The 50,117-nt window shown below is 61.7% G+C and carries 49 protein-coding genes and 1 pseudogene; 10 read left to right on the top strand and 40 right to left on the bottom strand.

The genetic code is table 11. The annotated features are described in order from the left end of the window. The 6 genes and pseudogenes from JQM66_RS10175 to JQM66_RS10150 all read right to left on the bottom strand — a co-directional run. Nucleotides 1-124, bottom strand: a pseudogene (locus JQM66_RS10175) (acryloyl-CoA reductase electron transfer subunit beta); the annotation flags it as partial. A gap of 19 nt (nucleotides 125-143) precedes the next feature. After that, nucleotides 144-944 (bottom strand): acryloyl-CoA reductase electron transfer subunit gamma, encoded by an 801-nt coding sequence (acrB, locus tag JQM66_RS10170; RefSeq protein ID WP_235229765.1) that lies wholly within the window; start codon nucleotides 942-944, stop codon nucleotides 144-146. Nucleotides 945-962: 18 nt separating this feature from the next. After that, nucleotides 963-2,102 carry an acyl-CoA dehydrogenase gene (locus tag JQM66_RS10165; protein ID WP_235229764.1) on the bottom strand — a complete coding sequence of 380 codons (1,140 nt, stop codon included), beginning with the start codon at nucleotides 2,100-2,102 and terminating at the stop codon, nucleotides 963-965. Between the two features lie 227 nt (nucleotides 2,103-2,329). After that, complete coding sequence (locus tag JQM66_RS10160) at nucleotides 2,330-3,808, bottom strand: 4-hydroxyphenylacetate 3-hydroxylase family protein (protein WP_235229763.1); 1,479 nt, start codon at nucleotides 3,806-3,808, stop codon at nucleotides 2,330-2,332. 37 nt (nucleotides 3,809-3,845) lie between these two features. Beyond that, a complete protein-coding gene (locus JQM66_RS10155; RefSeq protein ID WP_235229762.1) occupies nucleotides 3,846-5,402 on the bottom strand; it encodes an acyl CoA:acetate/3-ketoacid CoA transferase in 1,557 nt (518 codons plus the stop codon). A gap of 41 nt (nucleotides 5,403-5,443) precedes the next feature. Continuing rightward, nucleotides 5,444-6,244, bottom strand: coding sequence for an enoyl-CoA hydratase-related protein (locus JQM66_RS10150; RefSeq protein ID WP_235229761.1), 801 nt, complete (start codon nucleotides 6,242-6,244; stop codon nucleotides 5,444-5,446). 424 nt (nucleotides 6,245-6,668) lie between these two features. Here JQM66_RS10150 and JQM66_RS10145 point away from each other — a divergent pair, with 424 nt between their 5' ends. Together JQM66_RS10145 and rpoN are read left to right on the top strand one after the other, a co-directional pair. Next, nucleotides 6,669-8,096 (top strand): sigma-54 interaction domain-containing protein, encoded by a 1,428-nt coding sequence (locus JQM66_RS10145; RefSeq protein ID WP_235229760.1) that lies wholly within the window; start codon nucleotides 6,669-6,671, stop codon nucleotides 8,094-8,096. 17 nt (nucleotides 8,097-8,113) lie between these two features. Continuing rightward, nucleotides 8,114-9,451, top strand: coding sequence for an RNA polymerase factor sigma-54 (gene rpoN, locus JQM66_RS10140; RefSeq protein ID WP_235229759.1), 1,338 nt, complete (start codon nucleotides 8,114-8,116; stop codon nucleotides 9,449-9,451). A 64-nt stretch (nucleotides 9,452-9,515) separates the two neighbouring features. Here rpoN and JQM66_RS10135 read toward each other — a convergent pair whose 3' ends face one another. The 30 genes from JQM66_RS10135 to hisG all read right to left on the bottom strand — a co-directional run bounded on the left by JQM66_RS10135 (nucleotide 9,516) and on the right by hisG (nucleotide 40,695). Next, nucleotides 9,516-10,403 carry an NAD(P)-dependent oxidoreductase gene (locus JQM66_RS10135; RefSeq protein WP_235229758.1) on the bottom strand — a complete coding sequence of 296 codons (888 nt, stop codon included), beginning with the start codon at nucleotides 10,401-10,403 and terminating at the stop codon, nucleotides 9,516-9,518. A 69-nt stretch (nucleotides 10,404-10,472) separates the two neighbouring features. Continuing rightward, a complete protein-coding gene (gene lpdA, locus JQM66_RS10130; RefSeq protein WP_235229757.1) occupies nucleotides 10,473-11,870 on the bottom strand; it encodes a dihydrolipoyl dehydrogenase in 1,398 nt (465 codons plus the stop codon). 16 nt (nucleotides 11,871-11,886) lie between these two features. After that, nucleotides 11,887-13,470 carry a 2-oxo acid dehydrogenase subunit E2 gene (locus JQM66_RS10125; protein WP_235229756.1) on the bottom strand — a complete coding sequence of 528 codons (1,584 nt, stop codon included), beginning with the start codon at nucleotides 13,468-13,470 and terminating at the stop codon, nucleotides 11,887-11,889. A 72-nt stretch (nucleotides 13,471-13,542) separates the two neighbouring features. Continuing rightward, nucleotides 13,543-14,523: an alpha-ketoacid dehydrogenase subunit beta gene (locus JQM66_RS10120; RefSeq protein ID WP_235229755.1), complete on the bottom strand. Its 981-nt coding sequence runs from the start codon at nucleotides 14,521-14,523 to the stop codon at nucleotides 13,543-13,545. A 14-nt stretch (nucleotides 14,524-14,537) separates the two neighbouring features. Continuing rightward, nucleotides 14,538-15,503 (bottom strand): thiamine pyrophosphate-dependent dehydrogenase E1 component subunit alpha, encoded by a 966-nt coding sequence (locus JQM66_RS10115; protein WP_235229754.1) that lies wholly within the window; start codon nucleotides 15,501-15,503, stop codon nucleotides 14,538-14,540. A 112-nt stretch (nucleotides 15,504-15,615) separates the two neighbouring features. Further along, the gene (locus tag JQM66_RS10110) at nucleotides 15,616-16,674 is read right to left on the bottom strand and encodes a zinc-binding dehydrogenase (RefSeq protein ID WP_235229753.1); all 1,059 of its coding nucleotides are present in this window, start codon (nucleotides 16,672-16,674) and stop codon (nucleotides 15,616-15,618) included. Between the two features lie 90 nt (nucleotides 16,675-16,764). Next, the gene (locus JQM66_RS10105; protein ID WP_235229752.1) at nucleotides 16,765-17,484 is read right to left on the bottom strand and encodes a FadR/GntR family transcriptional regulator; all 720 of its coding nucleotides are present in this window, start codon (nucleotides 17,482-17,484) and stop codon (nucleotides 16,765-16,767) included. A 284-nt stretch (nucleotides 17,485-17,768) separates the two neighbouring features. Then, nucleotides 17,769-18,266, bottom strand: a complete 498-nt coding sequence (locus JQM66_RS10100) for a MogA/MoaB family molybdenum cofactor biosynthesis protein (protein WP_235229751.1) — start codon at nucleotides 18,264-18,266, stop codon at nucleotides 17,769-17,771. A 12-nt stretch (nucleotides 18,267-18,278) separates the two neighbouring features. Then, nucleotides 18,279-19,322 carry a sulfate/molybdate ABC transporter ATP-binding protein gene (locus tag JQM66_RS10095; protein ID WP_235229750.1) on the bottom strand — a complete coding sequence of 348 codons (1,044 nt, stop codon included), beginning with the start codon at nucleotides 19,320-19,322 and terminating at the stop codon, nucleotides 18,279-18,281. Further along, the gene (modB, locus tag JQM66_RS10090; protein ID WP_235229749.1) at nucleotides 19,322-19,996 is read right to left on the bottom strand and encodes a molybdate ABC transporter permease subunit; all 675 of its coding nucleotides are present in this window, start codon (nucleotides 19,994-19,996) and stop codon (nucleotides 19,322-19,324) included. The genes JQM66_RS10095 and modB overlap by 1 nt, the downstream gene beginning before the upstream one ends. Nucleotides 19,997-20,165: 169 nt before the next feature. Continuing rightward, complete coding sequence (modA, locus tag JQM66_RS10085; protein WP_235229748.1) at nucleotides 20,166-21,020, bottom strand: molybdate ABC transporter substrate-binding protein; 855 nt, start codon at nucleotides 21,018-21,020, stop codon at nucleotides 20,166-20,168. A 133-nt stretch (nucleotides 21,021-21,153) separates the two neighbouring features. Continuing rightward, entirely contained in the window at nucleotides 21,154-22,173 is a 1,020-nt protein-coding gene (locus JQM66_RS10080) for a molybdopterin-binding protein (protein ID WP_235229747.1), read from the bottom strand. Then, nucleotides 22,170-22,613, bottom strand: coding sequence for an MOSC domain-containing protein (locus JQM66_RS10075; RefSeq protein WP_235229746.1), 444 nt, complete (start codon nucleotides 22,611-22,613; stop codon nucleotides 22,170-22,172). The genes JQM66_RS10080 and JQM66_RS10075 overlap by 4 nt, the downstream gene beginning before the upstream one ends. Before the next feature lies 1 nt (nucleotide 22,614). Next, nucleotides 22,615-23,094 carry a cyclic pyranopterin monophosphate synthase MoaC gene (gene moaC / locus JQM66_RS10070; protein WP_235229745.1) on the bottom strand — a complete coding sequence of 160 codons (480 nt, stop codon included), beginning with the start codon at nucleotides 23,092-23,094 and terminating at the stop codon, nucleotides 22,615-22,617. A 3-nt stretch (nucleotides 23,095-23,097) separates the two neighbouring features. Further along, nucleotides 23,098-24,042 (bottom strand): GTP 3',8-cyclase MoaA, encoded by a 945-nt coding sequence (gene moaA, locus JQM66_RS10065; protein ID WP_235229744.1) that lies wholly within the window; start codon nucleotides 24,040-24,042, stop codon nucleotides 23,098-23,100. A gap of 168 nt (nucleotides 24,043-24,210) precedes the next feature. Then, on the bottom strand, nucleotides 24,211-27,300 hold the full coding sequence (locus JQM66_RS10060; protein WP_235229743.1) for an efflux RND transporter permease subunit: 3,090 nt from the start codon (nucleotides 27,298-27,300) through the stop codon (nucleotides 24,211-24,213). A 6-nt stretch (nucleotides 27,301-27,306) separates the two neighbouring features. Continuing rightward, on the bottom strand, nucleotides 27,307-28,470 hold the full coding sequence (locus tag JQM66_RS10055) for an efflux RND transporter periplasmic adaptor subunit (protein WP_235229742.1): 1,164 nt from the start codon (nucleotides 28,468-28,470) through the stop codon (nucleotides 27,307-27,309). 15 nt (nucleotides 28,471-28,485) lie between these two features. Next, nucleotides 28,486-29,871, bottom strand: a complete 1,386-nt coding sequence (locus JQM66_RS10050) for a TolC family protein (protein WP_235229741.1) — start codon at nucleotides 29,869-29,871, stop codon at nucleotides 28,486-28,488. After that, nucleotides 29,868-30,491, bottom strand: coding sequence for a TetR/AcrR family transcriptional regulator (locus JQM66_RS10045; RefSeq protein WP_235229740.1), 624 nt, complete (start codon nucleotides 30,489-30,491; stop codon nucleotides 29,868-29,870). The genes JQM66_RS10050 and JQM66_RS10045 overlap by 4 nt, the downstream gene beginning before the upstream one ends. Nucleotides 30,492-30,760: 269 nt before the next feature. After that, nucleotides 30,761-31,162 (bottom strand): metallopeptidase family protein, encoded by a 402-nt coding sequence (locus JQM66_RS10040; protein ID WP_235229739.1) that lies wholly within the window; start codon nucleotides 31,160-31,162, stop codon nucleotides 30,761-30,763. A 3-nt stretch (nucleotides 31,163-31,165) separates the two neighbouring features. Beyond that, nucleotides 31,166-31,819: an HAD family hydrolase gene (locus JQM66_RS10035; protein ID WP_235229738.1), complete on the bottom strand. Its 654-nt coding sequence runs from the start codon at nucleotides 31,817-31,819 to the stop codon at nucleotides 31,166-31,168. Between the two features lie 131 nt (nucleotides 31,820-31,950). Next, nucleotides 31,951-32,772, bottom strand: a complete 822-nt coding sequence (locus tag JQM66_RS10030) for a PHP domain-containing protein (RefSeq protein ID WP_235229737.1) — start codon at nucleotides 32,770-32,772, stop codon at nucleotides 31,951-31,953. Next, on the bottom strand, nucleotides 32,769-33,461 hold the full coding sequence (hisIE, locus tag JQM66_RS10025; RefSeq protein WP_268824390.1) for a bifunctional phosphoribosyl-AMP cyclohydrolase/phosphoribosyl-ATP diphosphatase HisIE: 693 nt from the start codon (nucleotides 33,459-33,461) through the stop codon (nucleotides 32,769-32,771). The genes JQM66_RS10030 and hisIE overlap by 4 nt, the downstream gene beginning before the upstream one ends. A 594-nt stretch (nucleotides 33,462-34,055) precedes the next feature. Then, the gene (gene hisF, locus JQM66_RS10020) at nucleotides 34,056-34,811 is read right to left on the bottom strand and encodes an imidazole glycerol phosphate synthase subunit HisF (RefSeq protein WP_235229735.1); all 756 of its coding nucleotides are present in this window, start codon (nucleotides 34,809-34,811) and stop codon (nucleotides 34,056-34,058) included. Further along, on the bottom strand, nucleotides 34,805-35,524 hold the full coding sequence (gene hisA / locus JQM66_RS10015; RefSeq protein WP_235229734.1) for a 1-(5-phosphoribosyl)-5-[(5-phosphoribosylamino)methylideneamino]imidazole-4-carboxamide isomerase: 720 nt from the start codon (nucleotides 35,522-35,524) through the stop codon (nucleotides 34,805-34,807). The genes hisF and hisA overlap by 7 nt, the downstream gene beginning before the upstream one ends. Nucleotides 35,525-35,536: 12 nt before the next feature. Beyond that, the gene (gene hisH, locus JQM66_RS10010; RefSeq protein ID WP_235229733.1) at nucleotides 35,537-36,148 is read right to left on the bottom strand and encodes an imidazole glycerol phosphate synthase subunit HisH; all 612 of its coding nucleotides are present in this window, start codon (nucleotides 36,146-36,148) and stop codon (nucleotides 35,537-35,539) included. A 16-nt stretch (nucleotides 36,149-36,164) separates the two neighbouring features. After that, entirely contained in the window at nucleotides 36,165-36,752 is a 588-nt protein-coding gene (gene hisB / locus JQM66_RS10005) for an imidazoleglycerol-phosphate dehydratase HisB (protein WP_235229732.1), read from the bottom strand. Nucleotides 36,753-36,764: 12 nt separating this feature from the next. Beyond that, nucleotides 36,765-37,829: a histidinol-phosphate transaminase gene (gene hisC / locus JQM66_RS10000; protein ID WP_235229731.1), complete on the bottom strand. Its 1,065-nt coding sequence runs from the start codon at nucleotides 37,827-37,829 to the stop codon at nucleotides 36,765-36,767. Next, nucleotides 37,826-39,118 carry a histidinol dehydrogenase gene (gene hisD, locus JQM66_RS09995; RefSeq protein ID WP_235229730.1) on the bottom strand — a complete coding sequence of 431 codons (1,293 nt, stop codon included), beginning with the start codon at nucleotides 39,116-39,118 and terminating at the stop codon, nucleotides 37,826-37,828. The genes hisC and hisD overlap by 4 nt, the downstream gene beginning before the upstream one ends. Further along, nucleotides 39,115-40,695 (bottom strand): ATP phosphoribosyltransferase, encoded by a 1,581-nt coding sequence (gene hisG / locus JQM66_RS09990; RefSeq protein WP_235229729.1) that lies wholly within the window; start codon nucleotides 40,693-40,695, stop codon nucleotides 39,115-39,117. Before hisG ends, hisD begins: the two co-directional genes overlap by 4 nt. A 293-nt stretch (nucleotides 40,696-40,988) precedes the next feature. On the opposite strand from hisG, the gene JQM66_RS09985 reads away from it, so the two are divergent. Together JQM66_RS09985 and JQM66_RS09980 are read left to right on the top strand one after the other, a co-directional pair. Continuing rightward, nucleotides 40,989-41,477 (top strand): RNA polymerase sigma factor, encoded by a 489-nt coding sequence (locus JQM66_RS09985; RefSeq protein WP_235229728.1) that lies wholly within the window; start codon nucleotides 40,989-40,991, stop codon nucleotides 41,475-41,477. Then, nucleotides 41,461-42,510, top strand: coding sequence for a DUF4179 domain-containing protein (locus tag JQM66_RS09980; RefSeq protein ID WP_235229727.1), 1,050 nt, complete (start codon nucleotides 41,461-41,463; stop codon nucleotides 42,508-42,510). The genes JQM66_RS09985 and JQM66_RS09980 overlap by 17 nt, the downstream gene beginning before the upstream one ends. 45 nt (nucleotides 42,511-42,555) lie before the next feature. Here the strand turns inward: JQM66_RS09980 and deoD are convergent, their stop codons facing one another. Genes deoD through JQM66_RS09960 form a run of 4 tightly spaced genes read right to left on the bottom strand, consistent with a single transcriptional unit; the run spans nucleotide 42,556 to nucleotide 45,592 of the window. After that, a complete protein-coding gene (gene deoD, locus JQM66_RS09975) occupies nucleotides 42,556-43,287 on the bottom strand; it encodes a purine-nucleoside phosphorylase (RefSeq protein ID WP_235229726.1) in 732 nt (243 codons plus the stop codon). Nucleotides 43,288-43,322: 35 nt separating this feature from the next. Continuing rightward, complete coding sequence (mtnA, locus tag JQM66_RS09970) at nucleotides 43,323-44,402, bottom strand: S-methyl-5-thioribose-1-phosphate isomerase (protein ID WP_235229725.1); 1,080 nt, start codon at nucleotides 44,400-44,402, stop codon at nucleotides 43,323-43,325. Continuing rightward, nucleotides 44,399-45,064 (bottom strand): class II aldolase/adducin family protein, encoded by a 666-nt coding sequence (locus JQM66_RS09965; RefSeq protein WP_235229724.1) that lies wholly within the window; start codon nucleotides 45,062-45,064, stop codon nucleotides 44,399-44,401. Before JQM66_RS09965 ends, mtnA begins: the two co-directional genes overlap by 4 nt. 3 nt (nucleotides 45,065-45,067) lie before the next feature. Continuing rightward, nucleotides 45,068-45,592, bottom strand: coding sequence for a nitroreductase family protein (locus JQM66_RS09960; RefSeq protein ID WP_407946019.1), 525 nt, complete (start codon nucleotides 45,590-45,592; stop codon nucleotides 45,068-45,070). 129 nt (nucleotides 45,593-45,721) lie between these two features. Here JQM66_RS09960 and JQM66_RS09955 point away from each other — a divergent pair, with 129 nt between their 5' ends. The 6 genes from JQM66_RS09955 to JQM66_RS09930 form a co-directional block, all read left to right on the top strand. Continuing rightward, nucleotides 45,722-46,381, top strand: coding sequence for a hypothetical protein (locus JQM66_RS09955; RefSeq protein WP_235229723.1), 660 nt, complete (start codon nucleotides 45,722-45,724; stop codon nucleotides 46,379-46,381). 96 nt (nucleotides 46,382-46,477) lie between these two features. Beyond that, nucleotides 46,478-47,641, top strand: a complete 1,164-nt coding sequence (locus JQM66_RS09950; RefSeq protein WP_235229722.1) for a pyridoxal phosphate-dependent aminotransferase — start codon at nucleotides 46,478-46,480, stop codon at nucleotides 47,639-47,641. A 121-nt stretch (nucleotides 47,642-47,762) separates the two neighbouring features. Beyond that, complete coding sequence (gene spoIIID / locus JQM66_RS09945; RefSeq protein ID WP_235229721.1) at nucleotides 47,763-48,011, top strand: sporulation transcriptional regulator SpoIIID; 249 nt, start codon at nucleotides 47,763-47,765, stop codon at nucleotides 48,009-48,011. A gap of 23 nt (nucleotides 48,012-48,034) precedes the next feature. Further along, nucleotides 48,035-48,283 carry a hypothetical protein gene (locus tag JQM66_RS09940; RefSeq protein ID WP_235229720.1) on the top strand — a complete coding sequence of 83 codons (249 nt, stop codon included), beginning with the start codon at nucleotides 48,035-48,037 and terminating at the stop codon, nucleotides 48,281-48,283. 102 nt (nucleotides 48,284-48,385) lie between these two features. Next, nucleotides 48,386-49,387, top strand: a complete 1,002-nt coding sequence (locus JQM66_RS09935; protein ID WP_235229719.1) for an LCP family protein — start codon at nucleotides 48,386-48,388, stop codon at nucleotides 49,385-49,387. A 17-nt stretch (nucleotides 49,388-49,404) separates the two neighbouring features. Continuing rightward, a partial coding sequence (locus tag JQM66_RS09930) for an S-layer homology domain-containing protein (RefSeq protein WP_235229718.1) occupies nucleotides 49,405-50,117 on the top strand: 713 nt, incomplete at its 3' end.

Here is a 50,117-nt window from a genome sequence, read left to right as displayed (position 1 = left end):
TGGCCAGGTCGCGGCCCTTGGAGATCAGCTCGAAATCGGTGGGCATCAGCTTGCCCTCGCGCTGCTCGCAGAAGACCCAAACGTCCTTGAAAGCAGCGATATCAGCACTATTGAAGTTAGACATAGTCGTTTATCCCCTTTCCTTAGATGATGTGCTTGTCGGCCAGGATGCCGGCCAGCTTCTCGCAGGTCTCCTTGCCGTCACCTTCCAGCATCATGCCGACGCCCTTCTGGGGAGGCGTGAAGCTCTTGAAGATGTTGGTGGGAGAGCCCTTCAGGCCGATGGTAGTGGCGTCGATCAGGGGATGATCCTTCAGCTTCTCGTAGTCGTAGACATCCAGAGGCTTGTTGTAGGTGGCATAGATGCCGCTGATGTTCATGTAACGAGGAGTGTTCAGCTCCTTGATGCAGGTGATCAGGCAGGGAGTCTGGGTCTTGATGGTCATGTAGCCGTCCTCCAGCATACGCTTGACGGTGACGGTCTTGCCTTCCTTGGTGATGTCGGCAGCGTAGGTGATCTGGGGCAGGTGCAGCTTCTCAGCGATCTGGGGGCCGACCTGAGCGGTATCACCGTCGATGGCCTGACGGCCGCACATGACGATGTCGTCATCCTCAACGCCGATGGTGCTGATGGCAGCAGCCAGGATCTGGGAGGTGGCGTAGGTATCGGAGCCGCCGAACTCACGGGCGGACACCAGCACGGCGCGGTCAGCGCCCATGGCCATGGCCTCACGCAGCATGCCGGCAGCGGGAGGAGGACCCATGGTGACCACGATGACTTCGCAGCCGGTCTGGTCCTTCAGCTTCAGGGCGGCCTCGACGGCGTTCATGTCATCGGGGTTGGTGATGGTCTGCATGGATGCGCGGTTCAGGGTGCCGTCGGGATTGACAGCCACCTTACCGGAGGTATCGGGGACCTGCTTGATACAAACAATGATCTTCATAATCGTTTCTTCCTCCTCTTACAGACCCATGTTGGCGGAAATGACGATGCGCTGGACCTCGGAGGTGCCCTCGTAGATCTCGGTGATCTTGGCGTCGCGCATCATGCGCTCCATGGGATAATCCTTGGTGTAGCCGTAGCCGCCGAACATCTGCAGCGCCTTGGTGGTGGTCTTCATGGCGTGCTCGGAGCACCACAGCTTGGCCATGGCGGCTTCCTTGGTGTAGCGGACGCCCTGACCCTTCAGGACAGCAGCCTGATAGGTCAGCAGACGGCCGGCCTCGCAGCCCATCTCCATGTCGGCGAAGGTGAACTGGGTGTTCTGGAACTTGCTGATGGGCTTGCCGAACTGGACACGGCCCTTGGTGTAGTTCTTGGCCTCCTCCAGAGCGCCCTCGGCGATGCCCAGGGCCTGAGCGGCAATGCCGATACGGCCGCCGTCCAGAGTCTGCATGGCGATGGAGAAGCCCTTGCCTTCCTTGCCCAGCAGGTTCTCCTTGGGAACGATGCAGTCAGTGAAGACGATCTCGGCGGTGGGAGAGCCGTGCAGGCCCATCTTCACCTCGTGCTTGCCCACGGAGAAGCCGGGGAAGCTGCTCTCCACGATGAAAGCGGAGATGCCCTTGGTGCCCTTGGACTTGTCGGTCATGGCGAAGACCACGAACACGTCGGCCACATAGCCGTTGGTGATGAAGATCTTGGAGCCGTTCATCACATAGTGGTCGCCTTCCAGCTTGGCCTCGGTCTGGCCCTTGGAGGCGTCGGAACCGGCGTTGGGCTCGGTCAGGCAGAATGCGCCGACCTTGTGACCGGTGGTCAGCATGGGCAGATACTTCTTCTTCTGCTCCTCGGTACCGTGGGTCAGGATGGGGTCGCAGCACAGGCCGTTGTGGGTAGCCACGATGTCGCCGGTGGAGGCGCAGGCCTTGGACAGCTCCTCAATGCAGATGGCGGAAGCCAGGGGGTCGGCGCCGGCGCCGCCGTACTCCTTGGGAACGCACATGCCCATGACACCCAGGTCGAACAGCTTCTCGATGTTCTCCCGGGGATACAGGGTCTTTTCGTCGGTCTCGGCAGCGATGGGCTTCACTTCGTTCTCAGTGAATTCAGCCATCATCTTCCGGATCAGCTGGTGCTCACGGCTCAGATTGAAATCCATGATGTTTACTCCTTATATTCAAATTTTGGGAATACGGGTGGGTAAGCGGGCGGATGATATCCGCCCCTACGGTATCGGTTCCGGGCGGGCTTTGCCTGGCCGGAACACATCTGCCCGCGCCACTGGGCGCGGCTCCCTCGCCGTGCGAGGGAGCGGGGGGTATCGAAGTTTGGGCCTTTGGCCCAAACTTCGTATCTAGGGGGGACAACGTCCCCCCTGGAGGGATTTTAGTCCTTAATGCCGGCAATATCCTTGGCGAGCTGCTTCTTGCCCTGGATGTTGCCCTGGCGGGCGATCATGATGCGCTGGGCCTGGGGAGAACCGGCGCCATGCATGGATTCAGTGCGGTAGCCAACAGCGGCAGCGCCCAGGCACAGGTTCTCGATGAAGCGCATGATGCGCTGACGATCCTCGGTCTTGACACCCTCGCGGGCGGCGAAGAACTTGTTGCAGATCTCGCCGATGGTCTCGCCGTTGCGGCCAACCACGGTATCGCTGTTGAAGTCGGTCTGAGAGGGCATGGTGACCACCAGGCCGCCGGCAATGTCCTCAGCCAGACGGACAATCTCATAGGGGAAGCGGGTCACGTTCTGCTTGCAGACGTTGGCCAGCAGCAGGTCGATCTGATAGTTGCCAGCCTTGGTCTTGAAGCCCTGGGCGGAGCAGGCGATGCCGCAGCAGAACAGGGTCTCGTTCAGGTGGGTCATCTCGATCAGCTTGTCCTTGACAGCGGAGGCCTTCTCCACGCCGTTATACTCAGCGGCCAGAGCGGCGGCGCCGATCAGGGTGTCGCCCACGCCGACCTTGCAGCCGCCGTAGGACTGACGGTGATAGCCGGCGAAGCGCTCCACGATCATGCCGGCGAACTCATACTCGCCGTTGAGGAAGATGTACTCGTTGGGGATGAACACATGGTCCAGGACCACCAGGGCCTCCTGGCCGCCGAACTTGGCGTTGCCCACGTCGATGGAGGCGTCCTCCTCCATCTTCCGGGTGTCGCAGGACTGACGGCCGTAGATCATGTACATACCCTCGGCGTCGGTGGGGCAGGCGAAGGAGACGGCCCAGTCCTTATCGGCCTCACCCATGGAGATGGTGGGCATGAAGATGTGCCAGTGAGAGTTGATAGAGCCGGTCTGGTGGCACTTGGCGCCGCAGACCACGATGCCGTCGGGACGGCGCTCCACGACATGGACATACATGTCGGGATCGGCCTGCTGGCTGGGAGCCTTGGAGCGGTCACCCTTGGGGTCGGTCATGGCGCCGTCCACGGTCAGGTCGTTGTCCTGCACAAAGGTCAGGAACTTCTTGAAGTTCTCGTGATAGTGGGTGCCGTACTTCTCGTCGATCTCATAGGTGGTGGAGAAGACGGAGTTGAAGGCGTCCATGCCCACGCAGCGCTGGAAGCAGGAAGCGGTCTTCTGGCCCAGCAGACGCTGCATCTTCACCTTGTTCATCAGGTCCTCGGTGGACTGGTGCAGGTGGGTGAAGCGGTTGATGGTGTGGCCGGTGAGGCTGGACTTCACGGTCATCAGGTCCGCGTACTGGGGATCCTGAGCCAGCGCGTAGGTCATGGCCACGCAGTTGATGGAGGGACGGATCATGGGGTGATCCACCCAGTTGTCGATCTTCTCGCCGAACATGTACACGCGGGTGTTCAGCTTGCGCAGGCTGTCAATGTACTCCTGTGCGGTCATCAGTGCCATTTGTTAATTCCTCCTTATTGATTGGGGGTTTTGAAATTTAGTCGTTGGCCAGGCCCATCAGCTCGTCACGGAAGATGCGCTCGTCCATAAGCTTCAGGTCCTCGGCGATCTTGGGCATGAACTCCATCTGATCCAGGACCTGGGTCTGGAGGTCGATGCCGGGGGCGATCTCGATCAGGGTCACGCCCTCGGGACGCAGTTCGAACACGGCACGCTCAGTGACGTACAGCACGGGCTGGCCGACCTCGTTGGCGTAATCACCGGAGAAGGTGATGTGCTCCACCTGGTTGACGAACTTCTTCTTGGCGCCCTCCTGGACGATCACCAGCTTGCCATCCTTGCACTCGGTCTTCAGGCCCTTGGCGGTGAAGGTGCCGCAGTAGACCACCTTCTTGGCGTTCTGGGTGATGTCGATAAATCCGCCGGCGCCGGCCAGACGGGTGCCGAACTTGGACACGTTCAGGTCGCCGTTGGGAGCGGTCTCAGCCAGGCCCAGGAAGGCCACGTCCAGGCCGCCGCCCTGATAGAAGTCGAACTGGACGTTGTGGTCCAGAATGGCCATGGAGTTGGCGGCTGCGCCGAACTGGGTGCCGCCGTAAGGCACACCGGCGATGGAGCCGGCCTCGACGGTCAGGGTCAGCTTGTCGGAGATGCCCTCTTCAGCGGCCACGTTGGCGATCTTCTCAGGAGCACCGGTGCCCAGGTTCACGATGGCGTCCTGGGGCAGCTCCATAGCGGCGCGGCGGGCCAGGATCTTCTTGGCGTCCAGAGGAATGGGGGGGATGGCATCCACGGGGATGCGGAACTCGCCGGTCAGAGCGCCGTCATAGGGCATACCCAGGCACTGCATGTTGTCCTCAATAGAGCCTACCACAATGGCGTCCACATAGATACCGGGAATTTTCACCAGCTTGGGGTCCAGAGAGCCGCCCTGGACGATCTTCTCCACCTGGACAATGACCTTACCGCCGGAGTTCTTGGTGGCCTGGCACTGGGCGGTGACGTCCAGAGGGCCGATCTCACGATGGACGGTGCAGTTTCCGAACTCATCCGCGTAAGAAGCGCGGACGAAGCAGACATCGATGGGGAAGGTCTTGTAGATCAGGCGCTCCTTGCCCAGAACGTTGATCAGCTCAACCAGATCCTCCTTGGTGCACTCGTTCAGCTTGCCGCCGCCGTTGCGGGGGTCAGCAAAGGTCTTCAGGCCCACATGGGTGATGGTGCCCAGATTGTGGGCGGCGATGTCGCGGTACATGTGGGTGATAACGCCCTGGGGCAGGTTGTAGGCCTCGATCTTGTTGGCCAGAGCCAGGTCGCCCAGCTTGGGGGCACGGTCCCAGTGGCCGCCGACCACGCGCTTGACCATGCCCTCATGGCCGTAGTGGTCGCCGCCGGTACCGTCCCGGTGACCCTGACCGGCTGCGAAGAACAGCGTCAGGTCGCGGGGATGACCGGTCTCCAGGAACCGCTTCTCCAGAGCGGTGGACAGTGCCTCGGGACAGGCGCAGCTGACGAAGCCGCCGGTGGAGATGGTGTCGCCGTCATTGACCATCAGGGCCGCTTCTTCAGCGGTGATGACACGTACTTTTTTCATGTCTCGTTTCCCTCTTTATAAAATGTAAATTTCAGGACTGCTTACTTGTTCTGGAAGTTCTTCTCCTTGCGCTTCTCCAGGAAGGCGCTCATGCCTTCCTTCTGGTCGGCGGTGGCGAAGCACATGGCAAACAGCTCGTTCTCCAGAGCGATGCCGTCATCGATGTCCATCTGCATGCCGCGGTCAATGCAGGCCTTGGAATACTTCACGGCGATGGGAGCGTTGACGGTGAAGGACTTGGCCATGGCGATGGCGCCGTTCATCAGCTCCTCGGGAGGATACACGGCGTTGACCAGGCCGATCTCCTTGGCCTCCTGGGCGCCGATGACCTTGCCGGAGAAGATCAGCTCCTTGGCCTTGGCGATGCCCACACGGCGGGGCAGGCGCTGGGTGCCGGAGAAGCCGGGGGTGATACCCAGGCCGACTTCGGGCTGGCCGAACTTGGCGCCGCCCTTGCCCTCAGCGTTGGGGCCGGCAGCCAGGATGATGTCGCAGCTCATGGCGATCTCGCAGCCACCGCCCAGAGCGAAGCCGTTGACAGCAGCGATGGTGGGGATCTCCAGCTTTTCAATGCGGCGGAACAGGGCGGAACCTCTCTGGCCCCACTTACGGCCGCCGGTCACATCCAGGGGATACTGCTCGCCGATGTCGGCGCCAGCCACGAAGGAGCGGCCCTCGCCGGTGAGAATGAAGGCACGCAGCTCGGTGTCCTTCTCAACCTCGGAGATCACCTGCTCCAGTTCGGAAATCACGGTGGAATTCAAAGCGTTCAGCGCTTCGGGACGATTGATGGTGGCAATACCGATGTTGCCGTTCTTCTCGTAACGAATGGTCTGATACATGTTCGTTTCCTCCTTTTTTATTGCGGGGCCGGGCCGGATGGCGGTCAGATCCCCAAACCTTGCTGCTTAGAATATAAGCAATTTTCGTGCCATCTTTTTTGCTTTTTTGATCGGCCTGTGCGCTCTTTTTTCTGTGCAGACCGCCTTATTTTCAGGCTTTCTTTTTGTTAATTCGCCCCTCTGCACCGGATGTCTGCCACAGGCTCTTTTTTGCCTATTCATTTTTGAATAGTTCCTGATCTTTTCATTTTTTCATGTAATTTCCGAAGGTTTTGTGCGGCTTGCCAGATTTGAGGGGTGTATTTCTGTCAAATCCGCCCGGATTTTTTGGGAATTTCTCCTTTCTATTCATTCTTGAATATGATATACTCAAAAATGAATAAAATCCCCCTCAGCACCGGGGCCGGAAAGGCAGGGAAAATTTTTGTCAAACTCCACAAATCTCACCGGGCTCTTTGATGATGATATCAATCTCAAAGGCTTATTCGATATCCTCAGTCCGGAGAACAATCTTGTCCTGGCGGACGATATGATGCTCTCTGACGCGGAGGGCATCATCCTCCGGGTCAGCGAGAACTACGAAAAGAACTTCGGCTTTGCTCACGACTCCATCGTGGGGAAGTCCGCCTTTGATCTGGAGAAGGCCGGCGTCTTCACGCCCTGCATCACGGCGGAGGTCATCCGCCAGCAGAAGAAGATCACCGCCACCCAGACCATCAACCACTCCCACAAAAATGTCATGACCGTGGGCATCCCCCTCTTCGACAACGACGGGGTGCTGAAATACGCCGTGTGCTTCAACACGGTGTCCATGGAGCAGATCAACACCATCCAGCAGAATTACCGCAACCTGCAGGACTCCCTGCGGCAGTACTCCCAGGAGATCGCTGAACTGCGCACCCGGGCCACCTCCACCTCCCTGATCTTCAAGAGCCGTTCCATGGAACGGCTCTGGACCCTGATGCAGAACACCGCCAACACCAAGGCCAACATCCTCATCACCGGGGAGACCGGCGTGGGCAAGAGCGCCGTGGCAAAAGCCATCCACGCCATGAGCAGCCGGGCCGACGGACCCTTTATCGAGGTCAACTGCGCGGTGCTCCACGAAAACCTGATTGAATCAGAGTTATTCGGCTATGAGAAGGGCGCCTTCACCGGTGCCTCCGCCTCCGGTAAGATCGGCAAGATCGAACTGGCCAATCACGGGACCCTGTTTCTGGACGAGATCGGCGAGCTGCCGCCCCACATCCAGTCCAAGCTCCTGCAGCTCATTCAGGAGAAAACCATTGAGCGCCTGTCCGGCACCAAGAAGATCGAGCTGGATTTCCGGCTCATCGTGGCCACCAACCGCAACCTGGAGGAGGAGGTCCAGCGGGGCCTGTTCCGCTCTGACCTCTTTTATCGCCTGAACGTCATCCGCATCCACATTCCGCCCCTGCGGCAGCGGATGGAGGACATCCTCCCCCTGGCCCACCAGTTCCTGGCCCGGTTCTGCGGAGAGTACGGCAAGGATCTGAATTTCAGTCCCCGGTTCCTGGCCTTTCTGGAGCAGTACGACTGGCCCGGCAACGTCCGCCAGCTGGAAAACCTCATTGAGCGCATGGTCATCACCGTTCAGGACCCCATCATCGACGTCACCGCCCTGCCGGTGGAATACACCGGCGAAGCCGTCCCCCCCGCCGCCCTGCTGGCTCAGAGCGGGACTCTGGCGGAGCGGATGGACGCCTATGAGGGGCAGATCATCCGGGACTCCTACCAGCGCTGCGGCACCACCGTGGCGGTGGCCAAGGAGCTGGGCATCTCCCAGGCCACCGCTGCCCGGAAGATCGCCAAATACGTATCCAGGACCTGACAGGAGGTGGACAAGCCATGAGTCTCGTCTCTTTGAAAACCGAGCTGCGGCAGGAGTTGAAGCTGACGCCGCAGCTGCTGCAGTCCATGGAAATTTTGCAGATGAACTCCCAGGAGCTGCTGGAATACCTGGGAAAAGTCTCCGAGGAAAACCCTCTGGTGGAGCAGGAGGACAACACGGACCTCCGCAGCGCTTACGACGAGCTGCGCCAGAAGGCCAGCTGGATCGACGGCGGTGTCTACACCCCCACCTTCTCCCACGAGGACCACGATCTGCCGGAACGTGGCCGGGCAGACCGGGAGACAGAGAGCCTGGAGGCCTTTCTCTGTGACCAGCTGGACCGGAAGCGGCTGCCCAAGCCCCTGCTGGCCCTGTCCAAATACATAGCCAATATGGTGGACGAGGACGGGTATCTGGACACCGGGGACCTGGAGGGGCTGCAGGAGCTGAACATTCCCCAGGCGCTGATCGACCAGGGCCTGGAGACCGTCCAGAGCCTGGAGCCCGCCGGAGTGGGCGCCCGGGGCCTGTCCGAATGCCTGCTGTTGCAGCTGGCCCGCCGGGACAATGTCTCCCCCGCCGTGCTGGATATCGCCGCCCGGTTCCTGCCGGAGCTGGGGCGGAAGCACTATGGTCCCATCTGCCGGGAGCTAAGCCTGACCACGGAGGAGGTCCAGGCCGCTGAAAAGGTCATCTCCTCCCTGGAGCCCCACCCCGGCCGGGCCTTCCAGCCGGCGGAGCCCACGGTCTATGTGCGGCCGGACATTTTCATCGTGGAGCTGGACGGGGAGCTGAAGGCCATTCTGAATGAATACTATCTCCCCCGGGTCTCCATCAACGACTACTACTCCCGGCTGCTGAAGGAGTCCGGTGAGCAGGAGACCAAGGCCTATCTGCAGCAGAAGATGCAGCAGGCAAAGTGGCTGCTGAACAGCCTGGAGCGGCGGGGCAGCACCCTGCGCCGCTGTGCGGAGGCTATTCTGGAGGCCCAGCGGCCTTTCTTCGCCGGAAAGACCTCTGAGCTGGCCCCCATGAGTCTGGTCTCCCTGGCGGAGGACCTGGAACTGCATCCCTCCACCGTGTCCCGGGCCACCCACGGCAAATACCTCCAGTGCCGCCAGGGCACCTATCCCCTGCGGTACTTTTTCAACCGGGCCGTGGGAGGCGGCCCCTCCCGCCAGGCCATCAAGCAGAAGCTGCTGGCCCTGATCCGGGAGGAGGACCCCCAGCACCCCCTCAGCGATCAGTCGCTTTGCAAGCTGCTGTCCTCCGGCGGCGTGGAGGTCTCCCGCCGCACCGTGGCCAAATACCGCATGGAACTGGGCATCGGCTCCTCCGCTGCCAGAAAACGGTAATAACCATCCACACGTCAGCAATCATTGCGGCGGATGCTTTTTTTCTGTTCTTGCAGGGCGAGGTTCACGCCTGCTCACTTCCGGCGATGACGCCCATGCGCTCCTCATAGTATTTCACCATGGCGATCTGGTCCTCGTCGATATGGCCGTTGTCCTTCATCCAGTCCATCACATCCAGGACCATCCGGGTCATGGGCAGCTCCACGCCCAGCTTTTCCGCGTAGTGAACGGCGTTGACGATATCCTTGCGGTGAACGGCGATCCGGGCGCCCGGCTCGAAATCCCGCTTGATGAGCTTGGGGATCTTGTTTTCATACAGCGGTCCGCCGATAAAGCCGCTCCGGGTGGCATCAAAGGTGGTCTGCAGGTCGATGCCAGCCTTGGCCGCGAAGGCGTAGCCCTCGGACATTGCCACCAGCATGGCGCCGCCGATCAGGTTGTTGACCAGCTTGGTAACGCTGCCGCTGCCGCTGCCACCCACCCGGACCGGCTTGCCCATGCACGCCAGGATGGGTTTCACATCCTCGAAGGCCTTCTCATCGCCGCCCACCATCAACGCCAGGGTGCCTGCGATGGCCATGGGGTTACCGCCGCTGACAGGCGCATCCAGCAAATACATGCCGGCAGCGCTGGCCTTTTCATGCATCTCCAGAACGATGTCCGGCGCCGTGGAGGACAGGTCCACGATCACGTTCCCGGGCTTGCCCAGGTCGATGGCCTGCTGGATGGAGTTTTTGATGATCTCATGGGTGGGCAGGATCTGCAGGATCACATCGCAGGTCTCATAGATCTCCTTCACATCGGCCACGGCAATGCCGCCTGCCTCCTGGAAAGAGCGCACCTGCTTTTCCACTACGTCAAAGCCCTTCACAGGGCAGCCGGATTTTTGGACGACGTTTTTGGCCATGGGCAGTCCCATGACGCCCATGCCGATAAATCCAATGGTTTTCATGTTCTGATACTCCTTTACTGCACAGGGCGGACGTTCCCTCAGGAACGTCCGCCCTGAAAATGCGGTTCGTCAGTTCTTGGTATGGATGGCGCGCTTCTCGGCGTGCAGGGCCGCCTCGCGCATGGTCTCGGTGACGGTGGGGTGGCTGTGGATGGTATTGATGATCTCATCCAGAGTCATCTCATCACCGATGGCCAGGGCGCCCTCGGCGATCAGGTCGGTGGCACGGGGCCCGATGATGTGCATGCCCAGCACCTCGCCGTACTTCTTGCCGGCGATGATCTTCACCAGGCCCTCGCCGCCGTTGAGGATCAGGGCCTTGCCGTTGGCGTTCATGGGGAACTTGCCGACCTTGTACTCGATGCCCTGGGCCTTGCACTGCTCCTCGGTCAGGCCCACAGAAGCAGCCTCGGGCTCGATGTACACGCAGGTGGGGTTGGTCTTCTCGTTGTAGAATGCCTCATGGCCGCAGATGTTCTCGGCGGCCACCTCGCCCATGGCGGAGGCGGTGTGGGCCAGTTGGGCATGTCCGAACACGCAGTCGCCGATGGCGTAGACACCGGGGACGTTGGTCTGCATCTTGTCGTTGACGATGATGCGGCCCTTGTCGTTCTTGATGCCGCCGGCCTCCAGGTTCAGGGAAGCGGTGTTGGCGCGGCGGCCGATGGCCACCAGGACCTTTTCCGCCTCAAAGCTGACGGTCTCGCCGGCCTTATTCCTGCAGACCACCTTGGCTCCCACAGGGCTGCTCTCAACGGACTGCACGGGGCACTCCAGATGGAACTCCATGCCCATCTTCTTCATGTGGTCCACGCCGATCTTGGTCAGGTCGCCGTCCAGCATGGGCAGCATGTGGTCCATGGCTTCCACCACGGTGATCTTGGTGCCGAAGGCAGCGTAGGCACAGGCCAGCTCCAGGCCGATGACGCCGCCGCCGATGACCACCATGCTCTTAGGCAGGGCCTCCAGGCTGAGGGCACCGGTGGAATCGATGCAGTTGGGATTCTCCTTGATACCGGGGATGGGCGGCACGGAGTTGACGGAGCCGGTGGCCACGATGATGGCGTCAGCAGCCATCTCCTCACGGGTGCCGTCCGGCTTCTTCACAGACAGCTTGCCGGGAGCCACGAAGGACGCCTCGCCGTCGATCTTCTTGACCTTGTTCATCTTGAACAGGGCCGCGATGCCGCCGGTGAGCTTCTTGGAGATGTCGTTCTTGTGCTTGATGACCTGGGGGAAGTTGACCTTCACGCCCTCCACCTCGACGCCGATCTCGGCGCCCTGGTTGCGGATATCCTCAACCAGCTCGGCGGAGTGCAGCAGGCACTTGGTGGGGATGCAGCCCACGTTCAGGCAGGTGCCGCCCAGGTGTTCTCTCTCGATGACGGTGACCTCCGCACCCAGCTGGGCCGCGCGGATGGCAGCCACATAGCCGCCGGGGCCGCCGCCGATGACAATGATCTTCATACGCGTTCTCCCTCCATCAGGCCAGGATCATCTCAGGATGGAGGATGTAATACTCCAAATCCTTGAAGATACGGCCGCACTCCAGACCGTCAATAATCTGATGGTCGAAGGTCAGGAACACGTTCATCATCATGCGGGGGCCGATGGTGCCGTCAGGCAGAACGGCGGGCTTCAGCTTGGGACGGCCGAAGCCGCAGATGCAGGTCTGGGGAGGATTGATCACGGGCGTGCCGTAATCAATGGGGAACATACCCACGTTGGTGATGGAGAAGGTGCCGCCGGTCATCTCGCTGCCGTCCAGCTTCTTCTCCTTGGCGCGCTGGGCCAGGTCCTTGATCTTGGCGTTGATCTCGGTCAGGGACAGGGTGTCGATATTGCGGACCACAGGCACCATGAGGCCGTCCTCCGTGGCAACCGCCACAGACAGGTGGACATGCTTGTGGGTGTACAGCGTCTTGCCGTCGAAGGTGGCGTTGGCCAGAGGATGCTTTGCCACGACCTTGCCCAGCATCTTGCACAGCAGGTCGTTGACAGTGATCTTGCAGCCCAGCATCTCCTGATCGGCCACGAACTTCTCCCGCAGGGCCAGCAGGTCGGTGCAGTCGACCTCCAGGGTGCAGGTGTTCTGCGCCATGGACTGCAGGGAGTTCATCATGTTGCGGGCGATGGTCTTGCGGACGCCGGTCCAGGGGATCTCGGTGATCTCATCCTCAACAGAGGCGGCAGCAGCTGCCACAGGTGCGGCGGCAGCGGGCTTGGGAGCCTTCAGGTAATTCTCCACGTCCTTTGCCACGATACGGCCGCCGTCAGGACCGCCGGTGGGCTGGACCAGCGCCAGGTCGATGCCGGCCTCCCGGGCCATCTTCTTGGCAAGGCCGGTGGCGCGGATGCGGCCGCCGGTGACGGCGGGGGCAGCGGGAGCGGCGGGATTGGTATGGACACAGGTGGGGCACTCACGTGCGCAGCCCTTCTCCTCTGCTGCGGGAGCAGCGGGAGCAGCGCCGCCGTTCACCAGGGCGTCATACTGGGCCTTGGTCTCGGTGACAAAGGCAATGGGCTTGCCCACGGCCACGGTCTCACCGGCCTGGGCCAGAATGTGCAGGAAGCCACCGTGGACGATTTCATACTCGATGACGTTCTTCTCGTTCTCGAACTCCATGACCACGTCGCCCTTGTTGACCTGGGTGCCCTCGGAAACCTTCCACTCGCTGATGGTACCCTCCACCATGGTCAGACCGGCGCGGGGCATCTCGATCTCGGTGACACCCTCACCGCCGGCAGCAGGTGCCGCGGCGGGAGCGGCAGCTGCGGGAGCCGCGGGGGCAGCAGCGGGAGCGCCGCCGACGATGGAAGCGTACTCGCCCTGATCAGCGGCCATCACAGCAATGACGCCGCCCACGGGGATGGTATCTCCCTCCTTGGCCACCAGGTGGATGATGCCGCTCTCCAGGGCCTCGCACTCGATGACGTTTTTCTCGTTCTCATATTCCATCAGGACATCGCCCTTATGGACCTGGGCGCCCTCAGCGACCTTCCACTCGCTGATGGTGCCTTCCACCATGGTCAGGCCAGCTCTGGGCATTACAATTTCAACACTCATGGTATATCATGCCGTCCAGATTTTCGCGAATCTGAAACGTTCCTCCTTTTTCGATATTTCCGGGCCGTTGGCTCAGAACATGGCGCGGATGGCCTTGCAGATGCTGTCGACGCTGGGGATGGAGTAGTGCTCCATGGGGATGTTGTAAGGCATGGGAACATCCAGAGCCGCGATACGGGTAATGGGGCCGTCCAGCTCGTCATACAGCTCCTCCTGGAACATGGCGGCAAACTCCGCGCCGATGCCGGAGGTCTTGTTGCTCTCCTCCACGATGGCGGCCCGGTGGGTCTTGCGGATGGAGTTGAAAATGGTGTCCTTGTCCAGCGGAGCGATGGTGCGGGGGTCCACGACCTCCACGCTGATGCCCTCGGCAGCCAGCTTTTCAGCGGCTTCCAGCGCCCGGGGCACCATCAGGCCGATGGCCACCAGGGTCACATCGGTGCCCTGACGCTTGACGTCAGCCACGCCCAGGGGGATGGTGTAATCGCTGTTGTAGATGTCATCGGGGATCTCCTGCTTGCTCTGATACAGCAGCTTGGGCTCGCAGAACAGGACCGGGTTGTCGGAGCGGATGGCGGACTTCAGCAGGCCCTTGGCGTCATAGGCGCAGGAGGGGGTCACGATGGTCAGGCCGGGAGCGTGCATGAACAGGCTCTCCACGCAGTTGGAGTGCTCGGAGCCGGCGCCGTTGGAGGAACCGGAGGCGTTGCGGATGACCAGGGGCAGCTTGTACTCGGGGCCGTGCATGTATCTCCACTTGGCAACGCAGTGGAAAATTTCAGCGAAGCAGACGGTGGTGAAGTCGGAGTACATCAGCTCCACGCAGGGACGCAGGCCGGTCTCAGCCGCGCCGATGGCGCTGCCGATGATGGCGGTCTCCGTGATAGGAGTGTTGCGGACGCGCTTGGGACCGAACTCCTCCAGCATGCCGCGGGTCAGGCCAAAAATATTACCAAACTCAGCAATGTCCTCACCGTAGATCAGGACCTTGCTGTCTCTGCGCATCTCTTCCTTCAGCGCGTCACCGATGGCTTTTCCGTATGTGACTTTCATATTTCCAATCCTCCTCAGACATAAAGATAATCGTAGATTTCCTCAGGGGTCATCTCAGGCGCGGCTTCGGACCGGGCAATGGACTCATTCATGGCCTGATCGAACTCGGCGCGCTGCCGGGCAATGTCCTCAGCGGTCTTGATGCCCTGCTCCATCAGCAGCTGCTCAAAGTTCTTCACGCAGTCACGCTCAGCTATGTTCTTCTCCGTGACGGAAGCATCCCGATAGGCGCACTGGTCGCCCTCGAAGTGGCCGCGCCAGCGGTAGCACTTGCACTCAATGACAGAGGGGCCGTTGCCGGCTCTGGTGTACTCCACCATCTTGGTGGCACCCTCATACACAGCCAGGGGATCGGTGCCGTCCACCACCACGGAGGGCATGCCGAAGCCATCAGCTCTGGCGGCCAGGATGGTGTCCTTGGGAGAGGAGTAGGAGGAGGGTGTGGAAATGCCGAAGCCGTTGTCGATGCAGACGAAGACCACGGGCAGCTTCCAGTCGGCCGCCAGGATCATGGCCTCGTAAACGGGGCCGCGGTTGCTAGCGCCGTCGCCCACGAAGAAGTAGGACACGTTGTCCCGGCCCTCGGCCTCGATGGTCATGGCCGCGCCCACAGAGATGCCGGCGTCGCAGCCCAGGGTGCCGGACATGCCCAGGATGCCGTCGCACAGCCGGCCGGTGTGGTTGACGCCGCCGCGGCCGCCGGCATTGCCGGTCTTCTTGGCCAGGATCTCGCCGAAGAAGGTATCCAGGGGGTTGCCCAGCACGCAGGTGGCGGCGATCACGCGATGGCCGATCTTGAAATAGTCACCGGGCTTTCTGGTAGCCAGAACGCCCACATAGCTGGCCTCCTGACCAACGCCGCTGTGGATATGACCGGGGACCTTGCCCTCGGCATAGATCTCCACCAGCTTTTCCTCCAGCATTCTGGTTTCCAGCAGATCCTTATAGATCTTCTCCAAAAAGTCTTTTTCGTAGCTCATTGATGGTACCTCCAAACATCAAATTGATTTCTGCACGTTCGTGCATGCCTTTGGATGCTATTGATTATCGGGGAAAGCAGTCCTCCCCCGGATCGCCCGAAGCTGTCTGTCATCAGGTATCGAAATCAGGATACACCAGCATTTTGCCGGGCACCCCGCTGCGGATGGCCTCGATGGCCTTGGGGAGATCCTCCAGTGCGAACCGCTGGCCCAGCACGTTCTCCAGCTTGAAATAGGGGCCGTTCATCACCTTGGCGAAGTCCTCCCAGGTCTCCCAGATCTTCCGGCCGGAAATGCCGGTCAGCCTGATCTCCCGGTAGATCAGATCGTTGGCCAGGTCCAGCTCCACCGGCTTGCCGGGAAGGCCCACGCACACCAGCCGTCCGGCGGCGCGCAGGCTCTTCAGACCGCTGCGGATAGCAGGTCCGGCGCCGGTGATGTCGATGGCCGCATCCGCGCCGATGCCGTCCGTCAGCTTCAGGACCTCGGCGGGCAGATCGCACTTTCCGCTGTTCAGCACCACATCGGCGCCCATCTCCCTGGCGATCGCCAGCCGCTCATCCATCAGATCGCAGGCGATCACCAGCTTGGCGCCGAAGGTCTTGCTGGCGCTGACGGCCGTCAGTCCGATGGGGCCGCAGCCGCTGACCAGGACGACCTTGCCCTCCACCTCGGCGGCCTCAACGCCATGGACACCGGCGCCCATGGGCTCAAACATGCAGGCGCTCTCATAACTCAGCGCATCATCCAGCAGGAACGTGCTGTCCCACCGGATCTTGGTGTACTCGGTAAAGGCGCCGTTAATGCTGACGCCAAACAGCGTCATATTCTTGCAGATGTGGGCCATGTCATGTTCGCAGAAATAGCAGTCATTGCAGGGGATGTGGGTCTCGCAGGACACCCGGTCCCCCACCTTCCGCTCCGTGACGTTCTTGCCGACAGCCACAATGTCGCCCGCCACCTCATGGCCGGGAATAACCGGCACCTGCACCCATTTCTGAGCCCAGGCGTCCCAGTCGATGATATGCAGGTCCGTTCCGCAGATCGCTGTGCAGTGCACCTTGATCAGGACCTCGTCATCCCCCACTTCAGGGACCGGCAGGTCAGTGCGATACACCAGATCTCCGGGAGCAGCCCGGTCCTTTACCCAGCCTCGCATGGTTTTTTGCACGTTCTATCCACCCCTTCTCCGAGAATTTTTAATCTGAATCGTACTCCTTACAGCACATGAAACCGCCGGAGATCCCGGCAGTCCGCTTCCTTACTTTGCAGTCTCCCCGGCATGCTCGCGGCTCCCCTTGAAGCACAGCTTCTGATAGACCACCATATCCTCCAGAATCAGCTTCTTCCAGACATCCGACCTGCGCTGTTCCAACGCCTCCGCCATAGCCCGGTGAGAGGACGCCAGATAGGAATAGGGCTGCGGCGCCAGGTGGTGGACCTCCTCCACATAGTGGTAAAACACGTCCTTATAGGTGTCGATCGTCTTGATGATGAACTCGTTTCCGCAGTTGGAGATGGCCGTCATGTGGAACTGGTAGTCATAGAAATCCAGGTCCTTCTGACTCAAAGGGCCGTATTTCTCAAAATCCAGCAAAGCCTGCCAGATCTGCCGGAAGGCCGCCGGATCATGCCTGGCGGCGATCAGGTCCACTGCCTTGAATTCCAGCATAGCCCGGAATTCCGCAAACTCCTCAAAGGACTGCTGCGACATATCGCTCTGCGTGAAAGGCAAAAGCTTTACATCGTTATGAGGCTCCTGAATGATGGAACCCAGCCCCTGTCGCGTGAGGATCAGACCGTTGGCCTGCAGCCTTTGCAGCGCCGCGCGGACGCTGACCCGGCTGGCGCTGAACATCTCGCACAATTGCTTTTCCGACGGAAGCCGTTCTCCCGCAGACCAGTACCCGGCCATGATCTTTTCCAGCAGCTTATTATAAATTTCATCGCTGACCAGCAGCTTACCAGAAATAGTCTCCACTGATGTTTCCTCTGCAGTTCTTTTCCGACATTGTTGGGTTCTCTCCGCAAAAATTATATCACTTGTAATACAAGTTGGACAATGTCGCATTGTTCTGTTTTTTCCGGCTAATATTTGTTGATTCTGCCTGTAATTTTAGTGATAGTTCCAGTATTCGCTCCACTTTTATTGTTTAAATCGTCAACTTTTCCTCGTCAGATTCCCCTTTTCTGCCGCAAGCTGTCGCGTTCGGCAAACAAAACGCCCCCGGGACCATGTCCCGGGGGCGCTCTGTTTTACTGTTTTCAATCTGTCAGCTTGGCGCAGTCGGCGGGGCGGCCGGAGAGCATCTCCAATCCGTGGCCGATGGCGGACAGGACGGCCTCCAGATTCTCCTTCGCTGCCTTGGGAGAGCCGGGGAGGTTGATGATGAGGGTCCCCTTGCGGATGCCCGCCTGGGCCCGGGACAGCATGGCCCGGCTCGTCACCTGCATGGAGGCATACCGCATAGCCTCCGGGATGCCGGGGGTCAGTCGGTCGCAGACCGCCAGGGTGGCCTCTGGGGTCACGTCACGGGGAGCAAAGCCGGTGCCGCCGGTGGTCACCAGCAGCTGGACCTCCCCGCTGTCGGCGATCTGGCACAGCTTTTCTTCAATTTGGGCCTGCTCATCGGGGACGATGGCGGTGACAGTCACCTCATAGCCTGTGTTTTTCAGCATATCAACTACCAGCGGTCCGCCCGCATCAGGGCGCTCTCCACGAAAGCTGCGGTCACTGACTGTCAGAACAGCGGCATGATACATGGTCGTCTCTCCTCACTTCAGAAGTAAAATATCTCTGGGCTGAATGGCGGCCCAGACATGGTTTTTATCTGTCACGTTGGCCCAATCTTCCCGGTCCAGCTCCATCCGCAGGGGCGGTGCGTCCGGGACGGCGTTTTCAGGCCGCAGCAGAACAATGGTGATAAACACATCCTGGATCACCCGCTGCACTTCACATGGGAACGCACCGGGAGCATCTGCCGCCGCCATGGCCACATGGTGGGACCGGATGCCCACCCGGCGGATATCCGAGGGAACCTCCTTGCCGCAGTCCAGCGTCAGGCCCCACTCCGGCAGGAATACGGCGGTGCCTTTGGGGATCGCGTCCGCGTAGTTTTTGCAGCCGGAAAGGCGGGCCGCCGCCTCTGTCACCGGTTCATGGAACAGCTCCCGCAGGGTGAAGGTCCCCTGGGACCGCCCCCGGTCCAGCACGCAGACCCGGCGGCAGTTGCGGAACACCTCGCCCCGGTCGTGGGAGACCCACAGGACCGTGCCGGGGAACTGCTCCAGCGTCTCCGCCAGTTCCACTTCCAGCTGGTATTTCAAATAGCTGTCCAAAGCCGAAAAAGGTTCGTCCAGTAAAATGGCTTTCGGCTCCGATGCCAGGATGCGGGCCAGGGCTGTCCGCTGCTGCTGGCCGCCGGAAATTTGATTGGGGCGCTTGTCCGCCACCTCCTCCAGCCGGAACTGGCAGAGTTTTTCCTCGGTCACAGCCTTTCGCCGCTGTTTGTCCCGCACTGCCGCGGCGATGTTCTGCCGCACCGTCATGTTGGGGAACAGGGCGTACTGCTGGAAGAGGTAGCCCACATTTCGCTTCTGGGGCGGCAGATTGATTTTGGCTGCGCTGTCGAACAGCGTCACGCCGTCCAGCACGATCTTCCCCTCGTCCGGGGTCAAAATACCGGCGATGCACCGCAGGGTCACGGACTTGCCGCAGCCGGAAGCCCCCAACAAGGCCAAGGTCTCCTGTTCGGCTTCAAACCGGGCTTCCAGCTGGAAGTCTCCCATTTTCTTGCGGATATCCATGGAAAGGGCCATCAGCGTCCGCCTCCCTTCTGCCGCTGGCGGGTCTCCAGCAGGTTCACCGCCAGCAGGAACACCGCCGAGATGGCGATGTTCACCAGCACCCATTTCAGGGCGCCCATATCGTCATTGGTCCGCCACAGCTGATACACCGTGGTGGAGATGGTAGCGGTGCGGCCGGGAGTGTAGCCCGCGATCATGGAGGTGGCGCCGTACTCACCCAGCGCCCGGGCGAAGGCCAGGACTGTCCCCGCCAGGATGCCCTGCTTGCACACCGGCATCTGCACCCGCCAGAACACCCAGGCATTGGACCGCCCCAGGGTCCGCCCCGCGTCCGCCAGGTTCTGGTCGAAGCTCTCAAAGGCGCCCCGGGCGGTGCGGTACATGAGCGGAAAGGCCACCACAATGGTGGCGAAAATGGCAGACCACCAGGTCATCACCAGTTTAACGCCGAAGGTTTCCAGCACCCAGGCGCCCAGGGGGCGCTTGGGCCCCAGCAGGCACAGCAGCAGCCAGCCCACCACCGTGGGCGGCAGCACCAGGGGCAGCGTCAGCGCCACATCCAGCACACCCTTCACCAGCCGGGGCAGCTTCGCAATGTAATAAGCGGCAAAAATACCCAGGAAGAAGACGGCAACGGTGGAAATTGCGGCAATGCGCAGGGAGTTATAGAGAGGATACCAGTCCAAGGGAGAACACCTCCTGAGCGTTTCAGAAAGTATGGAAAATATTTCCCGGAGCGCGCCACAGGCGCGCCGCCGCATCAGCGGCGTACAAGCGTTTTGCGGAGCAAAACCTTGGAGCGGCCAGGCTTTGCCTGGCCGCTCCAAGGTTCGATTCCGGGGCCCCCATTGGGCGTTAGGCCAATGGGGCAAAACCTACAGCCTTGAAGCAGGCCAGGGCGTCGGGAGTAGTCAGATAGTCCAGGAAGGCCTGGGCCGCCTCGGGCTGCTCGCCCACATTCAGAACAGCGGCGGGGTAGATGACCTGGCCGCACATTTCGGCGGTGGCGCTGTCCACCACGGTCAGACCGGCAGAGAAGGCGTCAGTGCCGTAGATGATGCCGCAGTCCACGGCACCCTCGGAGACCTGCGTGGTGACTTCCTTCACGTTGGAGCCGTAGGTCAGCTTGCTGGCGACGGCGGTCTCGTCGATCTCATAGTAAGTAAAAATCTTCTGTGTGTACTGGCCCACAGGCACATCGCTGTTGCCGATGGCCAGCGCCACTTCCCCGTTTTTCAGCAGGTCCGCCAGCTGGTCAAAGCTCTCGATGCCCTTGGGATTGCCCTCGGGAACCGCCAGAGTGACCTTGTTTTCCAGCAGGTTCAGCCGGGAGCCCTGAACCACCACGTCCAGGCCGTCAGGGTTCTTCTCGGCGTTGTCCTTCAGGGAACCGTCCAGAGCGTTGATCTGCTTGGGAGCGGCGGAGAGAAAGAGGTCGCAGGAGGCGCCCTCCTTGATCTGGGTCAGCAGGGTGCCGGAGGAGTCATAGGTGGTGACCACAGTCACTTCGGGGGCCACGGCCTTGTACTGCTCGATGGCCGCGTTCAGGGATTCCTGCAAGGAAGCGGCGGCAAAGACGGTGATCTCCACCGGCTCAGCGGCGGGGACCGCAGGTTCCTCGGTCTTGGCAGGCTCCTCCTTGGCGCCGCCGCAGGCGGTCAGGGCCAGGACCAGGCACAGGGTCAACAGGAGAGACAGATACTTCTTCATGTTCATGCTTCCTTTCTGCATCATACAATATTTATCCATCCTCCGCAAGAAGAAGATAACGTGATACTCGCCCGAGGTTAACGATTAGGAAACGCAAGAGCGCACCCGGGCGCTCTTACGCTGCGGCAGTTTTTTATTTTCCAAAGGGGCAGACGGGCCAGTGGCAGGGCTTGCAGCCCAGGCACAGACCGCCCTCGCCCATGGCGGCGAAGTCCGCCCGGGTCATCTTCACGCCTGCCGCGATGCAGGGCAGGGCCAGGTCAAAGATGGTGGCGCCGGCGTACATAACGCAGCCGGGCAGGCCCATGACCACGGTGCCGTCCTCGTAATAGCCCAGCAGGAACATGGCGCCGGGCAGCACCGGGGCTCCGTAGGTGACGATGCGGGCGCCGCTCTGCTTGATCCCGCCAGGGGTGTTGTCATCGGGGTCCACGCTCATGCCGCCGGTGCAGAGGATGATGTCCGCTCCGGTCCTGCGGGCTTCCGCAATGGCGTTTGCCACATTCTCCACGCCGTCGCCGGAGTAGGTGATGGAAAGCGTTTCGATGCCATATGTGGCCAGTTTGTCTTTCACCACCGGGGTGAAGGTGTCCTGGATCAGGCCCTTTTTCACCTCGCTGCCGGTGGCAATGATGGCGGCGGTCTTTTTGATGTACGGCAGCAGCTCCAGCAGCGGCTTATCCCCGGCGGCCTGTTCCGCCGCCTTGAGTTTTTCCTCTTCAATGATCAGCGGGATGACCCGGGTGCCCGCCAGCTTGTCGCCCTTGCGGACGGCGGTATTGCCGTGGCGGGTGGCGACCATGATGTCCTCCAGGGAGTTGACGGCCATGAGCCGCCGGCTGTCCACCCGGAACAGGCCGTCACAGGCGGCGGTCAATTCAATTTTGCCCTCCTTGACGCCGCTCCACGCCATGTTGTCCCGGCCGCACAGGGCAGCCAGCCGCTCCGCCGCGTCGTTTTCATGGACCATGCCGGGATTCATCTCCCAGACATAGAGGTGCTCCTTGCCCATGGACAGCAGCACGGGGATGTCCTCCGGCCGGACCACATGGCCCTTGCGGAACCGGGCGTCCTTGTACTCGTCTTTGATGATCTGGGTCATGTCGTGGCACAGCACATGGCCCACGGCTTCCTCGGTCCTGATCAGTTTCATGGTTTTGCCTCCAAAATCTCGATCTCGTCGCCGGGACGGATGGTACCTTCCTTCACCACCACGGCAAAGATGCCCTCAGTGGGCATGACGCACTTGCCCACCGTCTTTTTGATGGCGCAGTCGTTGTGGCACTCCTTGCCGATCTGGGTGACCTCCACCTCGGTCTCCCCAATGCGGAGGTGGGTGCCGATGGGCAGTCCTTTCAGATCGACGCCCACGGTGTTGATGTTCTCCGCGAACACCCCCGCGTCCAGGGGAATGGGAGAGAGGGCCCGCATGGTGTCCACGCTCTCCTCCGCCAGCAGGCTGATTTGCCGGTGCCAGTCCCCGGCGTGGGCGTCCCCCACAATGCCGTGGTGAAGTTTTAATACAATCTCCGGAACGGGGTACTTCTGCTCCCCTTTCCGGTCGCTGATGTTCACCGATACGACCTTTGCCATGTCATTCCTCCGCAATGTAGTCGCCGCTCTTGCCGCCGGATTTCCGCAGCAGGCGGATGTTGGTGATGCGCATATCCTTCTGGACGGCCTTGCACATGTCATAGATGGTCAGCGCCGCCACGGAAACGGCGGTGAGGGCCTCCATCTCCACTCCGGTGACGCCGGTGCAGGTGACAGTGGCCTGGATCTCTACCATACAGGGGTCGTCAGACAGATGGAACGCGATGTCAATGCCTGTCAGGGGCAGGGGGTGGCACATGGGGATCAGTTCCCAGTTGTGCTTGGCGGCCTGGATACCTGCCACCTGGGCCACTGCCAACACGTCGCCCTTCTTCATAGTGCCGTTTTTGATGTGGGCCATGGTCTCCGGGGACACATGGATCTCACCGGCGGCGATGGCCGTCCGGTGGGTAACGGCCTTCTCCGTTACGTCCACCATCCGGGCCCGGCCCTGTTCATTGAAATGGGTCAAGTCACCCATGGTTCAGCCTCCGATCTGGTTCATGGTACGGGGGGTGTCGCTGGGGCGTTCCCCCAGGTGATGCTGCCGGGGCTTCTGCAAAATGCCCCGGCGGATGGCTTCCTCCAGCGCTTCTCCGTGAAGGCCCCGCAGGGAAATCTCCTCCCGGCTGTGAAGACAGCCCTTCAGCTTGCCGTCCGACGTTACCCGGATGCGGCGGCATTGACCGCAAAACTCATGGCTCACGGGCGAGATCAGCCCCACGGTCCCCTTGGCACCGGGCAGGCGGTACCGCCGGGCCACGCCGTTGGGTTCGATCTCCCGCAGAGCGGGATAGCGTTTCAGCACCTCTGTTCCCGGCAGGAAGCAGCTCTTGTCCCAGGAAGCGCAGGGCCCCATGGGCATCAGTTCAATGAAACGAACCTCCCAGGGGTGGTCCATGGTCAATTGCAAAAAGTCTCCGATCTCATCGTCGTTGAAGCCGCCGATGAGGACCGTGTCCAGCTTCAGATCCCGGAAGCCCGCGGTCTCCGCCGCTTCGATGCCGGACATCACATCCTCCAGGCTCCCCAGGCGGGTGATATCCCGGAAGCGATCCGGCCGCAGGGTGTCCATGCTGATGTTCAGCCGGTCCACCCCCGCCTCCCGCAGGGGCACAGCCAGTTCCGGAAGCAGGCTTCCGTTGGTGGTGAGGCACAGCTCCTCCAACCCCGGGATAGCCCGCAGCTGGCGGCAGATCTCCACGATGCCCCGGCGCACCAGGGGTTCGCCGCCTGTCAGGCGGATCTTGTTCACTCCCAGGCGGACGGCGGCCTCTGCGATCTCCGCGCACTCCTCCACGGACAGGGTATCCCGGTGGTCCCGCTTGCAGACGCCTTCCGGCGGCATACAGTACCGGCAGCGGTAGTTGCACAGGTCTGTCACCGACAGGCGCAGATAGTCAATGGTACGGCCGCAGCCATCCCGCATACCGGTCGCCCCCTTTCCGTGATTCTCGCTTGAGATTAACGATAGTCATATGATACCATTTTCCCCTGCGTTGGTCAAGTATCTGCTGACAGTTCCCTTACCGCTTTTTTTGTTAGTGGAATACGAAAGAATCCTCCGGATGCTCTTTGGCATCCGGAGGGTTGGGAATCATTCGCTGACCACGGCCTCTTTCGGGGTCTTCCGCCCGCCCTTGCGCCGCAGCTTTCTGGGCAGCTCGTCGATGACGGAGTAGAACACCGGGGTGAACAGCAGGGTCACGATGGTGGAGATGACCATGCCGAAGATCATGGTGATGCCCATGTCGCTCATCATCTCCAGGGTGTCGCCCATGGCCAGGGCCATGGGGACCATAGCCAGGACGGTGGTAGTCGTCGTCATCAGAATGGGCCGGATACGGAGGGGGCAGGCGTGGAGAATGGCCTCTTCCCGGCTCTCGCCCATCTGACGGCGGACCTTGATGTAATCCACCAGGATGATGGAACTGTTGACCACGGTGCCCGCCAGCATGATGAGGGACACCAGAGAGATCATGGACAGGTCCCGGCCCGTCAGGGGCAGGGCGAACAGGGCACCGCTGAAGGCCACCGGCAGGATCATCATAACGATGACCGGCATCAGGAAGGACTCAAACTGGGCAGCCAGCACGAAGTACACCAGACCCAGCGCCACCACCAGGGCCAGCAGCAGGTCATGGAAGCTCTCCATCATGTCCTCGTAGGAGCCGGCCGTCTCCGCCGTATAGCCCTCCGGCATGTCATAGCCCGCCAGGATCTCCTGAATGGCCCGGGTCATGGCGGTGGCGTCGCCGCTGAGGGTGGAGCCGGTGACGCTGACCTGACGGGACTGGTTCACGCGGCTGATGCTCTGGGGCGCCTGCACGATCTCCACATGTGCTACGTCACTGAGGGTCACGTAGCCGCCCATGGCGGTGGAGATGGGCATGGCCCGCAGGGCGTCCAAGTTGGCAGCGGCGCTGCCGTCGCCCTTGACCACCACGTCGATCTCCTTGTTGTTCAGGAACACAGTGGTCGCGGTGTCGCCGGTGAGCTGGGAACGGACCGCGGCGCCGACGCTGGCGGCGGTCAGGCCGTACTGGGAGGCAGCCTCCCGGTTGATGGTGACCTCCACCTGGGGCACCTGCTTCGCCACGGAGGTGGTGACATCCACGGCGTCCTCCAGCTGGGCGATTTCCCGGCTCAGGTCTCCGGCAATGACCGCCAGGGTGGCATAGTCATCGCCGGTGATATTGACGCTGATATCGCTGCCGCTCATCATGGAGGTCATGTCGGAGGCGGTGACGCTGATCTCGCAGCCGGCAATGTCCTGCAGCCAGGGCCGCAGGCCGTCGGCCACCTCCTGGCTGCTGCGCTTCCGGTCGCTCTTGTCCACCAGGTTCAGGGTGATGCTGGCGCTCTCCGCCGCCGCGCTGTAATACATATCGGACAGCTCTTCCACATGCTCCTCCGCGATGCGGCCGATTCGGTCCGCGATGGCGGTGGTCTCGCCCACCTCAGAGCCGGTGGGCATACTGACGGAGATGGAGACCTGGCCCATGTCCATGGAGGGCAGCAGCACCGTTCCGGTGGACAGACAGCAGACCACGAAGAAGGCTACCAGTGCCACAGAGACCAGCATACCCACCTTCAGGTGGTGGATAAAGTAGTCCAGCAGGCGCAGGTAGGTGCCGTACAGCTTGCCGACCCAGCCCTTGAGCTTCACACGCAGAGCGCCGGGCTCCTTCTCTGCCTTTTTCAGCTGGCGCTCATGGACCTTGGTCTCATCCAGCATCATGTAGCACAGCAGGGGCACCAGGGTCAGGGCAATGGCCATGGAGCCCAGGATCAGGAAGCCGATGGTCAGGCAGAAATCGTCGAACAGCATGCCCGCCGTGCCGCCGGAAAGGCCGATGGGCACAAAGACCGCCACGGTAGTCAGCGTGGAGGCGATGACGGAGGTGGTGACCTCTCTGGTGCCGTCCACGCAGGCGGTCATACGGTCATGGCCCTCCGCCGCGTAGCGGTAGATGTTCTCCAGCACCACGATGGAGTTATCCACGATCATGCCCACGCCCATGGCGATACCGCCCATGCTCATCATGTTCAGCGTCAGATGGCACAGGTTCATCAGCAGGAACACCGACAGGATGCAAACCGGCATGGAGATGGCGATGGTCATGGTGGCGCTCCAGCGGCGCAGGAACAGATACACCACGATGGCCGCCAGCAGCACGCCCAGAATGATGTTCTGCAGGGCGGAATGTACCACGATGTCGATGAAGTCAGAGGCCAGATACACGTTGGAGTACCGGATGCTGCGGTTCTCCGCCTGGAGCTCCGCCATCCTTGCCGCCACTTTCCGGGCTGTGGAGTGCTCGTTGGCGCCGGACTGCTTGGATACCTGCAGCAGCACGCAGTTGGTGCCCTCCACCTTGGCGATGGAATCGCTCTCGCTGTTCTCCAGCACCACGTCCGCCACCTCTCCCAGGCGGACGGTGCCGCCGGTGGGCAGGGCCAGGATCATGTCGGCCACGTCCTCCACGCTCCGGAAGCGGGCATCGGTACTGACTGTCAGGGTCTTGGAGCCGTTCTGCATATCGCCGCCGGGATACAACAGGTTCTCCGCCGCCAGGAACTGACCCACATAGCTGTTGGAGATGCCGTAGCCCGCCGCCCGGGTGGCGTCCACCTGGACGCTGATCTGCCGGGTGACGCCGCCGCTGACTGTGACAGAGGCCACGCCGTCGATGCGCTCCAGGGCGGGGCCCACGGTGTCATCCGCCAGGGTCTGGAGCTCCGCCAGGTCGTCGCCGATCAGGGCGATCATGGCGGTGGGCAGCAGGTCGCCGATGTTCATGTTGATGATGACAGGCTCAGAAGCACCGTCGGGCAGAGACAGGGCGTTGAACTTCTCCCGCAGCTTGGTGGCCGCGATATCCAGGTTGGTGCCGTCCTCATAGGTGATCATCAGATTGGTGAGACCATCGGAGGAGGTGGAGGACACCTCCTCCACACCGGAGACCGACATGACGGCGGTCTCCAGGGGGCGGGTCACCAACTCCTCCATGTCGCTGGGGGTAGCGCCGTTGTAATAGCTGACCACGATGGCCATGGGCGCCTCCATGTCCGGCAGCAGGGCCATCTGGAGCTGGGTGGTGAAGACCACGCCGAAGATGGCGATCATAATGACTGCCAGCAGGGTCGTGACCCTGTGCCTGATGCAAAATTTTGCCGTACTCATGGGCACTTATTCCTCCCCGGAAACAACGCGGACCGCGTCGCCGTCGGACAGGTAGGCCTGGCCCACCGTCACCAGCTTCTGGCCCGCCTTCAAGCCAGAGGTGACCTCCGTGACGCCGCTGCCGGTGAGGCCCACGGTGACCTCTGCATATTTGGCGGTGCCGTCCTCCACCACGTAGACATACCGGACATCTCCGCTGGTGAGGATGGCCTCGGTGGGCACCACGATGGTATCCTCCGCCACATCGGTGCGGAAGGTCACGTCGGCGAACATGCCGGACAGCAGGCCGCCCACATCGGCGGGCACCGTCAGCACCACGGTGTAGAGCTTGGTCTGCATATTGGCCGCCCGCTCCACGGAGCGGATGGTGGCTGTGAAGGTCCGGTCGATGGCGCTGACATAGACCTCGGCGCTGTCTCCGGCGGAGAGCTTGGGCACCAGGGTCTCGGAGACGGAGGCTGTCACCTTCATCTGCTCCGCGCCGTCAATGACGATCAGGGGCATGGAGTTGGAGATATAGCTGCCCTCGGCGGCGTTCATGGTCACCAGGGTGCCGGACTGGGGCGCCAGCACGTTGCCTTCGGAATCCACGTTCTCCAGGGCAGTGTCCAGCTGCTCCACGCCGCTCTTGGCGTTCTGCATACCGGCCTCCAGCTGGGAAAGAGCGGAATTGCGGCCCGCCACGGCGTTCTGATAGTTCAGCTCCGCCTGGTCTACCTCCAGCTTGGAGGCAGCGCCGATCTCAAAGAGGGCTTTGGTATTGTTTACATTGTCCGCCGCCATGGACACCTGTTTATCCAGGATGCCCTTCTGGTCCTGATAGCTCTGGACCGCGGACTGGTAGCTGATGCGGGCCGCGTTGTAGCTGGACAGGGTGCTGCCCAGGTCCAGGGTACAGATCACATCCCCCGCCTGCACCTGGTCGCCGGCGTTCTTGTAGACGGCGGTGCACTTGGCGGTGGAGGCAATGAGGATCACGGATTCATTGTCGGCGCTGATCTGGCCGGACACTTTGTTCTCGGTGGCGATGGTGCCTGGGGCAATGGTCTCCACCTGGACGGCAACGCCCGCGGGACCGGTCTCCTCCGCCGGAGCCTCTCCGCCGCAGGCGGTCAGGGCCAGGGCCATGGTGCAGGCCAGCAGCCCGGCCAGAAATTTCTGATGGTTCATACGGGGTCCCTCCTGTCAGTTCAAAACGCCGTGCTCCACGGCCCAGCGGTAGGTGTTGTAGGACGAAAACAGGTCGTTGGAAGCAGTCTGTACCTTCTCCTCTGCCTCCCGCAGACTGTCCTTGGCATCCAGCAGTGCATTGGCCGAGATGGTCCCCTGCTCATGCCGAAGCTCGGCGGCAGCATAAGATGCCTTTTCACATTCCAGAGACACCCTGGCGGCATCCAGGATCTGCTTGTAATCCTGGACCTGGGCGTACAGGGTGCGGAATTTCAGCTCATAGCTCTGCAGCGTGTTGTTGTATGTATACTGGGCCGTCTCCCAGGTGCGTTTGGCCGTGCGGAACTCGTACTTCTTCTCGTTGTAGCCGTACTTGTCCGCGTCGTCCTTGTAGGTCTCCTGGGCGTCCTCCAGGGTCTTGGCGGCGTCATAGAGGTCATAGCTCTTGGCCTTGTAGGTCAGCAGGTCCGCCTCCAGGTCCATGGCCGCCAGCTGCTTGTCCGTCACCTCCGGCACCTTGCCCAGGACGATCTCACCGGTCTGCTCAGCGCCGATCAGCTGCTCCAGCTGCGTCTTGAGGCTGCGGACATTCATCCGCAGGGTCTCCAGACCGCTGGCCAGCTGGGTCCGGCCGGTCTTGGTCTGCTGCAGCTGCAGGGCAGACACCTGGCCCATTTGATAGCGCAGCTCCATCTCCTCCACGGTGCGGTTCAGGGCCGTCAGCTGCCGCTGCAGCTGTCCCTCCTGCACCTCCAGAGCCTGCAGGGCGATATAGGTGCTCTCACCCGCCACCACGATCTGGTCCTGCAGGTTCTTCAGCTGCCGCACCAGATCAGCGTTGTCCTTCTGCATCTCGCCTTCCTTGATGGCGTCGAACTTCTCCCGCACGGCGTCATAGGCCTGGTCCAGCTGATCGTAAGCCTTGCCCTTTTCATATTCGCCGCCCACAAATTCCGCTGGGGCCATCACCAGGCCCCACTGCTGTGAAGCGATCTCGTTGAGCTGCTCCCGCAGGTCCTCGTACATCTTATCGTAGTCGATGTCCTCGATGGTGTCGATGTTCCCCTGGAGCGCCAGGATCTGCAGGTTGCCCTCCCGCATGCGGCTCTCCACATTGGCAAAGGAGATCCGCCCGGCAGGATCGGGCTGCAGCACAGACAATTCCGGATTGTATCCGCCGGTTACGATTCCCTCCTCCGGGACCGGCGCGGTGGCCTCCCCGGTGGTCTGCGCGGTCTGGGAGGTCTCCTCCGCAGGGTCTGCCCGCGTTTCCGCCGCCACCTCCGTCTGTTCTTCTGTCGGCACCGCATCGGCAGCCTTTTCTCCAGCAAAAGCCGCTGTCGCCAGCAGGGAGCACCCCAGCGCCAGCACCAGCAGCCACGCAGTCAGTCTCTTTTTCATACTCGTTCACCTCTCACCGATTCTTTCAGGCTGCCGTGTTTCAAAATATCCAGCCGTACCAGCAGCTCCCGGCGGCAGTCCGCCGCCTGTTGGGGTCTGGCCATGGCGTCGGTCATGCTCATCACCAGGGCCACCAGGGACAGGATGAAGGTCTGCTTGACCAGCTTCTCGTCCTCACAGAGCCCATGCAAGCCAACATGTTCCCAAACGGTATCCCAGATATGGGACGCCAGCCGTTTTTCAATGACCGCCTGCATGAGGAACGCCGGGTTCAGCCGCAGGACCTTCATGCCCCGGAGAAACAGCGGGTCCAGATCCTCCTGCCGCATCACCAGGTCAAAGCACTCCAGCTGCGTCCGGAACATATCTCCCCCGGACTGCGCCAGGAGCTTGATGTACTCTTCCATGAAATGCTCCAGCATACTTCCCTGCAGGTAGAAAAACAGGTCCTCCTTGTCCGAAAAATACTGGTAAAAACTCCCCCGGGGGACCCTCGCCCGGCGGACGATCTTGTTGATGGACGCCTCCTCAAAGGGGACGCTGGTGAATTCCTCCCAGGCCGCCTCCAGAAAGCGGTTTCGTTTTTCCTCCGGCAGCCGGAGGAAGGTATCCGTGCACATAAGCGCCCTCCAAATGACAGGTTGTCACTTTATGACAAGCTGTCATTTATTATACGCAGACAGTCCGCCCCTGTCAATTCATCCGCCCCATGGTTCCATCAAGAAACTGTAAATTTTCCGTGAACCGCCGCAGCGCTTTTCCAGATGGGCCTTCTCTTATTTTACAAGGCACCGTTCTCCCGCGATAGGTCCATTTTGCAGGTCTTTGTGTCGGTTTTCGGGGAAACATGAAACACCCCAGAAGCCCGCTGCGCGGCTTCCGGGGTGTTTCATGTTTCCATATTGTCGGCTTCCGCCGCATATTCCTCCCGCCAGGCTGCCAGTTCCTCGGCGTCCCGGTCATCCAGGGCGTGAAGCCCGCCCCGGGCCTCCATGTGGTGGGTCAGCTCGTGGGACAGGGTGATCCGCAGCTCCTCCCGCCAGACCTGTTCGTCCCAGTTCTCCCGCTCCGCCAGAGCGGCGAAGGAGCCGTAGTAGAGGTTGATATATCGGCCCAGCAGATCGTCGCAGTACTCCCCCAGGATATACAGTTCCCCTTCGGGGAACTCCGGGTCCGGAACAGTGTCCTCCAGCAGGTTGACGCCGCCGTTGAGCCCTTCAAACAGCGCCTGGGGAAAATGCTCCGCGATCCCGTCCAGGATCTCACCCACCCGGTCGAAGGTCAGCACCATCTCTCAGCCCTCCCGGATGACCCGTTCCAGCTCCTCCACGGTATCGGCCAGAAAATCGGCTCCGACCTCCACGAGAGACTCCCGGGAACGGAAGCCCCAGGTAACGCCGCAGGTACGGGTGCCGGCGTTGTGACCGGTACGGATGTCCACACTGCTGTCTCCCACGAACAGTGTAGTATCCGGGTCGGCGCCCAGCTCCTCCATGACGCCGTGGATGCCGGCGGGGTCCGGCTTTACCGGTACACCCTCCAGCTTGCCCCGCACAAAGTCGAACACGCCGGGGAAGTAATGCTCCACGATGGCACGGCTGAACTCGTCTGCCTTGTTGGAATAGACCGCCAGCCGGACGCTGTCCGCCTTCAGCCGGTCCAGCAGCTCCGGAATGCCCTCATAGGGGACCGTCTTGTCCTGATTATGGGCGCCGTAATAACTGCAGAACTGGGCCAGGGAGTTGGCCACCAGCAGGGGGCTGCGGCACTCCTCCGGGGAGAATTTATAGACCAGATTCGGTACGCCATGGCCCACCATGGCCATAAACTCCTGCACGGTATGCTCCGGCCAGCCGTTTTTCCGGCAGACCCAGTTGCCGGCGTCCGCCAGGTCATCAATGGTATTCAAAATCGTTCCGTCCAAATCGAAAATCACAGTCCGATACATAGCGGCACCTCTCGTTTTTTTACAAGCAATATCGTTATTGTATCAGTCTGTCTGAACTTTCACAAGTGGCGAAGAATCACAAAGGCGCGGCCTTCGCCGCGCCTTTTTTGGCTGTTTTCCGCATAAATCGCTCAGATGCGACACTCTGTCGGGCCGTTCAGGGTGAGGATGGTACTTCTCTCAAAGCCCGCCGCCTTGGCCAGGGCAATGGAATCTCCGTAGCCATAGAGGATGGTATCCGCACTGTGGCTGTCGGAGGTCAGGATGATACGGCCACCCATAGTCCGCCATTCCTTCAGCAGGAAGAGCGCGGGATAGGGAGCATCCCGGTAGCCCCGGGCCATGCCGCCGGTGTTGATCTCCAGCAGTGTAGCCATTGGGTCGGCAGTATGAAGGGCCTCCAGCGCCGCTTTTTCATAGCGGGGAGAAGTCTCATCAAAGAAGCGGTTTCCGGCGTTGAGCTTGGTGATGAGGTCCATGTGGCCCAGGATAGTAGGCTTCATGGCCGCCACCCGGGCCACCTCCCGAAAGTATCCCTCGGTCACCGCCAGAGCGTCGCCGCCGCAGGCCTCATCCCGGCAGGCGGTGAAGGCCTCCTCCCCCCAGTCGGCGGCATAGCAGACGCCATTCTCCCGCCGCTGGTAGTGGGCGCTGCCGATCCAGTAGTCAAAGCCCTCCGGGAAAATATCGGACTGGCTGTCCCACTCCAGGCCCAGCAGCACCTCCATCCGCCCGGCGTATTCTGCCCGCAAGGCCAGAACAGATCGGCGGTAATCCGTCATATCGGCGGGCAGGACATAGCCCACGTCCAGCTCCAGCGGCGTGTGGCTGTGGCAGGAAACGCCGAAGTACTTGACGCCCGCCGCATAGGCAGCGGCGGCCATCTCCACCAGGGTGCTTTTCCCGTCGCAGCAGGTGGCGTGGGTGTGGACGGAGCAGCAGCAGGGCGTCATTGCATCCGCTCCTGCTTCACCTTGTGGTCCACCACATGGCGCTTTTCCAGTTCCCGGGTGATGTCCTCCACGGTGATGCCCATCTGGACCATCAGCACCATAACGTGATAGGTCAGGTCGGCGATCTCGTAGATGGTCTCCTCCTTGTCCTCCTTGCGGCCGCCGATGATAACCTCGGTGCACTCCTCGCCCACCTTCTTCAGGATCTTGTCCAGACCCTTGTCGAAGAGGTAGGTGGTGTAGCTGCCCTCCTTGGGGCTGGTTTTCCGCCCCTCGATCAGGTGGTACAGGCCCTCATAGCTGAACTGCTTCAGCTCCTCGGAGAGGTAAATTTCGTTAAAGAAGCAGCTCTCCGCGCCGGTGTGGCAGGCGGGGCCGTCCTTGACGACCTCGACAACCAGGGCATCGCCGTCGCAGTCGGCCGTAATGCTGACCACGTGCTGCACGTTGCCGGAGGTATCGCCCTTGCGCCACAGCTCCTGGCGGCTGCGGCTCCAGAAGCAGGTCCGCCGCTCGTCGATGGTGATGGCCAGGCTCTCCTTGTTCATATAAGCCAGGGTCAGGACCTCTTTCGTATAGTGATCCTGCACGATGGCAGGAATGAGACCCTTTTCGTCAAATTTCAGTTCCATAGAAATTCTCCTTTTCAGTGATGTCCCCAGGCTGGGGACGGGGGATGCACCCCCCATTTTCTTTTTGAGACATCAAAAAGAAAATGCGCCGTGCACGGTGGAAAAGAAAAAATGTTTGGGCGGCTCAACTTGACACAGCCGTGTCAAGTTGACCGCAAAACGCGGGTGGCCGTGGCCGGTGCCTACGTAACTTGATAGTCCCCTACCGGGTGCGCCCCACACAGGTGGAACAGAGATAGCCCGCCGCCGCATTTGATGGCGTGGGTGCGGCTTTCGGGGTGGTCAACGCAAGGTCTGTCCCTCTGGCCCCGCGCGTTCCGCTTCGCTGCGCGCTGCCCAGATACGCCAGGGTAGCGGCAGCGGAAAGAGTGCGACAAGCCATACGTCAGCCGCTTCGAAAGCAAGTCGGTAGTTTCAGAATGCGGCAGCGTTCTATCCGTGTTCTGCCAATTTCCGGCGCACCCTGCAGGGGACTATCCATATACAGGGTCACCGGCTACAACAACTCCCGTATTTGTCCAAACCTGCCGTTGGCAGGTTTGGACACTCAGCGTCTTTCTTTTCCACCGCTGCGGCGGCGACTTTTCTTTCGGCAAGGCGAAAGAAAAGTGGGGGCCGCAACCCTCGTCCTCCCGGTCGGGAGGATCATTCTTATACCCGCATTTCTACACCTTTGCTGCGCAGGAAGCGTTTGAGTTCCTTGATATCCACCTGCTTCGTGTGGAAAATAGACGCCGCCAGGCCCGCGTCCACGCCGGGGTGGGTGAACAGCTCGGCGAAGTGGTCCATATTCCCCGCGCCGCCGCTGGCGATGATGGGCACGCTGACCCGGGAGGCCAGTTCGTCCAGCATTTCCAGGTCAAAGCCGTTCTTCACGCCGTCGGTGTCGATGGAGTTCAGCACGATCTCACCCGCGCCTGCCGCCACACCTTTGACCGCCCACTCCATGGCGTCGATGCCGGTATCCTCCCGGCCGCCCTTGGCGAACAGGCGGAACTGGCCGTCCACCCGCTTCACGTCCATGGAAAGCACCACGCACTGGTCGCCGTACTTCTTGGCCGCCGCGCCGATGATGCTGGGGTCGGCGATGGCGCCGGAGTTGACGGACACCTTGTCGGCGCCGCATTTCAGCACCCGGTCGAAGTCGTCCAGGGTGCGGATGCCGCCGCCCACGGTGAGGGGAATGAAAATCTCACTGGCCACCCGGCGCAGGATGTCCGTGAACAGGTTCCGGCCCTCCACGGAGGCGGTGATGTCGTAAAACACCAGCTCGTCAGCGCCGGAGATGTTGTAAAAGTGGGCCATCTCCACCGGGTCCGCCATGTCCCGCAGGCCCTCAAAATTGGTGCCCTTGACCACCCGCCCGTCCTTCACGTCCAGGCAGGGGATGATGCGTCTGGCTAACATGCGCCCACCTCCTCGATCACCGTTTTCAGGTCCAGCCGCCCGGTATATAGCGCCTTGCCTAAAATGGCGGCGTGGGTGCCGATGGCCTGCAATTCCTTCAATTCTTCCAGGCTGCTGACGCCGCCGGAGGCCGTGACCTTCAGACCGTCGATCTTCGCCAGTTCCCGGTAGAGCTCCAGGTTGGTACCCTTTTCCGCGCCGTCCCGGCTGATGTCGGTATAGATGACGGTGCCGACCCCCGCCGCGTACAGGCGGCGGCAGAAATCCACGCCGCGCTCTTGGGACAGCTCCTTCCAGCCGTTGATGGCAGCATACCCGTCCCGGGCGTCCACGCCCACGGCGATCTGGTCGCCGTAGGTTTGGGCCATGCGGGCGGTGAAGTCGAAGTCCTTGACGGCGATGGTGCCCAGGATGCAGCGGCCAACACCTAAGTCCAGGTATTGCCGGATGCGCTCCTCGGTACGGATGCCGCCGCCCACCTCAATGTACAATCCGCCCTGTTTCGCAATGGCGGCAATGCTCTCAAAATTCGCCAGAGTGCCGTCCTTGGCGCCGTCCAGGTCCACTACATGGAGGTACTTGGCCCCAGCGGCGATAAAGTCCCGTGCCACAGCGCAGGGGTCCTGGCCGTAGACGGTCATTTTGTCGTAATCGCCCTGATACAGGCGGACCACCTGTCCGCCGGACAGGTCGATGGCGGGAAATATCTGCATGATGGTCCTCCTTTACAGTTCAGCAAAAGCACGCAGGAGCCGCAGGCCAGCGTCGCCGGATTTCTCCGGGTGGAACTGGGTGCCCCAGACGTTGCCATTGCGTACCGCGCCCGTCACCGCCACATTGCCGTATTGGGAGGTGCCCAGGGTGCTGGCGGCGCAGTCCCTGGCGTAGAAGCTGTGGACGTAGTAGACGTACTCCCCGTCGTTAAAATACTTGAACAGCGGGTCGTCCCTGACGATCTGCAGGCTGTTCCAGCCCATGTGAGGCACTTTCAGGGTCTTGTCCTCCAACTCTCCGTGGAGGTCCACCACCTGTCCGGGCACCAGGCCCAGGCCCGCGTGCTCGCCGTACTCAAATCCCCGGTCGAACAGCAGCTGCATCCCCAGGCAGATGCCCAGGAAGGGCTTCCGCTCTGCCTCCTCCAGCAGGACCGGCACCAGCCCGGTGTCATCCAGCTTGGCCTTGGCGTCACCAAAAGCCCCCACGCCGGGGAGGATGATGCGGTCGGCGGCCCGGAGCTTGTCCGCGTCCCGGGTGATCTCCGTCTCCAGGCCCAGGGCCTTCAGGCTGGAGGACAGGGAAAACAGGTTTCCCACGCCGTAATCTACAATTGCTATCATGGTATCAACTCACTTTTTAAAGAGTACCCTTGGTACTGGGGATCTCATCCAGGTGCTTTGCGTCCGGGGCCACGGCCATTTTCAGCGTCCGGCCCATTCCTTTAAAGACGGCCTCCAGAATGTGGTGGGTATTCTCCCCCGCCAGCTCCCGGATGTGGATGGAGGCGGGGCAGTTGCGCACGAAGGCCAGCCAGAACTCCTTGGCAAGCTCCGTGTCGAAGTCGCCCACCTTGGCGGCAGGCAGGTCCACGGCCCAGCCCAAGTAGTCCCGGCCGGAGAGGTCGCAGGCACACAGCACCAGCGTCTCGTCCATGGGCAGCAGGAACTGGCCGTAGCGGGTGATGCCCCGCTTGTCCCCCAGGGCCTCGGTAAATGCCTTGCCCAGGCAGATGCCGATATCCTCCACGCTGTGGTGGTAGTCCACGTCGGTATCGCCGTGGCAGGTGACGGTCAGGTCAAAATCGCCGTGGCGGGCAAACAGGGTCAGCATGTGGTCCAGGAAGCCGCAGCCGGTGGCGATGGAGGACGTTCCGGCGCCGTCCAGGTTCAAGACCAGCTCGATCCGGGTCTCCTTGGTGTCGCGCTTGATACTCGCGGTACGCATAGGCTCCCTCCTTTACAGGTCTTCCAGCAGACGGGCGATCTCGTCCACCAGCGATGCCATCTGCTCCAGGGAGCCGATGGTGATGCGGACATAGTCCCGGATGCGGTCCGCGTCGAACCAGCGCACCAGGATGCCGTTCTCCTTCAGCTTGCGGTACAGGTCGCCGCCGGGAATTTGATCGGACTTGGCGAAGATGAAGTTGGTCTGGGAAGGCAGGACGGAGAAGCCCAGCGCCTCCAGCTCCCGGACCGTCCACTTCCGATTATTCCGGATGGCGGCGGTGCAGGTCTGGAAGTAATCCTCGTCCTCCACGGCGGCGGTGCCCGCCACGATGGACAGGCGGTTGATGTTGTAGGGGTTGAAGCTGTACTTCACCCGGTTCAGGGCGGAGATCAGCTCGGGACTGCCCAGGGCGAAGCCCACCCGGCCGCCGGCCAGAGACCGGCTCTTGGACATGGTCTGGACCACCAACAGGTTATCGCAGCGGTAGATCAGAGGCACGCAGCTCTCGGCGCCGAAGTCCACATAGGCCTCGTCCACGATGACCACCCGGTCAGGATTCGCCTCCAGCAGCCGCTGGATGTCTGCCCGGGACACGGTCATGCCCGTGGGGGCGTTGGGGTTGGCAATGACGATGGTGCCGGGGAAATCCATGTAGTCATCCACGTTCAGGGTGAAGTCCTCCCGCAGAGGGATGACCTTGGACTCCAGGCCGAACAGGGCCACCTGGGACTTGTAGAAGCCGTAGGTGATGTCGGCGTAGGCCAGGGGCTTCCCCTGGCCGCAGAAGGCACGGAAGGCGAAGGCCAGGATCTCGTCGGAGCCGTTGCCGGTGATCACATTCTCCGGCTGCAATTCATAGCGCCTGGCGATGGCTGCCGCCAGCTGGCCGCAGGTGGGGTCGGAGTACAGGTTCAGCTTCAAAAGCTCCGCCCGGGAGATGGCCTTGACCACCTTGGGAGAGGGCGGGAAGGGGCTTTCGTTGGTGTTCAGCTTGATATACTGCTGATCCTGGGGCTGCTCGCCGGGTGTATAGGGGGCCAGACGGCCGACCTCCCTGGAAAGGAACTTGCTCATTGTGCACGTCCTCCTTTTTCATTTCGAATCAGTACAGACCGGGCGTGGGCCTCCAGGCCCTCCCGCCGTGCAAAGTCCGCGATGCGCTCCGCCACGGGGGCCAGGGCGTCCTGGGTATAATAGAGAAAGCTGGACTTTTTCACAAAGTCGTCCACGCTGAGGGGGCTGGAAAACCGGGCCGTGCCGGAGGTGGGCAGGGTATGGTTGGGTCCCGCGAAGTAATCGCCCAGGGCCTCCGGGGTACAGCGTCCCAGGAAGATGCTGCCGGCGTTCTTCACCCGGGGCAGCAGGGCGAAGGGGTCCTCCACGCACAGCTCCAGGTGCTCCGGGGCAATGAGGTTGGCGGCCTCCGCCGCCTTTTCCAGGCTGTCGGTGACGATAATTTTGCCGTTTTCGTCAATGGACTTCCGGGCCACTTCCTGCCGGGGCAGTTGGGCCAGCTGGACCTCCAGCTCTTTCTGCACCTGCTCCGCCAGTTCCCGGCTGTCGGTCACCAGCACGGCGGAGGCCAGCACATCGTGCTCCGCCTGGCTCAGCAGGTCCGCCGCCACCCAGGCCGGATCACACTTACCGTCCGCCAGCACCAGGATCTCGCTGGGGCCCGCGATCATGTCGATGGCCACCAGGCCAAAGACCTTCCGCTTGGCCGTCGCCACGAAAATGCCGCCGGGGCCCACTACTTTATCCACCTTGGGCACAGTCTCCGTGCCGTAGGCCAGGGCGGCCACCGCCTGGGCGCCGCCGATTTTGAAGATTTTGTCCGCTCCGGCGATCCTGGCCGCCGCCAGGGCCTCGGCGCTGATTTTTCCGTTCTTGTCCGGCGGCGTCACCACCACGATTTCTTTCACCCCCGCGATTTTGGCGGGAATGACGTTCATCAGAATGGTGGATGGAAAGGCCGCCGGTGCGCTGGGCACGCAGATGCCCACCTTTTCAATGGGGGTGTACCGCTGGCCCATGAGGATACCTGGCTTGTCGGTCAGCGCAAAGTCCCTGTGGACCTGCTGTTCATGGAAATGCCGGATGTTCTCCGCCGCCAGTTCCAGCGTCTCGATAAACTCACTGTCCAGGGTATTCCAGGCACTTTCGATCTCCGCCTCCGTCACCCGCAGGTCCTCCAGCTCCACGCCGTCGAACCGCTTGGTATAGGCTTTCAGGGCGGCGTCGCCCTTGGCCTTGACCTCCGCCAGCACCGCGTCCACGGCGGCGCTGACGTTTTCCTCGGCCTGGATATCCCGGTTCAGGATATCCTCCGGCGCCAGATCGTCAAAATTCAGAATGGGGATCACCGCTCCGTCACCTCCGTCAGCTTCTTCAGCAGCGTTTCGATCTCCCGGTGCTTGAACTGGTAGCTGGCCCGGTTGGCGATGAACCGGGCGGAGATGGGCATGAACTCCGTCAGCACCGCCAGATCGTTCTCCCGCAGGGTGGTGCCGGTCTCCACGATATCCACGATGACGTCGGAGAGGCCCAGGATGGGGGCCAGCTCGATGGAGCCGTTGAGCTTGATGATGTCGATGTCCCGGCCCTGGGCGGCATAATAGCTCTTGGCGATGTTGACGAACTTGGTGGCCACCCGCAGGGTGCGGCCCGGATCGTCGGTGAAGTCCTTGGGTCCGGCCACGCACATGCGGCACTTGCCCAGGCCCGTGTCCAGCAGCTCATAGACATCGGCGCCGGATTCCGTTAAAATATCCTTGCCCACGATGCCGATGTCCGCCGCGCCGTGCTCCACGTAGATCGCCACGTCGCTGGGCTTTACCAGGAAATAGCGGATACCGGCGGCGGGGTTCTCCACCACCAGCTTCCGGGTATCGTTGTAATTTTCGGGACAGCCGTAGCCCACGCCCGCCAGCAGGTCGTAGACCTTGTCGCCCAGGCGGCCCTTGGGCAGGGCCACGTTCAGCATGACCTTTTCGCCGGGGGCGGAAGGCTCCTCCTGGCCCATGCGGGCCAGTTCATCCAGGTACAGGGCGTAACCGATGGCCCGGGTGCCGGGGCGGAACTGCTCCGCCAGGGGATCGTAGCGCCCGCCCTTCAGCACCGCACGGGGCAGGCCCGCCAGGTAGCCCTGGAGCACCAGACCGTTGTAATACTCCATGTCATTGACCAGGGACAGGTCCAGCTTCAGCCTGGCCGTCTCGCCCTGGGTCTCCAGCGTCCCGCACAGCGTCCGCAGCTCACTGAGAGCCGCGCCCATGGCGGCGTTGAGGGCCAGAGGCTCCGCCGCATCCAGCACCGTATTCCAGTCACCGGACAGGCTCCCCAGTCTGCACAGAGCGTCGGTTCCCTGTTTGGAAAGCCCTGCCTCCGCCGCGCACTTCTGCAGCTCGTGGCGGTTTTTGTCCCGGATGCAGGTCAGCAGCCGGGGGCGGATGGTCTCCGGGGCGCCCACGGCGTCGAACAAGCCGGTGACAAAGCCCATGTGGCTGATCTCCAGCACATAGTCCCGCCCCGTGAGGGCCAGGCTCCGGATGGCCAGGGACATCGCCTGGGCGGTGACCTCATTGTCTACCGCGCCGATGCACTCCAGGCCCATCTGACTGATCTCCCGGAAGGTGTGGCTCTCCTGGCTGGGGCGGTACACATTTTCCAGATAGTAGAACCGGCCGCAGCCGCCCTCGGCCACCTGGGCGTTTTTGGCGATGGACAGCGTCACATCCGGCTTCAGCGCCAGCAGGCGGCCGTCCAGGTCCGTGAAGGTGATGACCTGTTCGCTGGACAGGAACCGGCTGTTTTCCCGGTACAGGCCGTATTCCTCGAACCGGCCCATGTGGTACTGGCGGAAGCCCGCCTGCTCATACAGCAGCCGCAGCTGCAAAGAGACCCGCTCCTGGGGCCGCAGAATGTTGAGATCCAATTCCATGGGATAATCCTCCTCGTGGGGCTGCTAAGGCCCGCTTTCTTTCACTGGGTCTATTCTACTTTATTTTATTAGCAAAGTAAAGCGGTAATTCGGTAGCAAATGAAATTCTGCGATTTGTACAAACACATCGCCAAAACCGCAGCCGGATACAGGGATTTTACACCCGGCAGCCGGTTTTTGCAACGATTCTTCCCGGCCCGGCCTATCCCATGGCGGTTTTTTTGCCGGGCTGTGAAAGTTTTCCGGTCTCCCGGTCGTATTGGATATGAGCGCGCTTCAAAGGAGTTGATACCATGGACCTGAACCAGCAGGCGGAGCATCTGGCAAACACCTACGCCGACGCCATCCTCCGCCTCAGCTACACCTATTTAAAAAACACCCAGGACGCCCAGGACGTCTGCCAGACCGTTTTCGTCAAGCTGCTGACGGAACCCCGGGAATTTGAAAGTCCCCGGCATGAGCGGGCCTACATTCTGCGGATGGCCGCCAACGCCTGCAAGGACCTTTTGAAAAGTCCCTGGCGGAAGCGGACCTGCGCTCTGGAGGCCTGCATGGAGGTCCCCGCCCCGGAGGCGGAGGACGGGTCGCTTCTGGCGGCAGTCAACCAACTACCGGCCCACTACCGGGCGGTCATCTACCTCTTTTATTACGAGGGATATGACGCCCGGGAGATCGGGCAGATTCTGGGCGTCCCCACAGCCACCGTTCACACCCGGCTGGCCCGGGGACGAGCCAAACTGAAAGAACTCTTAGGAGGTTACGGATATGAACAGACAGTCTGATTATCAGCAGGCCCTTGACGGCCTGCGCTATACACCGGAACAGAAGGCCCAACTGGCGGCCCGGGCGGCGGAGGCGGCCCAACAGCCCGCCCGCAGGGCCCGCCGTCCCTTCGGTAAGATCGCCGTTCTGGCCGCCTGCCTGGCGGTGGTGCTGGCGGTGGGAGCCGGGGCTACCGGCGTGCTGAAAACCGCCGTGGAATCCTTCGGCGCCATCTTCGGCAGCGGCGCCGCCCAGACAGAGGTCATTGACAAAATCGGCCATCCCATCGGCGCCAGTGACACCGACAACGGCGTCACCATCACCGCCGACGCCATCATGGGCGACGCCTACAACGCCGCCATCATCTACACCATCCACCGGGACGACGGCACACCCCTGCTGCCGGAGGACACCGACGCCCGTTCCCTGCTGATGGGCGGCTTTGGCGGCGCAACTCTGTCCGTCCGGGGCGGCAGCCACGGCAGTTCCCGGTTCGTGACGGACGAGACCGACCCCAGCACCATCCAACTGGTACAGACCATCACTGCGGATGTCCCCATTTCCCGCTGCACCGCCATGGCGGAGTTTGAGGACCTGCAGGGTTGGGACGAGACTGCGGGAGAGCCCGTCACGCTGGTGGAGGGCCAGTGGAAATTCCGCTTTGACGTGGATTACGAGGACTCCTCCGTCACCCTGGGCGGCGGCGAGACCTTTGAACAGAACGACATGACCTTCACCGTGGATGCCGTCACCGTCTCTCCCGTGGCCGTCAAGGTGGACTACACCGTGGACAGCGAGGTCCAGTGGAGCAATGCCCCCAGCGGCCGGGAGGACCCTGAGGACAGCCGCCAGATGGGGCGGTACTTTGAGAGCGTGGAGATCCTGCTGACGAAAACCGACGGCACGGTCATCGACATGTCCAATGCCGGCGGCAGCATCAAGCCGGAGCACGGCGTCACCGTCTGCGATAAGGGCGAGGTCTTTGAGGAGATCATTCCCCTGGAGGAGCTGGCCAGCATCTCGGTGGGCGGCATTGCATACCAGATTGAATAAAAAAGCTGCCGGAGTTTTGCAAACTCCGGCAGTTCTTTATGTGATTTAATCAATGGACTTCCAGGCAGTCTCCAGGGCGATCTCCATCATCTCATGGAAGGAGTCCTGGCGGTCCTCCGCGGAGAGGGCCTCCCCGGTGAAGATGTGGTCGGAGATGGTCAGGATGGCCAGAGCCTTCTTGCCCAGGTACTGGGCAGTCCAGTACAGGCCCGCCGCCTCCATCTCCACCGCCAGGATGCCGAACTTGCGGTAGGTCTCCGCCGCAGTGGAATTGGCGTTGTAGAACTGGTCGGCGGTGAACACCTGGCCCACGTCAGCCCGGACCCCCAGGCGCTCCGCCGCCGCCACGGCGTCTTTCAGCATCCCATAGTCAGCAGTGGCGCACAGCTGGCCGGGAAATTGATACTGGTCCGCGAAGTGGGAGTTGGTGGAGGCGCCCATGGCGATGACCACGTCCCGGACCTTCACATCGTCGCCGATACCGCCGGCGGAGCCGATGCGGATGATGGACTCCACGCCGAAGAAGTTGTACAGCTCATAGCTGTAAATGCCCACGGAGGGCACGCCCATGCCGTGGCCCATGACGGAGATCTTCTTGCCCTTGTAGGTGCCGGTGTAGCCCAGCATGTTGCGGACGGTGTTGAAGCAGACGGGGTTCTCCAGATAATGCTCCGCCACATACTTGGCCCGCAGGGGGTCACCGGGCATCAGCACCACCTTCGCAATGTCGTTCTCTTCCGCCACGATGCTGGCGGAGGGGGATTCCTTGATGGCCATTTTCTCAGTCCTCCTTGTATATTTTCAGTCACATTTTACCCTTTGTTGTCGAATAACGCCCGCAAGCTCTCGGTATACGGTGCCCGACAGATGCCCTTCTCCGTGACGATACCGGCGATCAGGCTGTGGTCCGTCACGTCGAAGGCGGGGTTATAGCACTTCACTCCCGGCAGGGCCATGGGCTTTTCGTACCACATGGTCTTGATCTCGTCGGGGTCCCGCTCCTCGATGGGGATGTGGTCCCCGTCGGGGCAGCTCATGTCGATGGTGCTGGTGGGACCCAGCACATAGAAGGGGATGCCGTAGTGCTTGGCCAGGATGGCCACGCCGCTGGTGCCGATCTTGTTGGCGGCGTCACCGTTGGCGGCCACCCGGTCGCAGCCCACGAAGCAGGCCTGGACCCAGCCGTTTTTCATCACAATGGAGGCCATATTGTCGCAGATCAGGGTCACACCCACCCCGGCCCGGTGGAGCTCATAGCTGGTGAGGCGGGCGCCCTGCAGCAGGGGCCGGGTCTCGTCGGAGAATACCCGGAATTTCATACCCTGTTCCGTTCCCAGCAGGATGGGGCCCAGAGCCGTGCCGTACCGGGAGGTGGCAAGGGGCCCCGCATTACAGTGGGTCAGGATGCCGTCCCCGTCCTTCACCAGGGTCAGTCCGTATTCGGAGATGGCTTTGCACTTGGCGATGTCGTCCTCGTGAATGTCCACCGCCTTCCGGTACAGCACCTCCAGCAGGTCCGGCCGGGACAGGTCCAGGTTGGCCTCCGCCGTCCTGACCATCTCTCCCAGCGCCCAGCTGAGATTCACCGCCGTGGGGCGGGAGCTGTTGAGGTAGGCGGCCTGCTCTTTCAGCTTGGTCAGGAAGCCCTCAGAGGTCTCCTCCCCGATGCTGCGGGCCAGGCTGTAAAGGGAATAGGCCGCACAGATACCGATGGCCGGGGCACCCCGGACCCGCAGCAGCTTGATGGCATCGTACATCTCCTCCGCCGTGGTCAGGGTGATGAAGCGCTCCTCGTTGGGCAGCAGGGTCTGGTCGATGATGACCAGTTCCTCCCGCTCCTTGTCGTAGCGGATGTTCTCCACATGGGTCACCTGTTTCAACTGTTCACTCATTCCGGTCTCCTCACTTCCCGCAATTTCCGGTACATGCCCTGCAGGCTCCGCAGCCGGGCCACCTCGTCCTCCGTCAGTGCCACGGGATTGCCCAGCAGCCGGGCGTTCCATATGATTTTTGCGGTGTGCTCCACGGTCTCCATGCGGTCGAAGGCCTCCCACAGGTCTCCGCCCCAGGCCAGGGCGCCGTGGTTGGCCAGCAGCACCGCGTTGTGGTCCGGCAAATAGGGGATGATGCTCTCCGGCACCTCGTCGGTGGACAGCATGGCGAATTCCGGCGTGCAGGGCACACCGCCCAGGCCTGCCACCAGCTCGGAGAGGTAGGGCGCCTCCAGCCCCTGACGGCAGACGGCGAAGGCCGTGGCCATGGCCGGATGGGCGTGGACCACCGCCCCCACATCCGGGCGGTGGCGGTACACCGCCAGGTGCATCTTCCCCTCGGAGGAGGGGTGGCGGTTTCCCTCGAGCACAGTCCCGTCCAGGTCCGTCACCAACAGCATGTCCGGCGTCATCCGCCCCTTGCTGACGCCGGAGGGGGTAATCAGCAGGCGGTCCTCCCCCACTTTCACGGAGATGTTGCCGTCGTTGGCGGCCACATAGCCCCGGTCATACAGCAGCTTTCCAACCCGGCAGATGGCCTCCCGTTCCTGTTGAAAGGTCATGGCTCACACCCGGCGGATATAGTCGGCTTTCCGGGGCTTGGGGGGGGGGGTGGGACCGTCGGCATAGCCCAGGACACAGATGCCCACACCCCGGTATTTCTCGTCCAGGCCCCACTTTTTCAGCACTTCCTTGCCGGCGGGCATATCGAAATACTCCTTGGCCCGGTTGATCCAGCAGGAGCCCACGCCGATGGACGCGGCGGCGATCATCAGGTTGCCCATCACCAGGGAGCCGTCCTGGAGCCAGTTGGCGGCCTCGCCGTCCGCCAGCACCACCACCGCCGTGGGCGCCCCGTAGAAGGGGTCCGCGCCGGGCTTGCCCTGGATCTCCGCGTTGGCCCTGGACAGCATGGAAATGGTCTCCGTATCCTGCACCACCACCATGACGGCGGACTGCAGGCCCTTGCCGCTGGCAGCCCAGGTGCCGGCCTCCAGAATGGCGTCCAGCTCCTCGTTTTTGATCTGCTCCGCCTTATACTTGCGGATGCTGCGGCGCTCTTGCAAAACCTTCAATGTTTCATTCATCATGGTAATAAACCCCCTTCTGTTTTTCTCAGTGTACCGCAATTTTTCCCGCCGTGCAAGAGGTGTATCTGTGGTTGACATAAAGCGCACAGAGTGATATGCTTTTTCCAAACCACACAAGGAGGAATCCCTTTGAAAACGAGAAATCTAATTTATCTTTTGGCGCTCTGTCTGGTCCTTTTGACCGGATGCGGGGCGAAGCAGCCGGAATCCCCTGCGGAGGAGCAGGAACCGCCCGCCGCGGAACAGCCAGAGGCCCCCGTGGAACAGGAGACTCCTGCTGAGGAACCGGAGGCCCCGGAGTCCGAAACCGCGGCTCTCCCCGACGCGCTGCCTCTGGACCTGATGTTCGCCAGCGGCGCCGGCGCCTGGTCCACCGACCTCACCCTGGAGCGGGACGGCTCTTTTGCCGGCGTGTACCATGACTCCGAAATGGGCGATCAGGGCGAGGGCTATCCCAACGGCTCCTGTTACATCTCCACCTTCAGCGGCCGCTTCGGCAGCATCCGGCAGGTGGATGACCACACCTGGGCCATGACCCTGGAGGAGCTGACGGTACAGGAGGAACCGGATACGGAGTGGATCGAGGACGGTATCCGCTATACCGCCTCCGAGGCTTACGGTCTGGAAACGGGAAAAGAGTTCCTCCTTTACAGCCCGGAAACACCCACGGAAGGGCTGGATGAGGAATTTTTGATCTGGTGGCCCAGCTGGAATGTGGAGGACACCGGCACGCTGAACTGCTGGGGCCTTCTGAATCAGGAGACGGGCTACGGCTTCTTCACCTACTGACGATCCATTCCGTCAAATTTTTTCAAAAAGGGACTGGTTTTTCTCCTATCTTTTCTGTATGATATAGCATCATACCAGTTAAGGAGCTGACCCTATATGCCCCAGCCGCTGTCTGAACGCACCGCCACCTTTACCGACTCCGTCATCCGCCGCATGACCCGCGTCTCTTTGCAGTACAACGCCGTGAACCTGTCCCAGGGCTTCCCTGACTTCGATCCGCCCCGGGAGATCATGGACCGCCTGGCGGAGGTGGCCCACAAAGGCCCCCACCAGTATGCCATCACCTGGGGCGCTCCCAACTTCCGGGAGGCACTGGCGAACAAGCAGTCCCACTATATGGGCCGCTCCATCGACCCCAACACGGAGATCGTGGCCACCTGCGGCTCCACGGAGGCCATGATGTGCGCCATGATGACCGTCACCAACCCCGGCGACAAGGTCATCGTGTTCTCCCCTTTCTATGAAAATTACGGGGCCGACACCATTCTCTCCGGCGCCGAGCCCATCTACGTCCCTTTGGTGCCCCCCACCTTCACCTTCGACCCGGAGGTGCTGGAGGACGCCTTCCGCCATCACCCCAAGGCCCTGGTGCTGTGCAACCCCTCCAACCCCTGCGGCCGGGTGTTCACCCGGGCGGAGCTGGAGATCATCGCAGGTCTGGCGGAAAAGTACGACACCTACGTCATCACCGACGAGGTCTACGAGCACATCGTCTATGCACCTCACCAGCACACCTACTTCGCCACCCTGCCGGGGATGTGGGAGCGGACCCTCTCCTGCTCCTCCCTGTCCAAGACCTACTCCATCACCGGCTGGCGGCTGGGCTACATCATCGCGCCGGAGCCCATCATCGAGCGGGCCAAGAAGGTCCATGACTTTTTGACCGTGGGCTGCGCCGCGCCGCTGATGGAGGCCGTCATGCCCGCCCTCAGCTTCGGACAGGATTACTACGACGGTCTTCTTGCCAAATACACCCACAAGAAGGAGCTGTTCCTGAAAGGTCTGGACACGCTGGGCATCGTCCACAACGACCCCCAGGGCGCTTACTATGTGATGATGGATATTCGGGAATTCGGCTACACCGACGACCTCACCTTCTGCGAGGACCTGGCCCGGGAGGTGGGCGTGGGCGCCGTGCCCGGCTCCAGCTTCTTCCGGGAGCCGGTGAACCACCTGATTCGGATGCACTTCGCCAAGAACGACGAGACGCTGAACGAGGCCCTGAACCGTCTGGAGCACATCCGAAAATTGAAGAAATGACCTCCGCCCCGCCGCAGGCAAAAGGCTGCGGCGGGGTTCTTTCATTCTCCCCGCCCCATCCGCTCATATCCCGGCGTTTCGCCGCATAGGATGGAGCAACTAGAGGCGGGGAGTGAAGCGTTTGAAAGAAAATATGGAGGAGCGGGCCGAGCGTCTCGCTCTTTACATCATAGAGAACCGGACCACGGTCCGCGCCGCCGCGCAGAAATTCGGCATCAGCAAAAGTACCGTCCACAAGGACATTTCCGAGCGGCTGCCTCAGTTCAACCGGGCTCTGTATCTGCAGGTCAAGGAAGTTCTGGATATCAACAAGGCCCAGCGGCATATCCGGGGCGGCATCGCCACCCGCAAAAAATACCGCGGTGCCTGATGCCGTGCAAGGAGGAATGGCCCATGGCAGATCATCCCCGCGGGCGGGGCCGGCAGGGCGGTCCAGGGTCGCCCCGGGAGCCGGAGGTCCGCCGCTGGCCCCATCCGGTGGCCGGCGCAGAACGGCCGCTGCCGGCCTCCGCCCGGGAGACCGACGCCGCCCTCTACTACATCCACTGCGCGCTGTCCTATCAGAATCAGCTGCTGGCCGACATCAAAGCGCTGCTGGAACAGGTATCCGTGAATCTTGACCAAGGCCCGGAGGGAAAATAGCGGCTTTCCCGCTATTTTCCCTCTTGTGCTTTCCCGGGACGGGCTATATAATGGGCTTAATGTTATGTAAATCTATTTCAAAATCAAGGAGCATGCATACCCATGTCTGAGCCGCATCATCGTCAACGCCGCCGTCAGCTCCCCCGGGGGCGGCTTCTCCTGCTGGCGGTCTTTCTGGCCGCCGCCGTCTTTGCCGGATACCACTGTCTCTTCCGGGCCCCGGAGCAAAAGCAGCCGGACCCGGAGCCGCTGCCCCAGGAGGAAGTCCCGGCCCTCTCTCCGGAGGAGGAAGCCGCCGCGGAGGCCCTCCGCTCCCATATGGAGCGAAAGCCCGACTTCTACACCATCCTGCTCTCTGGCGTGGATGACCACAACGGCGGCAGCGACACCAACATTCTGGTGGCCGTGGACGCCGCGAACGACGCCATCTACGGCGCCAGCATCCCCCGGGACACCAAGGCCATCATCAACGGCAAGGCCCACAAGATCAACTATGCATACAACTCCGGCGGCGTCGGGCTGCTGGCGGACACGGTGTCCGAGCAGCTGGGCATCCCCGTGGACTACACGGTCCAGGTGGACCTGCGGGGCTTTGAGGCCCTGGTGAACGCCATCGGCGGCGTTACCTTCAACGTGCCTGTCAACATGGACTATGATGACCCCTACCAGGACCTGCACATCCATTTCTCCAAGGGCACCCAGAAGCTGAACGGCGCCGACGCCCTGAAGGTGGTCCGCTTCCGCCACAACAACGACGGCACCGGCTACGGCAGTGAGGACATCGGCCGGATGCAGACCCAGCAGGCCTTCCTGAAGGCCGTGGCCAAGCAGGTGCTGACGGTGTCCAACCTGGGCAAGGTGGACGACTTTGTGAAGATCTTCCAGTCCTATGTGGAGACCGACCTGACTGTCGGCAACCTGGCCTGGCTAGGAAAAGAAGCCATTGCCATGGGCGCTGACGCCATTGCGTTTTCCACCCTGCCCAATGCGTGGAAGTCGCCTTACATCTATCTGGATCAGGAGGCCACCCTGGCCCTGATCAACGAGCATCTGAACCCCTATGTGGAGGACCGCGTGCCGGAGGACCTGAACATTCCCTCCTGAGAAAGAAAGGAGCTGCCGTGAAAAAACGCCTTCTCGCCCTGGCGCTGGCCCTGTGCCTGCTGCCCACGCCTGCCCTGGCGGCCCGGGACAGCACAGGCAATTTTGTCCGCCTCAAATCCTATACCGGTCAGTTCTCCGACCTGGCGGCGGAGTCCACTTTCTATGCCAATGTCTCCGCCCTCTATGAATACGGACTGTCCGTGGGCAATGCGGACGGCACCTACGGGCTGACCGCCCCGCTGTCCGTGGGACAGGCTGTCATCTTCGCGGCCCGCATCCGCAGCCTCTACCGCACTGGTGACCCGGAGAAAGGCCCCGCTTCTCACAAGGCAGAGGGCCAGCCGGCCGCCATGCCATACCTTCTGTACCTGCGGGCAGAGGGCATCTCCCTGGATACGGCGCTGGACAGCCAACTGACCGCGCCCGCCACCCGGGCCCAGATGGCCCACATTCTGGCAGGGATTCTGCCGGAGGAGGCCCTTCCCAGCGTCCACGACCAGCTGGTGACCCAGGGTTACGCCACCCATCGGGCCATCACGGATGTCAATGAATACACCCCCTACTACCAGGATATTCTCTCCCTGTACCGCAAGGGCGTGTGCATGGGCAGTGACCGCTGGGGCTCCTTCCGGCCGGACGCCCGGATCACCCGGGGCGCCGCGGCTGCCATGCTGACCCGCATGGTGGACCCCTCTCTGCGGGTCGCCCCCCCATGGTCCCTCAGCGATCC

The organism is Oscillibacter valericigenes, from assembly GCF_021531915.1.
Classification (GTDB): Bacteria; Bacillota; Clostridia; order Oscillospirales; family Oscillospiraceae; genus Oscillibacter; species Oscillibacter valericigenes_A.
The sequence above is the reverse complement of the archived record's forward strand: the minus strand, read 5'-3'. Positions and strand labels throughout refer to the sequence as shown.

What these genes read in the sequence shown, in the direction of transcription:
- JQM66_RS10055 (WP_235229742.1), bottom strand. Translation starts at nt 28,470, where the DNA reads ATGAACCATCAGAAATTTCTGGCCGGGCTGCTGGCCTGCACCATGGCC.
- JQM66_RS10115 (WP_235229754.1), bottom strand. Translation starts at nt 15,503, where the DNA reads ATGAGCTACGAAAAAGACTTTTTGGAGAAGATCTATAAGGATCTGCTG.
- hisIE (WP_268824390.1), bottom strand. Translation starts at nt 33,461, where the DNA reads ATGGGGGGTGCATCCCCCGTCCCCAGCCTGGGGACATCACTGAAAAGG.
- JQM66_RS10155 (WP_235229762.1), bottom strand. Translation starts at nt 5,402, where the DNA reads ATGAAAAAAGTACGTGTCATCACCGCTGAAGAAGCGGCCCTGATGGTC.
- JQM66_RS10135 (WP_235229758.1), bottom strand. Translation starts at nt 10,403, where the DNA reads ATGAAAACCATTGGATTTATCGGCATGGGCGTCATGGGACTGCCCATG.
- JQM66_RS10030 (WP_235229737.1), bottom strand. Translation starts at nt 32,772, where the DNA reads ATGACGCCCTGCTGCTGCTCCGTCCACACCCACGCCACCTGCTGCGAC.
- mtnA (WP_235229725.1), bottom strand. Translation starts at nt 44,402, where the DNA reads ATGAGTGAACAGTTGAAACAGGTGACCCATGTGGAGAACATCCGCTAC.
- hisG (WP_235229729.1), bottom strand. Translation starts at nt 40,695, where the DNA reads ATGGAATTGGATCTCAACATTCTGCGGCCCCAGGAGCGGGTCTCTTTG.
- JQM66_RS09935 (WP_235229719.1), top strand. Translation starts at nt 48,386, where the DNA reads ATGTCTGAGCCGCATCATCGTCAACGCCGCCGTCAGCTCCCCCGGGGG.
- JQM66_RS10095 (WP_235229750.1), bottom strand. Translation starts at nt 19,322, where the DNA reads ATGGCCCTTTCCATGGATATCCGCAAGAAAATGGGAGACTTCCAGCTG.
- JQM66_RS10080 (WP_235229747.1), bottom strand. Translation starts at nt 22,173, where the DNA reads ATGAAACTGATCAGGACCGAGGAAGCCGTGGGCCATGTGCTGTGCCAC.
- hisH (WP_235229733.1), bottom strand. Translation starts at nt 36,148, where the DNA reads ATGATAGCAATTGTAGATTACGGCGTGGGAAACCTGTTTTCCCTGTCC.
- lpdA (WP_235229757.1), bottom strand. Translation starts at nt 11,870, where the DNA reads ATGAAGATCATTGTCATCGGCGGCGGCCCCGGCGGCTATGTGGCTGCC.
- JQM66_RS10160 (WP_235229763.1), bottom strand. Translation starts at nt 3,808, where the DNA reads ATGGCACTGATGACCGCACAGGAGTACATTGACAGCCTGCGCAAGCTG.
- hisC (WP_235229731.1), bottom strand. Translation starts at nt 37,829, where the DNA reads ATGAGCAAGTTCCTTTCCAGGGAGGTCGGCCGTCTGGCCCCCTATACA.
- hisF (WP_235229735.1), bottom strand. Translation starts at nt 34,811, where the DNA reads ATGTTAGCCAGACGCATCATCCCCTGCCTGGACGTGAAGGACGGGCGG.
- deoD (WP_235229726.1), bottom strand. Translation starts at nt 43,287, where the DNA reads ATGGCCATCAAGGAATCCCCCTCCGCCAGCATCGTGGCGGAAGAGAAC.
- JQM66_RS10165 (WP_235229764.1), bottom strand. Translation starts at nt 2,102, where the DNA reads ATGGATTTCAATCTGAGCCGTGAGCACCAGCTGATCCGGAAGATGATG.
- JQM66_RS10050 (WP_235229741.1), bottom strand. Translation starts at nt 29,871, where the DNA reads ATGAAAAAGAGACTGACTGCGTGGCTGCTGGTGCTGGCGCTGGGGTGC.
- JQM66_RS09940 (WP_235229720.1), top strand. Translation starts at nt 48,035, where the DNA reads ATGGCAGATCATCCCCGCGGGCGGGGCCGGCAGGGCGGTCCAGGGTCG.
- modA (WP_235229748.1), bottom strand. Translation starts at nt 21,020, where the DNA reads ATGAAGAAGTATCTGTCTCTCCTGTTGACCCTGTGCCTGGTCCTGGCC.
- JQM66_RS10075 (WP_235229746.1), bottom strand. Translation starts at nt 22,613, where the DNA reads ATGGCAAAGGTCGTATCGGTGAACATCAGCGACCGGAAAGGGGAGCAG.
- rpoN (WP_235229759.1), top strand. Translation starts at nt 8,114, where the DNA reads ATGAGTCTCGTCTCTTTGAAAACCGAGCTGCGGCAGGAGTTGAAGCTG.
- JQM66_RS09980 (WP_235229727.1), top strand. Translation starts at nt 41,461, where the DNA reads ATGAACAGACAGTCTGATTATCAGCAGGCCCTTGACGGCCTGCGCTAT.
- JQM66_RS09965 (WP_235229724.1), bottom strand. Translation starts at nt 45,064, where the DNA reads ATGACCTTTCAACAGGAACGGGAGGCCATCTGCCGGGTTGGAAAGCTG.
- JQM66_RS10035 (WP_235229738.1), bottom strand. Translation starts at nt 31,819, where the DNA reads ATGTATCGGACTGTGATTTTCGATTTGGACGGAACGATTTTGAATACC.
- JQM66_RS10120 (WP_235229755.1), bottom strand. Translation starts at nt 14,523, where the DNA reads ATGAAAGTCACATACGGAAAAGCCATCGGTGACGCGCTGAAGGAAGAG.
- acrB (WP_235229765.1), bottom strand. Translation starts at nt 944, where the DNA reads ATGAAGATCATTGTTTGTATCAAGCAGGTCCCCGATACCTCCGGTAAG.
- JQM66_RS09960 (WP_407946019.1), bottom strand. Translation starts at nt 45,592, where the DNA reads ATGATGAATGAAACATTGAAGGTTTTGCAAGAGCGCCGCAGCATCCGC.
- hisB (WP_235229732.1), bottom strand. Translation starts at nt 36,752, where the DNA reads ATGCGTACCGCGAGTATCAAGCGCGACACCAAGGAGACCCGGATCGAG.
- JQM66_RS09950 (WP_235229722.1), top strand. Translation starts at nt 46,478, where the DNA reads ATGCCCCAGCCGCTGTCTGAACGCACCGCCACCTTTACCGACTCCGTC.
- JQM66_RS10150 (WP_235229761.1), bottom strand. Translation starts at nt 6,244, where the DNA reads ATGTATCAGACCATTCGTTACGAGAAGAACGGCAACATCGGTATTGCC.
- JQM66_RS10040 (WP_235229739.1), bottom strand. Translation starts at nt 31,162, where the DNA reads ATGGTGCTGACCTTCGACCGGGTGGGTGAGATCCTGGACGGGATCGCG.
- JQM66_RS10060 (WP_235229743.1), bottom strand. Translation starts at nt 27,300, where the DNA reads ATGAGTACGGCAAAATTTTGCATCAGGCACAGGGTCACGACCCTGCTG.
- JQM66_RS09985 (WP_235229728.1), top strand. Translation starts at nt 40,989, where the DNA reads ATGGACCTGAACCAGCAGGCGGAGCATCTGGCAAACACCTACGCCGAC.
- moaC (WP_235229745.1), bottom strand. Translation starts at nt 23,094, where the DNA reads ATGGGTGACTTGACCCATTTCAATGAACAGGGCCGGGCCCGGATGGTG.
- JQM66_RS10045 (WP_235229740.1), bottom strand. Translation starts at nt 30,491, where the DNA reads ATGTGCACGGATACCTTCCTCCGGCTGCCGGAGGAAAAACGAAACCGC.
- JQM66_RS10125 (WP_235229756.1), bottom strand. Translation starts at nt 13,470, where the DNA reads ATGAGTGTTGAAATTGTAATGCCCAGAGCTGGCCTGACCATGGTGGAA.
- hisA (WP_235229734.1), bottom strand. Translation starts at nt 35,524, where the DNA reads ATGCAGATATTTCCCGCCATCGACCTGTCCGGCGGACAGGTGGTCCGC.
- moaA (WP_235229744.1), bottom strand. Translation starts at nt 24,042, where the DNA reads ATGCGGGATGGCTGCGGCCGTACCATTGACTATCTGCGCCTGTCGGTG.
- JQM66_RS10100 (WP_235229751.1), bottom strand. Translation starts at nt 18,266, where the DNA reads ATGTATCATGCCGCTGTTCTGACAGTCAGTGACCGCAGCTTTCGTGGA.